At 40.7% G+C, this 57,671-nt stretch carries 42 protein-coding genes and 3 pseudogenes (1 of these 45 running past the window's edge); 40 read left to right on the forward strand and 5 right to left on the reverse strand.

Annotation, left to right across the window (positions count from 1 at the left end; genetic code table 11):
* Positions 1–173: 173 nt before the first annotated feature.
* Positions 174–1,139: a LacI family DNA-binding transcriptional regulator gene (locus tag QM928_RS05280; protein ID WP_414274066.1), complete on the reverse strand. Its 966-nt coding sequence runs from the start codon at positions 1,137–1,139 to the stop codon at positions 174–176.
* A complete protein-coding gene (locus QM928_RS05285; protein ID WP_414294717.1) occupies positions 1,120–2,574 on the reverse strand; it encodes a sucrose-6-phosphate hydrolase in 1,455 nt (484 codons plus the stop codon). Before QM928_RS05285 ends, QM928_RS05280 begins: the two co-directional genes overlap by 20 nt.
* 364 nt (positions 2,575–2,938) lie before the next feature.
* Here QM928_RS05285 and QM928_RS05290 point away from each other — a divergent pair, with 364 nt between their 5' ends.
* The gene (locus QM928_RS05290; protein ID WP_075230624.1) at positions 2,939–4,819 is read left to right on the forward strand and encodes a sucrose-specific PTS transporter subunit IIBC; all 1,881 of its coding nucleotides are present in this window, start codon (positions 2,939–2,941) and stop codon (positions 4,817–4,819) included.
* 307 nt (positions 4,820–5,126) lie between these two features.
* On the forward strand, positions 5,127–6,014 hold the full coding sequence (gene scrK / locus QM928_RS05295) for a fructokinase ScrK (RefSeq protein WP_371607603.1): 888 nt from the start codon (positions 5,127–5,129) through the stop codon (positions 6,012–6,014).
* A 40-nt stretch (positions 6,015–6,054) separates the two neighbouring features.
* Here scrK and QM928_RS05300 read toward each other — a convergent pair whose 3' ends face one another.
* On the reverse strand, positions 6,055–7,245 hold the full coding sequence (locus QM928_RS05300) for a cation diffusion facilitator family transporter (RefSeq protein ID WP_371607602.1): 1,191 nt from the start codon (positions 7,243–7,245) through the stop codon (positions 6,055–6,057).
* 157 nt (positions 7,246–7,402) lie between these two features.
* Here QM928_RS05300 and QM928_RS05305 point away from each other — a divergent pair, with 157 nt between their 5' ends.
* The 13 genes from QM928_RS05305 (at position 7,403) to QM928_RS05365 (ending at position 23,921) form a co-directional block, all read left to right on the forward strand.
* Positions 7,403–9,013: a hypothetical protein gene (locus tag QM928_RS05305; RefSeq protein ID WP_414294716.1), complete on the forward strand. Its 1,611-nt coding sequence runs from the start codon at positions 7,403–7,405 to the stop codon at positions 9,011–9,013.
* Position 9,014: 1 nt separating this feature from the next.
* A complete protein-coding gene (locus QM928_RS05310; protein ID WP_153225023.1) occupies positions 9,015–10,046 on the forward strand; it encodes an acyltransferase family protein in 1,032 nt (343 codons plus the stop codon).
* The gene (locus QM928_RS05315) at positions 10,039–11,007 is read left to right on the forward strand and encodes a glycosyltransferase family 2 protein (protein WP_414284204.1); all 969 of its coding nucleotides are present in this window, start codon (positions 10,039–10,041) and stop codon (positions 11,005–11,007) included. The genes QM928_RS05310 and QM928_RS05315 overlap by 8 nt, the downstream gene beginning before the upstream one ends.
* 190 nt (positions 11,008–11,197) lie before the next feature.
* Positions 11,198–13,882, forward strand: coding sequence for a cation-translocating P-type ATPase (locus tag QM928_RS05320; RefSeq protein WP_414284202.1), 2,685 nt, complete (start codon positions 11,198–11,200; stop codon positions 13,880–13,882).
* Between the two features lie 109 nt (positions 13,883–13,991).
* On the forward strand, positions 13,992–14,402 hold the full coding sequence (locus QM928_RS05325) for a peptide deformylase (protein ID WP_414294720.1): 411 nt from the start codon (positions 13,992–13,994) through the stop codon (positions 14,400–14,402).
* Positions 14,403–14,536: 134 nt separating this feature from the next.
* Complete coding sequence (locus QM928_RS05330; protein ID WP_060956070.1) at positions 14,537–14,701, forward strand: DUF3953 domain-containing protein; 165 nt, start codon at positions 14,537–14,539, stop codon at positions 14,699–14,701.
* 79 nt (positions 14,702–14,780) lie between these two features.
* Positions 14,781–15,503, forward strand: coding sequence for a peroxide stress protein YaaA (gene yaaA / locus QM928_RS05335; protein ID WP_414294715.1), 723 nt, complete (start codon positions 14,781–14,783; stop codon positions 15,501–15,503).
* Between the two features lie 140 nt (positions 15,504–15,643).
* Positions 15,644–16,930, forward strand: a complete 1,287-nt coding sequence (locus QM928_RS05340) for a homoserine dehydrogenase (RefSeq protein WP_414294714.1) — start codon at positions 15,644–15,646, stop codon at positions 16,928–16,930.
* A 1-nt stretch (position 16,931) separates the two neighbouring features.
* On the forward strand, positions 16,932–17,801 hold the full coding sequence (thrB, locus tag QM928_RS05345; protein WP_075231419.1) for a homoserine kinase: 870 nt from the start codon (positions 16,932–16,934) through the stop codon (positions 17,799–17,801).
* 123 nt (positions 17,802–17,924) lie between these two features.
* A complete protein-coding gene (msrB, locus tag QM928_RS05350) occupies positions 17,925–18,863 on the forward strand; it encodes a peptide-methionine (R)-S-oxide reductase MsrB (RefSeq protein WP_414284383.1) in 939 nt (312 codons plus the stop codon).
* A gap of 49 nt (positions 18,864–18,912) precedes the next feature.
* Positions 18,913–20,637: an ABC transporter ATP-binding protein gene (locus QM928_RS05355; protein ID WP_414294713.1), complete on the forward strand. Its 1,725-nt coding sequence runs from the start codon at positions 18,913–18,915 to the stop codon at positions 20,635–20,637.
* A gap of 1 nt (position 20,638) precedes the next feature.
* Positions 20,639–22,387, forward strand: coding sequence for an ABC transporter ATP-binding protein (locus QM928_RS05360; protein WP_414294712.1), 1,749 nt, complete (start codon positions 20,639–20,641; stop codon positions 22,385–22,387).
* Positions 22,388–22,661: 274 nt separating this feature from the next.
* A complete protein-coding gene (locus QM928_RS05365) occupies positions 22,662–23,921 on the forward strand; it encodes a TRZ/ATZ family protein (RefSeq protein ID WP_414294711.1) in 1,260 nt (419 codons plus the stop codon).
* A 179-nt stretch (positions 23,922–24,100) separates the two neighbouring features.
* Here QM928_RS05365 and QM928_RS05370 read toward each other — a convergent pair whose 3' ends face one another.
* On the reverse strand, positions 24,101–25,579 hold the full coding sequence (locus QM928_RS05370) for an oligosaccharide flippase family protein (protein ID WP_414294710.1): 1,479 nt from the start codon (positions 25,577–25,579) through the stop codon (positions 24,101–24,103).
* 124 nt (positions 25,580–25,703) lie between these two features.
* Here QM928_RS05370 and mecA point away from each other — a divergent pair, with 124 nt between their 5' ends.
* From mecA to QM928_RS05420, 10 genes and pseudogenes are all read left to right on the forward strand, one after another.
* Positions 25,704–26,441, forward strand: coding sequence for an adaptor protein MecA (mecA, locus tag QM928_RS05375; protein ID WP_075231413.1), 738 nt, complete (start codon positions 25,704–25,706; stop codon positions 26,439–26,441).
* Positions 26,442–27,215: 774 nt separating this feature from the next.
* A complete protein-coding gene (locus QM928_RS05380; RefSeq protein ID WP_153225322.1) occupies positions 27,216–27,779 on the forward strand; it encodes a TIGR01440 family protein in 564 nt (187 codons plus the stop codon).
* 1 nt (position 27,780) lies between these two features.
* Positions 27,781–33,834, forward strand: a complete 6,054-nt coding sequence (locus QM928_RS05385) for a ZmpA/ZmpB/ZmpC family metallo-endopeptidase (RefSeq protein WP_414294709.1) — start codon at positions 27,781–27,783, stop codon at positions 33,832–33,834.
* A gap of 158 nt (positions 33,835–33,992) precedes the next feature.
* Positions 33,993–34,553, forward strand: a complete 561-nt coding sequence (locus tag QM928_RS05390) for a redoxin family protein (RefSeq protein ID WP_414294708.1) — start codon at positions 33,993–33,995, stop codon at positions 34,551–34,553.
* A gap of 9 nt (positions 34,554–34,562) precedes the next feature.
* Complete coding sequence (gene msrB / locus QM928_RS05395; RefSeq protein ID WP_075232419.1) at positions 34,563–35,678, forward strand: peptide-methionine (R)-S-oxide reductase MsrB; 1,116 nt, start codon at positions 34,563–34,565, stop codon at positions 35,676–35,678.
* Positions 35,679–35,838: 160 nt separating this feature from the next.
* Positions 35,839–36,741 (forward strand): annotated as a pseudogene (locus tag QM928_RS05400) (ZmpA/ZmpB/ZmpC family metallo-endopeptidase); the annotation flags it as partial.
* A 133-nt stretch (positions 36,742–36,874) separates the two neighbouring features.
* Positions 36,875–38,596: an aminodeoxychorismate synthase component I gene (gene pabB / locus QM928_RS05405; protein ID WP_414294707.1), complete on the forward strand. Its 1,722-nt coding sequence runs from the start codon at positions 36,875–36,877 to the stop codon at positions 38,594–38,596.
* A complete protein-coding gene (locus tag QM928_RS05410) occupies positions 38,597–39,220 on the forward strand; it encodes an alpha/beta fold hydrolase (protein ID WP_414294706.1) in 624 nt (207 codons plus the stop codon). It abuts the gene before it with no gap.
* 40 nt (positions 39,221–39,260) lie between these two features.
* The gene (locus QM928_RS05415) at positions 39,261–40,220 is read left to right on the forward strand and encodes an ROK family glucokinase (RefSeq protein ID WP_075232415.1); all 960 of its coding nucleotides are present in this window, start codon (positions 39,261–39,263) and stop codon (positions 40,218–40,220) included.
* Positions 40,221–40,324: 104 nt separating this feature from the next.
* On the forward strand, positions 40,325–41,164 hold the full coding sequence (locus QM928_RS05420) for a thymidylate synthase (protein WP_153225317.1): 840 nt from the start codon (positions 40,325–40,327) through the stop codon (positions 41,162–41,164).
* Positions 41,165–41,280: 116 nt separating this feature from the next.
* Here the strand turns inward: QM928_RS05420 and QM928_RS05425 are convergent, their stop codons facing one another.
* On the reverse strand, positions 41,281–41,451 hold the full coding sequence (locus QM928_RS05425; protein ID WP_049526232.1) for a DUF3042 family protein: 171 nt from the start codon (positions 41,449–41,451) through the stop codon (positions 41,281–41,283).
* A gap of 120 nt (positions 41,452–41,571) precedes the next feature.
* On the opposite strand from QM928_RS05425, the gene miaA reads away from it, so the two are divergent.
* The 15 genes and pseudogenes from miaA to bgaA form a co-directional block, all read left to right on the forward strand.
* A complete protein-coding gene (gene miaA / locus QM928_RS05430) occupies positions 41,572–42,456 on the forward strand; it encodes a tRNA (adenosine(37)-N6)-dimethylallyltransferase MiaA (RefSeq protein ID WP_153225316.1) in 885 nt (294 codons plus the stop codon).
* Positions 42,449–43,687 (forward strand): GTPase HflX, encoded by a 1,239-nt coding sequence (gene hflX / locus QM928_RS05435; protein WP_414294705.1) that lies wholly within the window; start codon positions 42,449–42,451, stop codon positions 43,685–43,687. Before miaA ends, hflX begins: the two co-directional genes overlap by 8 nt.
* Complete coding sequence (locus QM928_RS05440; RefSeq protein ID WP_153225314.1) at positions 43,680–44,303, forward strand: cystathionine beta-lyase; 624 nt, start codon at positions 43,680–43,682, stop codon at positions 44,301–44,303. Before hflX ends, QM928_RS05440 begins: the two co-directional genes overlap by 8 nt.
* A 14-nt stretch (positions 44,304–44,317) precedes the next feature.
* Positions 44,318–45,247, forward strand: coding sequence for a ribonuclease Z (rnz, locus tag QM928_RS05445; protein WP_414294704.1), 930 nt, complete (start codon positions 44,318–44,320; stop codon positions 45,245–45,247).
* A gap of 20 nt (positions 45,248–45,267) precedes the next feature.
* Complete coding sequence (locus QM928_RS05450) at positions 45,268–46,023, forward strand: SDR family NAD(P)-dependent oxidoreductase (RefSeq protein ID WP_414294703.1); 756 nt, start codon at positions 45,268–45,270, stop codon at positions 46,021–46,023.
* A gap of 202 nt (positions 46,024–46,225) precedes the next feature.
* Positions 46,226–46,795: an SMI1/KNR4 family protein gene (locus tag QM928_RS05455; RefSeq protein ID WP_414294702.1), complete on the forward strand. Its 570-nt coding sequence runs from the start codon at positions 46,226–46,228 to the stop codon at positions 46,793–46,795.
* 18 nt (positions 46,796–46,813) lie between these two features.
* Positions 46,814–47,251, forward strand: coding sequence for a hypothetical protein (locus QM928_RS05460; RefSeq protein WP_414294701.1), 438 nt, complete (start codon positions 46,814–46,816; stop codon positions 47,249–47,251).
* Positions 47,252–47,253: 2 nt separating this feature from the next.
* On the forward strand, positions 47,254–48,318 hold the full coding sequence (locus tag QM928_RS05465) for an ankyrin repeat domain-containing protein (protein WP_414294700.1): 1,065 nt from the start codon (positions 47,254–47,256) through the stop codon (positions 48,316–48,318).
* Positions 48,319–48,362: 44 nt separating this feature from the next.
* Complete coding sequence (locus tag QM928_RS05470) at positions 48,363–48,950, forward strand: SMI1/KNR4 family protein (RefSeq protein ID WP_414294719.1); 588 nt, start codon at positions 48,363–48,365, stop codon at positions 48,948–48,950.
* Entirely contained in the window at positions 48,947–49,696 is a 750-nt protein-coding gene (locus tag QM928_RS05475) for a hypothetical protein (RefSeq protein ID WP_414294699.1), read from the forward strand. Before QM928_RS05470 ends, QM928_RS05475 begins: the two co-directional genes overlap by 4 nt.
* Positions 49,697–49,714: 18 nt before the next feature.
* The gene (locus QM928_RS05480) at positions 49,715–50,671 is read left to right on the forward strand and encodes a hypothetical protein (RefSeq protein ID WP_414294698.1); all 957 of its coding nucleotides are present in this window, start codon (positions 49,715–49,717) and stop codon (positions 50,669–50,671) included.
* A 197-nt stretch (positions 50,672–50,868) separates the two neighbouring features.
* Positions 50,869–52,617: a glycoside hydrolase family 13 protein gene (locus QM928_RS05485; protein ID WP_414294697.1), complete on the forward strand. Its 1,749-nt coding sequence runs from the start codon at positions 50,869–50,871 to the stop codon at positions 52,615–52,617.
* Positions 52,618–52,631: 14 nt separating this feature from the next.
* Positions 52,632–53,189, forward strand: a complete 558-nt coding sequence (locus tag QM928_RS05490; RefSeq protein ID WP_414294696.1) for an SMI1/KNR4 family protein — start codon at positions 52,632–52,634, stop codon at positions 53,187–53,189.
* Positions 53,190–53,794: 605 nt separating this feature from the next.
* A pseudogene (locus QM928_RS05495) lies at positions 53,795–53,966 on the forward strand (YSIRK-type signal peptide-containing protein); the annotation flags it as partial.
* A gap of 206 nt (positions 53,967–54,172) precedes the next feature.
* A pseudogene (gene bgaA, locus QM928_RS05500) lies at positions 54,173–57,671 on the forward strand (LPXTG-anchored adhesin/beta-galactosidase BgaA) (its annotated part continues 2,735 nt past the right edge of the window); the annotation flags it as partial.

The raw sequence follows: 57,671 nt of genomic DNA on the forward strand, positions 1-57,671 counted from the left end.
CATATGAATCTTTCTAATGAGTTGTTTTGTCGCTTTTCATTATAGGTCATATGGGACTTTTTTTCTACAACAAAATAGGCTCCATAATATCTATAGGGGATTTACCCACTACAAATATTATAGAGCCACTAAATTAAGAGTCTGAGAACTATTTTGTCTCAGACTCTTTTTGTTTAAATACTTTTTCCTGGTAGGAGGGAAACTGGTAAGAAATAACCGGTTGTGGCAACTTCTTTTCCTTCGATTTTTTGAAGGAGTAAATCAACTGTCAGGCGAGCAATTTCTTCCAAGGGTTGTTTAATGGTAGTAAGGTGAGGATAGAAATTCTCGATAAAATAAGTTCCATCGTAACCAATAACCTTGAGTTGTTCTGGAACAGAGATACCAAGTTCCTGAGCAATCTTCATAACCAAGATGGCTGTTAAATCGTCTGATGCGAAAATAGCATCTGGTTTTTGTTTGGTTAGGATAGTTTTGATTTCCATTTCTTTTCGAAGGGGTGAAAAGTCACTGGAAACATTGATAATGGGAGCCTTGGGTAAGATTGAAGCAAAACCAGCATGGCGAAGTCCAGTTGGTGAATTGGAGTTATCATTACCTGTAATCATAATGACAGACTTAGCTCCAGTTTTCGCTAAAGTTTGAGCTGCAAGGACTCCACCAGCATAGTTATCAGAGGAAACGACAGGAATGTCTGGTGATAGGTTACGGTCAAAAGAAATAATTGGAGCTGTTACGCGATTGTAGTCTTCAATCCCTAAGTTATGGCTACCAGAGATAATGCCGTCCACTTGGTTGGCTTCTAGCATTTCAAGATATTCACGTTCTTTTTCCGAATCGTGCTCACTGTTACAGATGATTGTCTTGTAGCCTTTTTTGAAGAGTTCGTGTTCCAATTTGTCAATCAATTCAGCATAGAAAACATGGCTGATTTTTGGGAAAATCAACCCAATTAACTTGGCTGATTTCCCTTGGAGGCTACGAGCTAGGTTGTTGGGTTTATAACCCAACTCCCGCATAGCTTCATTGACCTTTTGAATAGTTTTTTCAGACAGATAACCTTTTTTATTGATAACACGTGAAACAGTAGTAGGGCTGACGCCAGCTAATTTTGCGACATCAGTTAGTTTTGCGACCATATTCTAATTCGTAGTATGTTCCAGTTGGGTTTCCAGATTTAATGAGGATTCCATTTTGATCTTCATGAGGGAAGACACGACCAGAAAATACTTTTTCTCCTTTATTGATGAAAATTTCAAAGACTGAATTATCGATGAAGATATTTACAGTAGTAGCTTGGTTGTCGATTGAACATGAGCGAGTAGTTCCAAATTCTTGAGCATATTGCTCACCTGCTTGACTGCGGTCAACAGTAACTTGACCATTGACAAGGTCAAAATTGATGGAGAGTCCCTTACCGTCTTTATCTGCAAGAAGAACGATTTCACTTTGACTATTAACTGCTAAGTTAAGTTCGAGTTCGTAGGTGTTTTTGGTTTCAGAACGATTTGAAAATTCCTCTTTTGAGGTACGGAGTTCTTTGATAGCAGCTACAGGATACTGATAGAGTTTGCCATCTTTAGTGGTTAATTCTTTGACCAATGAGAAAGTCCCTTGGTGATCAAAACGATCAGATGGATAAGACACATCTGGCAAACCAAGCCAACTAACAGCAAGAGCGCGTCCATCAGGGGCATTGAAGGCTTGAGTGGCATATGCTTCGAAACCATAGTCTAGATTGTGTAGTTCAGAAACATCTACCATACGTGCATTTTCAGGATCAAAGGAAGCACCAATTTTATACATATTTGGATAGATATTGTCATAGTCAAGAACCTTTTTATCCAAACCTTGTGGGCAGTAGAGAAGGACAGGTTGTTCTCCGACAAAGACAAGATTTGGGCACTCCATCATATAGGCAGTGCGGTCATTGTTGAAGTCCAAATCACCAACTTCTTGCCAGTTTGTATAATCGTTATCGACTGCTTTGTAGAGACGGACAAATCCTTTTTTCTCCAGGTCTTGTCCACCAACGATTGCGTAGTATTGTCCTTTAAAGTTAAAAATCTGTGGATCGCGGAAGTGGTCAGTAGCATCAGCAGGTTGATCAATCAAAACTTTGTCAATTTTTTCAATCTTACCGTCCTTATCCATCAAGGCACCAATCTGATAAGGGTGGCGAACCCAGTTTTCATCACGGACATTTCCTGTATAGAAAAGGAACAATTGGTTGCCAAATTGCATAGCAGATCCAGAGTAAGCGCCGTGGCTATCCAGTGGAGTATCAGGCAAGATTTTAACACCTGTTTCAGTAAAGTGCACCAAATCGTCACTCTCAAGTTGAACCCAAGATTTCAAGCCGTGGGCTGCTCCAAAGGGGAAGTTTTGGTAAAAGACAATCCACTTACCATCAAAATAAGAAAAACCGTTTGGATCGTTGAGAAGTCCTTCCTTTGGTTCAATGTGATAGCTGACATGCCATGGGGATTGCGCCATCTTTTCTTGGATTTCTTTTCTTTCTTCTTGTGTCCAATCTTCATAACGTCTGTAACGACGTTCAGTAGTCCATTCCATTTCTATTTCCTCCATAAATTCTACTATCTTAATAGTAAACGTTTCCTTATAAAAAAGCAAGTCTTTTACACTAAATTAAAGAAAAAAATGTCAAACGATTGACAGAGTTTGGAAACGTAATTTTATGGAAAATGATGAAAATATGAAAGTTTTTGAAAAACTTTAAAGTAAAAACCTTGATTTTAGAGGGTGTTATGGCTGTGTTGATGAAAAAAATAGCAAAAACAATCAAAAAATAAAAAATAGCAAAATTTTTTCTGCAAAACGCTTGACATATTTTTTAAACGTGATAGAATAATATTCGTGGGGCGAGTAAAATCGCTTTCAAACAAGAACAAATTTTTTTATAAGGAGATTTTTGCAAATGACCAATACAGAAATTGCAAAAAAAGTCATCGAAGCCTTGGGCGGACGTGAGAATGTTAACAGTGTAGCTCACTGTGCTACTCGCCTTCGTGTTATGGTGAAAGATGAAGCGAAGATTAACAAAGATGCTATTGAGAACTTGGAAAAAGTTCAAGGTGCTTTCTTTAACTCAGGTCAATACCAAATCATCTTTGGTACAGGTACAGTTAACAAGATGTACGATGAAGTCGTAGCTCTTGGTTTGCCAACGACATCTAAGGATGAGATGAAGGCAGAAGCTGCTAAACAAGGAAATTGGTTCCAACGTGCCATCCGTACTTTTGGTGACGTCTTTGTTCCAATCATTCCAGTTATCGTAGCAACTGGTCTCTTCATGGGTGTTCGTGGTCTCTTGAATGCTCTTGGAATGACACTTCCAGAAGATGTTACAACTTACACTCAAATCTTGACTGACACAGCATTCATTATCTTGCCAGGTTTGGTTGTTTGGTCAACCTTCCGTGTATTTGGTGGTAACCCAGCTGTTGGTATCGTTCTTGGTATGATGCTCGTTTCTGGTTCACTTCCAAATGCCTGGGCTGTTGCTTCTGGCGGTGAAGTAACTGCTATGAACTTCTTCGGATTTATCCCAGTTGTTGGTTTGCAAGGTTCAGTTCTTCCGGCCTTCATCATCGGGGTTGTCGGAGCTAAGTTTGAAAAAGCTGTTCGTAGAGTGGTTCCAGATGTACTTGATCTCTTGGTAACACCATTCGTAACACTCCTCGTAATGTCAATTCTTGGTTTGTTTGTTATCGGACCAGTCTTCCACGTTGTTGAAAACTATATCCTTCTTGGAACAAAAGCTATCCTTAACTTGCCATTTGGTCTTGGTGGTTTCTTGATTGGTGGAGTTCACCAAGTTATCGTCGTATCAGGTGTTCACCACATCTTCAACTTGCTTGAAGTTCAATTGCTTGCTACTGACCATGTTAACCCATTCAACGCTATCATCACAGCTGCCATGACTGCTCAAGGTGCTGCAACAGTAGCCGTTGGTGTGAAAACTAAAAATCCAAAACTTAAAACACTTGCTTTCCCAGCTGCTCTTTCTGCCTTCCTAGGTATTACTGAGCCTGCTATCTTCGGGGTTAACTTGCGTTTCCGTAAACCATTCTTCCTTTCATTGATCGCTGGTGCAATCGGTGGTGGATTGGCATCTATCCTTGGTCTTGCTGGTACTGGTAATGGTATCACAATCATCCCTGGTACAATGCTTTACATTGGTAACGGACAACTTCCACAATACCTTCTTATGGTAGCTGTATCATTCGCTCTTGGTTTTGCTCTTACTTACATGTTTGGTTATGAAGATGAAACTGATGGAGAATCAACTGTAAAAAAGCCTGAAGTTAGCGAAGAAGTAGTAGAAACTGCATCTAAGCTAACAGACGAAACAATCCAAACACCAATCGTTGGTGACGTAGTTGCCCTTTCAGATGTTAATGACCCAGTCTTCTCAAGTGGAGCTATGGGACAAGGTATCGCTGTAAAACCTAGTCAAGATGTTGTTTACGCCCCAGCTGATGCTGAAGTGACAATCGTCTTCCCAACAGGACATGCTTATGGTTTGAAAACTGCAAACGGAGCTGAAATCTTGATCCACGTGGGTATCGACACTGTTTCAATGAACGGTGAAGGATTTGACCAAAAAGTTGCTCAAGGTGACAAGGTTAAAGCTGGAGATGTTCTTGGAACATTTGACTCAGCTAAGATTGCTGCTGTAGGTCTTGATAACACAACAATGGTTATCGTGACAAACACTGCAGACTTTGCTTCAGTAAATCCAGTTGCTTCTGGATCAGTTGCTAAAGGTGATGCAATCATCGAAGTTAAAGCTTAATACTCTTCGAAAATCAAATTCAAACTGCGTCATACTCGCTTTGCCGTATGTATGTGTTACTGACTTCGTCAGTTCTATCTACAACCTCAAAGCCGTGCTTTGAGCAATCCGCAGCTCGATTCCTAGTTTGTTCTTTGATTTTCATTGAGTACACTACTTTCGATTTAATAGATCAAAAAACGAACAAATGTCATGTTTGTTCGTTTTTGATTGAATCGTAAAATTTACAGAGGAAAAACTAAAATATAGAGCAACTTTCCTTCTTGAAATATGCTATAATAGAGAAAATAAAAACTAGAGGTTTATCATGACAAAATTATACGGAAGCTTGGAAGCGGGCGGTACAAAATTTGTCTGTGCTGTCGGTGATGAAAACTTTAACATTGTAGAAAAAACACAATTTCCAACAACAACTCCTATCGAGACAATCGATAAAACCATCGAGTTCTTTTCAAAATTTGATAATCTTGCAGGTCTTGCAATTGGTTCATTTGGTCCCATTGATATTGACAAAAACTCAAAGACTTATGGCTTTATCACAACAACTCCAAAACCTCACTGGGCAAATGTGGACTTGCTTGGTGCCCTCCGTCGCGCTCTAAACGTTCCAATGTACTTCACAACAGACGTAAACAGTTCTGCCTACGGTGAAGTAGTAGCACGTAATAACGCAGGTGGACGAATCGAAAACTTGGTTTACTACACAATCGGTACAGGTATCGGAGCTGGTGTTATCCAACGTGGTGAGTTTATCGGTGGCGTGGGTCACCCTGAGATGGGACACTACTATGTGGCTAAACACCCAATGGATATTGAAAAAGAATTCAACGGTGTTTGTCCTTTCCACAAAGGATGTTTGGAAGGCTTTGCGGCTGGTCCAAGCTTAGAAGCTCGTACAGGAATTCGTGGTGAAAACATCGAACTTAACAACTCTGTATGGGATGTTCAAGCCTACTATATCGCTCAAGCAGCAGTAAACGCAACTGTAACTTTCCGTCCAGACGTTATCGTATTTGGTGGTGGGGTTATGGCCCAACAACACATGCTTGACCGTGTGCGTGAGAAATTCACATCCTTACTCAATGGTTACCTACCAGTTCCGGATGTACGCGACTATATCGTGACACCAGCTGTTGCAGGTAATGGTTCGGCTACACTTGGAAACTTCGTTCTTGCTAAGAGCGTAGCAAAATAAGTAAAAAAAATGAGGTCGAGATTTATCTCGGCCTCTTTCTTTAGTCTTTTTCAATTTTCGTTTCCTGATGGAATATATTTTGCCAAGTTTCATGTCTGCGCCAGATACTTGTATGGATGGTGTCACCAATCTGATAGCGGATGAGTTTTGTCTTCTGACTAATGGAGGTCAAGTGAAGTTCCTTGATAGCAGAGGTTAGTTCTTTTTCCTCCTTATAGGATTCCTTGTCTAGTTCTTGTCCGTCTTGGCGAATATAAATAAAATCTTCAGCCAGTAATTCTTCCAATTGATTTCCTTGGTCAATTAGTTGCTCTCTCATGAGCAATTTTTTATAGACATTATCTAGAATTTCATCTTCAGGAATCGGTGCTGGTTCGATATGAATATCGGTATCAAAGACGCCAAAGCGTTCTGATAACATGGATTCAACCTGATCTGCAATTTTGTGACTTTCGAAAACGGAGAGGTCTGGATTCATCTCGAGAGTAATGTCTAGATAAATATTACTTCCATAAGTACGACCCCGTTGTGATTTGACCTTGCTAATCTTAGGGATTTCCATGATAGCCTTTTGGTAATCTTCGAGCAAGTGCTCATCAAAACCATCTGAAAGGCTGAAGGATGACTCGATAAAGATATCGTAGGCAGTTTTGAGGATAAAGAAGGTGATAACGATGGCAACCAATTTATCCACGAGAGGGAAGTTAAAACTGCTGGCTAGGATGGCGATAGTGGTTCCAAGTGAAGTGACCGCATCTGATAGATTGTCCTTGGCAGCTGCTTTCAGTGCCTTAGACTTGGATTGCTTGCTGAGGTGAGTGTTGTAGAGATAGACTCCAAACATAATCACTGCAGAAACCACTCCCAAAATCGCTCCAAGTGGGTCAATCACAGTTTCTTCGCGACTGATAATCTTTTGAATCGTATCTCGTAAGACATCAAAACCAACATAGAACATGATGATAGAAGTGATAAGACTTGCCAAGTCCTCGATTTTCCAGTGACCGAAACGATGGTCTCTATCTGCTGGCTGTCGGGCCAATCGAATCCCTATGAGGAGGGCAACATTTCCGATGATATCAGAAACGTTGTTGAAACCATCCGCCACCAAACTGGACGAGTGAAGGAGGTGGCCCGCTGCTAACTTAGCTGCTGACAAGAAAAGGTAGGTCAAGATGCTAATAATAGCACCTCGCTCAGCTAATTTCAAGTTTGAAACTGATTGATTCATCTGACTCTCTTCCTAGAATTTTTGTATTCTATCATTATACTGGTTTTGTAAGGAAAATTCAAATGGAGTGGTTGGGGAGATTTGCATAGATTCAACAGATTTTTTGATTGAAATATGATAGAATATAAAGTAATCATAATTTTAGAGAGAGTTTTCCATGACCCAAAAACAAATCACAGATAGAATGATTCGCATTGGTTTGATTGTGCTACCATTTTTTATTTTTTATGGATATAGATTGATGAAAGGCTTTGAATATCCAGTCGTAGATGATATCATGGTCAATCAAACCATACTATCTGGTGATAATATGTTGCTCCCTTACATTGGGATTATGTTGTCATCTGCTTTAGTATTCCTTCAGCAATTGTTTACAACTTGGAATGTTTATTTTATTTTCCTAGCCCTTAGTTTTTGCTTGAGCTTTAGTGTATACTTGGATTCTTTTTTCAGGAAGAAACTTTATTTTGTTCTTCCCCTACTTGTTATACTTCAAATGATTTTGATGAAGTATTTCTCGTTTTCAGTAATTGCTTATTTGTTGTCTACAGCAGGGATACTTTTATTATTCGATAGAAAATACATCGTAGGAGCTCTGTTGTCTCTGATTGGATTGTCGATTAGACCGCAAATCATTGCCAGTTTATTGCTACTTTTACTGCCGTTTCTAGTTTTTGAAGTAATCAAAGAGAAAAAGAAAAAAGAGCTTTTCGTATTATCTGCTCTTATTTTACTTATCTTTGCTTCTAATAAAGTTTACACCTTAACGAAACCAGATGTTCAAGAATACCTAACTTGGAATACTCTGAGTACCAATTTGAGAGATTTCCCTGCAATTGATTATGAGAAGCATGCCAAGGAATTTCAGGAATTGGGGGTCAGTGAAAACGACTTATCTGCTTCAACCTACTGGTTATTTGCTGAAAAAGATGCTTTGAACAATGAGTTGTTAACAAAAATTCAATCCGTACGTTCTTTCTCTGAGAAGTACTCCTTTAATGTATTTCAGATGGTGAAAGATTATTTCCAAAACATTATTTTGACAACCTTTCTTCTTGTTATGGTTGGCTGGTTTTTGTTCTTCAAGCCTAAGAAAGTCTATGGCTGGTTACTCCCGCTTGTTCCATTTGCACTCATCGGTGCACTATTTGTTAGGCAGAGAGTAGTAGAACGTGTTTATATCCCGATTATCGTTAGCTTTTTAATCTTTTTCGTCTACTATGCGCCCTTATTTTACAATAAGCGTAAACTGTTGAAAGAAAGAGGAATTTTTTATAGTCTACAACTTGTAGGAATGCTGGCGAGTATGGCCTGGGTAAATAGTGTGGGACAAGAACTTTACTGGTTCCCAATCATTCAATCATCCATGATATCAGAGTATCATGATGTAGTGGAAAAACATTCTGATAAATTGCTTGTTTTTGGCGGTTATGGAACACTTGTCAATTCTCAACCAAGCTTGGCTACGATTAGAATGAAGCCTGATCAGTTAATTGAAAATACAACAACCTTAGGTAATTGGCAAACTTTTTCGCCACATTACTATCAATTAATGGAAAACTACAATGTGGAGGACCCTAGTAATCTTCTTTCATCGGCTTTAGATAAGGAGAACATCCTATTCTTTTGGTCACCTTCCTCAGGAAATATGGATCGGGTCAAAAAAATTATGAAAGAACATTACCAGAAAGATATTTATTTTGAAGAAGTTGAGTTGGTCACTTCTGATATGAATCTTTATCGACTAAGAACAGGAGAAGATAGATAGGATGAAAAAGCGCATAGGTTACCTAGATATGGCTAAGGGGCTAGCGATTATACTTGTTATTATAGGGCATAGCAGTTTTGTGCCTCTTGGTGCAAAAATACTCCTCTATGTTTTTCATATCCCCTTATTTTTCTTCTTGTCAGGTTTTACTTTAAATGTCACTAAATACAAAACATTTAAGGAATATTTTCTTAGCAAGGTGAAAAGTTTGGTCGTTCCCTTTTTTTGCCTGAATATTTTTGTTTTTCTCTTTCAACTCTTTGTCATGTATCCTGAACAAGTGTTTAGTTTTAATCTTATTCATTTTACTAAACAGTTATTGTTGTCAGACCGCTTGCATGTTTATTTTCAGTTATGGTTTCTGAATGTCATGTTTTTAGCACATGTTTTTAGTTACTTTATTCTCAGAAAAAAATGGACCATTATCCAATGGTTTTTGATTAGTGTATCACTCTTGCTTCTAGTCATTTTAGGGCAAAAAATCTATGCTTGGCATTTTTATCTTATCTGGAATATTGACCTGGTCCCTGTAGCCATTATCTTTACACTCTTAGGTGTCGGAGTGAGAAAATATTTAGCGCAGATGGAAAAGTTTTTTGCAATTTATTATTTGCCGCTTGCCTTATTGCTAACTATGGTGATAGGTAAACTAAACTATAATTTGAGCGGGAAACAGATTGTTGATCTTTACTATCAACAGATTGGAAACCATCTCTTGTTTTACATTGCTGCAATTTCAGGTATATGGTCCACCCTCATATTCTTTAAGTCAATTCCTGAAATGACTCTCTTGAAATCAATCGGTCAAAGAACCTTGATTTACTATGGTGTCCATGCCCCGATTGTTTTAGTATTGGTAGAAAAATTAGTTTTACAATTATCTACAAGATATACCGGTATTTTTGTGAATGCCTATATTACAACAAGTGTTGTGACAATATTGACTTTGGTAGGGTGTGAATTGATTGTCAGAGTATTTAGAGGGACTAATTTCCCTTTTGGATTTAAGAGGTTAGGAGACAAAAATGAGTAGAAATAATCCGATTTTATATATCGTGATTCCATGTTATAACGAAGAGCAGGTATTGCCTCATACTAACCCAATGTTTGTGGGAAAAATAGAGGAGCTTGTGAAAAATCAAGAGGTTCATCCAAATAGTAAGGTCATGTATGTGAATGATGGCAGTAAGGATAAAACTTGGGAACTTATCCAAGAATATGCTTCATCGAATCCATTTGTTGTAGGTATTTCTCAAAGTCGAAACCGTGGTCATCAAAGTAGTGTTCTTGCTGGGATGTACGAAGCTGCAGAATTTGCGGATATCGTGATTACCATTGACGCAGATGGTCAAGATGATATTGATTGTATGAATCAGATGATTGCTGAATATAAGTCAGGTTCAGAGATTGTCTACGGCGTTCGTGATAACCGAGAGACAGATTCGGCTTTTAAACGTATTACAGCAGAGGGGTTCTATAAGGTGATGCAACTATTTGGAGCGGATGTCGTTTTTAATCATGCTGACTATCGTTTAGTCTCCAAACGTTTTATTCATGAACTTGCTAAATTTAAAGAAGTAAACTTATTTCTTCGAGGCATTATGCCTCTTGTAGGGTTTAAGTATTCCTACGTGACTTATAAACGCCATGAGCGGATTGCTGGTGAGAGTCACTATCCACTCTCTAAAATGCTTGGTCTAGCTATGGATGGAATTACTAGCTTATCGATTAAACCAATCCATTTGATTACTAGCTTGGGAGTTATGACTTCACTGTTTAGTTTTTTGTTGATCATCTGGGTTTTGTGGAGCAAATTTGTTGGTACAGTAGTAGCTGGATGGGCCAGTACCTACGCCATTGTAAGCTTACTTGGCGGGGTTCAACTCATTAGTCTTGGTGTAATTGGGGAATATATCGGAAAAATCTATCTAGAAACGAAACAACGTCCAAGATATATTATCAGCGACCGCACCTATGATGAGAATAATGACTAACTCCACTCCAACACTTGAAAACTTTTGAAAATCTGTTATAATAGAACTACTCAAGGGAGTAGCTGGCGGTTAACCGCGATAGTGTCGTCATTCCGAATTATTTCCGGCACTATATTAAACAGCGAGACTTGTTTTTTTAAAAAACAGGTCTCTTTTTTTGTAAAAAGAGGCCAAAAAGGAGGAGACTGTTTTGTCAAAAGAACAAAATAAAGATTTGTTTTACACGCAATCTTCTGAGGAGGTCCTAAAGAATTTGGACTCATCTGTCGAAGGTTTGTCAACTGCTCAAGCTCAAGAACGCTTAGCGACTTATGGTCGTAATGAGTTAGAAGAGGGCGAAAAACGTAGCCTGCTAGCTAAATTCCTAGATCAATTTAAGGATTTGATGATTATCATCTTGCTAGCGGCAGCGGCACTTTCTGTGATTACAGAAGGGATGGACGGTTTAACAGATGCCATTATCATCTTGGCCGTTGTTGTCTTGAATGCAGCCTTTGGTGTTTACCAAGAGGGGCAAGCAGAAGCAGCGATTGAAGCGTTGAAAAATATGTCTAGCCCCATGGCTCGTGTTCGTCGTGATGGTCATGTCATTGAGATTGACTCAAAAGAATTGGTGCCTGGGGACATCGTCTTGCTAGAAGCTGGAGATGTGGTGCCTGCCGATATGCGTTTGCTTGAAGCGGCGTCTCTTAAAATCGAAGAAGCTGCTCTTACTGGTGAATCTGTACCAGTTGAAAAAGATATTACTCAAGTGGTAGAAGCAGATGCTGGTATTGGGGACCGCGTTAATATGGGTTACCAAAACTCAAACGTAACTTACGGTCGTGGTATTGGTGTCGTAACCAATACTGGTATGTATACAGAAGTTGGTAAGATTGCGGATATGTTGGCAAATGCCGATGAGACTGAAACCCCATTGAAGCAAAGCTTGGAACAATTATCTAAAGCCTTGACTTACTTAATCGTTGTGATTGCGATTATCACTTTCTTGGTTGGTGTCTTCGTCCGTGGGGAACATCCATTAGAAGGTTTGATGGTTGCAGTAGCCCTTGCGGTTGCGGCGATTCCAGAAGGTCTCCCTGCCATTGTAACCATCGTTCTCTCTTTGGGAACAACAACCCTTGCCAAACGTAATTCAATCGTTCGTAAATTACCAGCGGTTGAAACACTTGGTTCAACAGAAATCATCGCATCTGATAAAACAGGTACCTTGACCATGAACCAAATGACGGTTGAAAAAGTCTATACTAATGGTCAATTGCAAAGCTCAGCAGCTGAGATTGCTGCTAGCAACAATACCCTTCGCATCATGAACTTTGCCAATGATACCAAGGTGGACCCATCTGGTAAGCTGATTGGTGATCCAACGGAGACAGCACTTGTACAGTTTGGTTTGGACCACAACTTTGATGTTCGTGAAGTCTTGAAGGATGAGCCACGTGTAGCTGAATTGCCATTTGACTCAGACCGTAAACTCATGTCTACCATTCATAAGGAAGCAGACGGTTCTTACTTTATCGCTGTCAAGGGTGCGCCTGACCAATTGCTCAAGCGCGTGACTCGTATTGAAGTCAATGGGGAAGTTCGCCCAATCACAGAAGAAGATAAAAATGCTATCCTTGCAACCAACAAAGACTTGGCTAAACAAGCCCTCCGTGTCTTGATGATGGCTTACAAGACAAGTAACGAAATTCCAACCTTGGAATCTGAAATTGTTGAATCTGACCTCATCTTCTCTGGTTTGGTCGGCATGATTGACCCTGAGCGCCCAGAAGCTGCAGAAGCTGTTCGTGTTGCTAAGGAAGCGGGTATCCGTCCAATCATGATTACGGGTGACCACCAAGATACAGCGGAAGCTATTGCCAAACGTCTTGGAATCATCGATCCAAATGATACAGAAGACCATGTCTTCACTGGAGCTGAGTTGAATGAACTCACTGATGAAGAATTCCAAAAGGTCTTCAAACAATACTCTGTTTACGCTCGTGTATCACCTGAGCACAAGGTTCGTATTGTGAAAGCATGGCAAAAAGAAGGTAAGGTTGTTGCCATGACAGGTGACGGGGTTAATGACGCGCCATCACTTAAGACAGCTGATATCGGTATCGGTATGGGGATTACTGGTACAGAGGTTTCTAAGGGTGCTTCTGATATGGTCCTTGCCGATGACAACTTTGCAACCATTATCGTAGCGGTAGAAGAAGGACGTAAGGTCTTCTCAAATATCCAAAAATCAATTCAATACCTCTTGTCTGCCAATATGGCTGAGGTCTTCACTATCTTCTTTGCAACCCTATTTGGTTGGGATGTGCTTCAACCAGTGCATTTGCTATGGATTAACCTGGTAACAGATACGCTTCCAGCTATCGCTCTTGGGGTTGAACCAGCTGAGCCAGGCGTTATGACTCACAAACCTCGTGGACGTAAGTCTAACTTCTTTGATGGTGGTGTCTTCGGAGCAATCATTTATCAAGGAATCTTCCAAACCATGCTAGTTCTAGGTGTTTATGGTTGGGCTCTTCTCTTCCCAGAGCACCAAAGTCATACTGAAATCCATGCGGATGCCCTTACCATGGCTTTTGCAACTCTCGGTTTGATCCAATTGCTCCATGCCTTTAACGTTAAGTCGGTTTACCAATCTATCTTTAAAGTGGGACTCTTTACCAACAAGACCTTTAACTGGTCTATCCCAGTTGCCTTCGTCCTCTTTGTGGTGACAATTTTGGTTCCTGGATTTAACAGTCTCTTCCACGTGTCACACTTGAGTTTGACTCAATGGATGGTTGTTGCCGTAGGAGCGCTTATGATTGTAGTCCTTGTTGAGATTGTCAAAGCAATCCAACGAGCACTTGGAAAAGATAAAAACGCTATTTAAGCATTATGAAAAGTCATCTTCGGATGGCTTTTTGTTTGTATATAAAGGTAAACTGACAAAGATTTTATGCTATAATCAAGGAGAATGATATCGCATGGAGGAAAGAATCTTGGAAAAGAAAATAGTAAAAGATATCTTGTTTTTGTCGCAGGTATCCCAGCCTGCTAGTCAGGAAGATTTACCCCTAGCAAAGGATTTGCAGGATACTCTACAGGCTAACCGAGAAAGCTGTGTTGGACTAGCGGCCAATATGATTGGGGTACAAAAACGTGTTATTATTTTTAATATCGGAATGATTCCCATGGTTATGTTTAATCCAGTTCTCAAATCTTTTGAAGGGTCATACGAAACAGAGGAAGGTTGTTTGTCTTTGACAGCAGGGAGACCAACAACTCGGTATGAAAAGATTACTGTGGCTTATCGGGATATCCATTGGCAAGAGCAAACCATTACCCTGACAGGATTTCCTGCTCAGATCTGTCAGCATGAATTGGATCATTTGGAAGGGATTATCATATAAGCAGGTTCAGATTATCTTTCACTAGAATAGTGGATGATTTTTCAAACTACATAACTAAAAAACCTCGTTTTTCTTGAACTATTGTTTGAAATTTGTGATAATAAATGAAAGAATAATAAATGGAGGACAGTCAAATGGGATTTTATCTGATGATTGGTTCGATGTTGCTTGGTCTTTTCGCTTTGAAGATAGGATTTTCTCATCTAAAGGAGAAAAAGGTTACTCTTTCATCTATCTTGACAAGTTGCCTTGGAACAGCACTCGTTCTCTTTGCGATCTGGTTAGGATTGCCAAAATAAGAAAAGAAGCCTCGGTAGTCACCGAGGTTTTTAGGTGCAAAACCTTGGTAGTCATAAAAAAATATGCTACACTAAGACTATGAAAATTCTAATCCCAACTGCAAAAGAAATGAATACAAATGTTCCTAGTTTTGAAGCAAATCCCTTGCGTCCTGAAAGTCAGGCTGTATTGGATGCATTAGCGACATATTCTGCCCAAGAACTGGAAAGTTTTTACAAAATATCTGCCGAAAAAGCGCAAGAGGAGTATGACCATATCCAGGCCTTGAAAAATGAAACTGCGACAAACTATCCAGCCTTGCACCTCTTTGATGGACTCATGTATCGCAACATCAAACGGGAAAATCTCACCAAGGAGGAGCAAACCTATCTGGAGAAACACCTCATGATAACGTCAGCTCTTTACGGTGTGATTCCAGCCTTTGCACCGATTGCACCTCACAGACTGGACTTTTTGATGAAGCTTAAAATTGCTGGGAAAAGCTTGAAAAGTCACTGGCAATCAGCTTATGAAGAGTCGGTGAAGGGTGAAGAACTAATCTTTTCACTCTTGTCTTCGGAGTTTGAAACTGTCTTCCCTAAAGAAATCCGTGAGAAAATGGTGACCTTCAAGTTCATGGAAGATAGAGATGGAAAACTAAAAATCCACTCAACCATTTCTAAAAAAGCCCGAGGGGCTTTCTTAACAGCCTTGATGGAAGGTCAGGTAGCTTCGGTTGAAGAGATTAAAAAGCTCAGTTTTGCAGGTTTTACCTATCGAGACGACCTGTCTAGTGACAAGGAAATGGTCTTTGTAAAATAGATTGAAAATAGCGTCTGCTCTTGATTGAATCAGGGCAGGCTTTTTTATGATTTGATGCTTCTATTTTTAGTTCAGAATGGTAGGAATTTTCTCACAATTTTGGTATAATAGGACTATTAGAAAATTTCAAGGAGACAAACATGTCAGTTAAGATTGCTTTACTTGGATTTGGTACAGTAGCCAGTGGTGTGCCATTCTTACTAAAGGAAAATAGAGAAAAAATTGTTCAAGCAGCCCAGTCAGAAATTGAAGTAGCTAAAGTTTTGGTCAAAGACGATCAAGAGAAAGCCCGCTTGCTTGAAGCAGGAAATGATTTTAATTTTGTAACAAATATCGATGAAATTTTGTCAGACAAAGACATCACGATTGTTGTTGAGTTGATGGGACGTATCGAACCTGCTAAAACCTTTATCACTCGTGCTTTAGAAGCAGGGAAACACGTCGTGACAGCTAACAAGGATCTTTTAGCAGTCCATGGTGCAGAATTGCTTGAGGTAGCCAAAGCTCACAATGTTGCCCTATACTACGAAGCAGCTGTTGCGGGAGGAATCCCAATCCTTCGTACCTTGGTTAACTCACTAGCATCAGATAAAATCACACGTGTTCTTGGTGTTGTCAATGGAACATCTAACTTCATGATGACCAAAATGGTAACAGAAGGCTGGTCTTATGAAGATGCTTTAGCAGAAGCCCAACGACTTGGCTTTGCTGAAAGTGACCCTACCAATGACGTTGACGGGATTGATGCAGCCTACAAGATGGTCATCCTCAGCCAGTTTGCTTTTGGGATGAATGTCAAGTTTGAAGATGTAGGCCACCAAGGAATTCGCAACATCACTCCAGAAGATGTAGCAGTAGCTCAAGAGCTTGGTTATGTTGTTAAATTAGTTGGTTCTATCGAAGAAACGGCTTCTGGTATTGCTGCTGAGGTTACGCCAACCTTCCTTCCTAAAGCTCATCCACTCGCAAGTGTTAACGGTGTTATGAATGCGGTCTTTGTGGAATCTATCGGTATCGGCGAGTCTATGTACTATGGACCAGGTGCAGGTCAAAAACCAACTGCAACAAGTGTTGTGGCTGATATTGCCCGTATCGTTCGTCGTTTGAATGATGGAACAATTGGAAAAGCCTTTAATGAATACAACCGTCCAGTAGTCTTGGCTAAGCCAGAAGATGTCAAAGCTAATTATTATTTCTCAATCTTGGCTCCAGATTCAAAAGGTCAAGTCTTGAAATTGGCTGAACTCTTTAATGCAGAAGATATTTCCTTCAAGCAAATCCTTCAAGATGGTAAGCAAGAAGGCAAGGCTCGTGTTGTCATTATCACTCATAAAATCAACAAGGCGCAACTTGAAAATATTACAGCAGCTTTGAAGGGTGTAGCTGAATTTGAACTTCTCAACACCTTCAAGGTTTTAGGAGACTAAGATGAAGATTATTGTACCTGCTACAAGTGCCAATGTGGGTCCTGGTTTTGACTCGGTTGGCGTAGCTGTAACTAAGTATCTAGAAATTCAGGTTTGTGAGGAACGTGAAGAATGGATGATCGAGCACCAACTAGGCAAATGGATTCCACGTGATGAACGTAATCTTTTGCTGAAGATTGCTTTACAAATTGTTCCAGACCTACAACCCAGACGCCTGAAAATGATCAGTGATATTCCACTTGCGCGTGGACTTGGTTCTTCTAGTTCAGTCATCGTTGCAGGAATTGAGCTGGCAAATCAACTCGGAAATTTGAAATTAAGCGATCACGATAAATTGCAATTGGCGACTAAGATCGAAGGGCATCCTGACAATGTTGCGCCGGCTATCTATGGTAATCTGGTCATTGCGAGCTCAGTCGAAGATCAGGTTTCAGCAGTGGTAGCACCCTTCCCAGAGTGTGCTTTCCTAGCTTATATTCCAAACTATGAATTGCGAACTCGCGATAGTCGTGGTGTCTTGCCTAAGAAATTATCATACAAGGAAGCTGTTGCAGCAAGTTCTATCGCCAATGTGGCTATCGCAGCTCTACTGACAGGAGATATGGTCAAAGCTGGCCAAGCTATCGAGAGTGACCTTTTCCACGAGCGTTATCGTCAAGATTTGGTGCGAGAATTTGCGACAATTAAAAAAGTTGCTAAGAGAAACGGTGCTTATGCGACCTACTTGTCTGGTGCTGGGCCTACGGTCATGGTTCTAGCTGAGCCTGATAAGATGCCGAAGATTAAGGCAGAGCTTGAAAAACAACCGTTCAAAGGCAAGCTTCATGATTTGCAAGTAGACACACAAGGCGTGCGCGTTGAAGAAAAATAAATATAGCGATAGGATGGGGAAACTCTCTATTAGAGGGCTTCCTATCCTTTTTTTGAAAATGAAAGATGGGATATGAAATGTTTCCCACTTTTGCTGACCGATAGATGGTCAAGGGGGTATGAGATGGCAGAAATATATCTAGCAGGTGGTTGCTTTTGGGGCTTAGAGGAATACTTTTCCCGTATTTCTGGAGTGTTGCAAACCAGTGTTGGTTATGCTAATGGTCAGGTAGAAACTACCAATTATCAATTAATTAAAGAAACAGATCACGCAGAGACTGTGCAAGTTATCTATGATGAAAAGACAGTGTCGCTCCGTGAGATTTTGCTTTATTATTTCCGAGTCATTGATCCTTTATCTTTCAACCAACAAGGGAATGACCGTGGTCGTCAGTACCGCACAGGGATTTATTACCTAGATGAAAAGGATTTACCGACTATCTATGCTCTTGTCCAAGAGCAGGAGCGCATGCTCGGTCGCAAGATAGCGGTAGAAGTGGAGAAACTCCGTCACTATATCCTGGCTGAAGACTATCACCAAGACTACCTCAAGAAAAATCCTGGTGGTTATTGCCACATTGATGTGAGAGATGCTGAAAAACCACTGATAGATGCCGCCAACTATGAAAAGCCTAGTCAGGCAACGTTACGAGAAAATTTGTCAGAAGAGTCCTACCGTGTCACCCAAGAAGCTGCTACGGAAGCTCCCTTTAGCAATGCCTATGATCAAACCTTTGAGGAAGGAATTTATGTCGATATCACGACGGGAGAGCCCCTCTTCTTTGCTAAGGACAAGTTTGCCTCAGGCTGTGGTTGGCCAAGCTTTAGCCGACCTATCTCCAAGGAACTCATCCATTACTATCAGGACTTGAGTCACGGTATGGAGCGTATCGAAGTTCGGTCACGTTCGGGGAATGCCCACTTGGGACATGTCTTTACAGACGGACCTCAGGAACTAGGTGGTTTACGCTATTGTATCAATTCTGCCTCTCTACGATTCATTGCTAAGGATGAAATGGAAGAGGCTGGTTATGGCTACCTACTTCCATATTTGAACAAATAAAAAGATGGTGGTTTTTCCACCTTCTTCATTTTGAAAATAGAAGGGACATATGAAACAATTACTTTCTTACTTTAAACCCTACCTCAAGGAGTCTTTCCTAGCACCTCTGTTTAAACTGCTAGAAGCCGTTTTTGAACTCTTGGTACCCATGGTGATAGCTGGAATTGTTGACCAATCCATCCCTCAAAAAGATCAGGGTCATCTGTGGATGCAAATGGGCCTCCTCTTTGTTTTTGCAGTCATCGGTGTCCTAGTCGCCTTAGTGGCCCAATTTTACTCAGCCAAGGCAGCGGTTGGATTTGCCAAGGAGTTGACCAATGACCTCTATCGTCATATTCTTTCATTGCCCAAGGATAGTAGAGACCGTTTAACGACTTCGAGTTTGGTGACGCGTTTGACATCAGATACCTATCAGATTCAAACGGGAATCAATCAATTCTTGCGCTTATTTTTAAGGGCTCCTATTATTGTTTTCGGTGCCATTTTCATGGCATATCGTCTCTCGCCTGAATTGACCTTCTGGTTTTTGGTCATGGTTGCCATTTTGACCCTTGTCATTGTCGTTTTATCACGGTTGGTCAATCCCCTCTACAGTAGTTTGAGAAAGAAAACAGACCAGCTGGTTCAGGAAACGCGCCAACAGATACAAGGGATGCGTGTGATTCGTGCTTTTGGCCAAGAAAAACGAGAAATTGAACATTTTCAAGTACTAAACCAAGTCTATATGGCTATCCAAATGAAAACAGGCTACTGGTCTAGTCTCTTGACACCCTTGACCTATTTGATCGTCAACGGAACTCTGCTGGTGATTATCTGGAATGGCTATATTTCTATCCAAGGAGGCTGGCTCAGTCAGGGTGCCTTGATTGCCCTGATTAACTATCTTCTACAAATCTTGGTAGAGTTGATAAAACTAGCCATGCTCATTAATTCACTCAACCAGTCTTATATTTCTGCCAAGCGGATTGAAGAAGTCTTCGCCGAAAAACCTGAGGATATACTGGCAGAAATTGCTCAAAAAGAAACTTCCTCGAACCAGTCCTTACGAGTTGAACACTTGAGCTTTACCTACCCAGATGCTGCTCAACCATCCTTGCAAAATCTTTCTTTTGCTATGCAACAAGGACAAATTCTTGGAATCATCGGGGGGACTGGTTCTGGTAAGTCAACCTTGGTCCAGATCCTACTTGGCCTTTATCCGGCAGATAAGGGAAGCATTTCCCTTTATCGAGATGGACGTAGTCCTCGTGATCTTTCTGAATGGCGATCTTGGATGGCCTATGTTCCTCAAAAGGTTGAACTCTTTAAGGGAACCATTCGTTCTAACCTGACTTTGGGTATGGAAGACCCTATCTCTGACCAAGAACTCTGGCAGGCTTTGGAAATTGCTCAAGCCAAGGACTTTGTCAGTGAAAAGGAAGGCCAGCTGGACGCAGAGGTTCAAGCAGGCGGTCGTAATTTCTCAGGTGGGCAAAAACAACGTTTATCGATTGCCCGGGCAGTCTTGCGTCAAGCACCATTCCTTATCCTGGATGATGCGACTTCGGCTCTTGATACCATTACCGAGTCTAATCTTCTAAAGGCCATTCGGGAAAACTTGCCCGATACTAGTTTGATCTTGATTTCCCAACGAACTTCAACCTTGAAGATTGCTGATCAAATTCTTCTTTTAGAGAAAGGGGAGCAATTAGCACTTGGAAATCATGAGGAATTGATGGAGACTAGCCAAGTCTATCGTGAAATCAATGCATCCCAACATGGAAAGGAGGACTAGAATGAAAGGCAAACATGCAAGTCAAACCCTTAAACGATTAGCAAAAGATTTAGCTGGCCATCCCGTCCTTCTTTTCCTGGCTTTCTTGGGTACCATTGCTCAGGTAGCCCTATCAATCTATCTACCAATCTTGATAGGACAGGTGATTGACCAAGTCCTAGTCGATGGTTCATCCCAGCTATTTTGGCAGATTTTCCTCCAGATGATTATAGTGGTGATTGGAAATACTCTAGTACAATGGGCCAATCCCCTTCTATATAATCGCCTCATCTTTTCCTATACCAGAGATTTACGAGAAAAAATTATTCAAAAACTCCATCGTCTTCCGATTGCCCTTGTAGATAGACAAGGTAGTGGAGAAATGGTCAGCCGTGTAACGACAGATATCGAGCAGTTGGCAGCGGGTTTGAATATGATTTTTAACCAATTTTTCATAGGAGTTTTGATGATTTTGGTCAGCATCCTTGCTATGCTCCAAATCCATCTATTGATGACTCTCTTGGTTCTGCTCTTAACACCTCTATCTATGGTCATTTCACACTTTATCGCTATGAGATCCTACCATCTCTTTCAAAAGCAGACAGAGACTAGGGGGATTCAGACTCAGTTGATAGAAGAATCGCTCACCCAACAGACCATTATCCAGTCCTTCAATGCTCAGGAAGAATTTGTCGAGAGACTTCATGTGGCAAATGACAACTACGCAGGTTATTCTCAGTCGGCTATCTTTTATTCTTCGACAGTCAATCCTTCAACCCGTTTTGTCAATGCCCTCATTTATGCCCTACTAGCTGGTGTTGGAGCCTTGCGCATCATGGCGGGTTCAACTTTGACGGTTGGTCGATTGGTAACCTTTTTAAACTATGTGCAGCAGTACACCAAGCCTTTTAATGATATCTCATCAGTCTTAGCAGAGTTGCAAAGCGCCTTAGCTTGTGCAGAACGTGTTTATACTGTTTTAGAAAGTCCTGAGATTACAGAAACAGGTCTTAAAGAATTGAACAGCGACCAAGTCAAGGGAGCTATTTCCTTTAAGCGGGTTTCTTTTGGTTACAATCCTGAAGAAATCTTGATTAAGGATTTGTCTATTGATATTCCAGCTGGTAGCAAGGTTGCCATCGTTGGACCAACGGGTGCTGGAAAGTCTACCCTTATCAATCTCCTTATGCGTTTTTACCCGATTAACTCCGGAGATATTTTGCTAGACGGTCATTCTATTTACGACTATACTAGAGCATCTCTTCGACAACAGTTTGGGATGGTGCTCCAAGAAACTTGGCTCAAGCAGGGAACCATTCATGACAATATTGCCTTTGGTAATCCTGATGCTAGCCGAGAGCAGGTCATTGCAGCAGCCAAGGCAGCAAACGCAGACTTCTTTATCCAACAATTGCCACAGGGATATGATACCAAGCTTGAAAATGCAGGGGAATCCTTGTCTGTTGGTCAAGCTCAGCTTTTGACCATTGCCCGCGTCTTTCTAGCCATTCCTAAGATCCTGATATTAGACGAGGCGACTTCATCCATCGATACCCGGACAGAGGTGCTGGTTCAGGACGCCTTTGCCAAACTCATGAAAGGGCGGACAAGCTTTATCATTGCCCACCGTTTATCGACCATTCAAGATGCTGATTTGATTCTTGTCTTGGTCGATGGAGATATTGTCGAATATGGCAATCATGAGGAACTCATGACGAGAAAAGGCAAATACTATCAAATGCAGCAAGCAGCAACTTTTATCCCAGAATAAATGGGAAAGCCATTATAATGCCAATGAACAAACAAGAAAAGTTGCCTTCGGGTGACTTTTTTGTTACAATAGCTAGAAAAATTATCTGGTATGAAAGCTAATACTCAATGAAAATCAAAGAGCAAACTAGGAAACTAGCCGCAGGTTGCTCAAAACACTGTTTTGAGGTTGTAGATGGAACTGACGTAGTCAGTATCCTACACATACGGCAAGGCAACGTTGACGCGGTTTGAAGAGATTTTCGAAGAGTATAATTTAGAAAAGGAGCCTAGGAATGAAAGTCTTTCAGCATGTAAATATGGTGACTTGTGACCAAGATTTCCATGTCTATCTAGATGGGATTTTGGCTGTCAAAGAATCCCAAATCGTCTATGTCGGTCAGGAAAATCAAGAGATTCTTAAACAAGCAGATCAAATCATAGACTATCAGGGTGCTTGGATCATGCCTGGTTTGGTTAACTGCCATACTCACTCTGCCATGACAGGCTTGAGAGGGATTAGTGATGATAGCAATCTCCACGAATGGCTGGAGGACTATATCTGGCCAGCAGAAGCAGAATTCACACCAGAAATGACTACAAAGGCCGTCAAAGAGGCGCTAACAGAGATGCTCCAGTCAGGAACGACAACTTTCAATGATATGTACAATCCTAATGGAGTGGATATAGCTGAGATTTATGAGGCAGTCAAAGCTTCTAAGATGCGTTGCTATTTTTCTCCAACTCTCTTTTCTTCAGACGTGGAGACGACAGATGAAACTGTTGCAAGAACGCGTGCTGTCATCGGGACAATCAAAGGATATCAGGATCCCAATTTCAAGGTTATGGTGGCTCCTCATTCGCCCTACAGTTGTAGTCGAGAATTGTTAGAGGCTAGTTTGAACCTAGCAAAAAAAGAAGATATTCCACTTCATATTCATGTGGCAGAAACAAAAGAAGAGTCAGGGATTATCCTGAAACGTTATGGCAAACGTCCAATAGCCTTTCTAGATGAACTTGGGTATTTAGATCATCAGGCTGTATTTGCCCACGGTGTGGAGTTAAATGAAGCAGAAATTACCCGCTTGGCAGATTCGCAAGTCGCTATCGCCCACAATCCTATCAGCAACCTCAAACTAGCTTCGGGAATTGCACCAATCATTCAATTACAAAAAGCAGGTGTTCCAGTTGGTATCGCGACGGACTCAGTTGCTTCTAACAATAATCTCGATATGTTTGAGGAAGGACGCACGGTGGCCCTTTTACAGAAAATGAAGAGCGGTGATGCCAGCCAATTTCCAATCGAAACTGCCCTCAAGGCCCTGACGATCGAGGGTGCTAAGGTGTTGAGAATGGAAGATGAGATTGGTAGTCTAGAAGTTGGCAAGCAAGCAGATTTTCTAGTTATTCAACCTCAAGGAAAAATCCATCTCCAACCTCAAGAAAACATGCTTTCTCACCTCGTTTATGCTGTCAAATCCAGTGATGTTGATGACGTCTACATTGCAGGTGAGCAAGTCGTGAGAGCTGGGAAGGTACTAACAGTAGATTTGTAAGTGATACTCTTTCTAATTTTTTTAAAGCTAGGTCGGTGTTGTCTTGACCTCGTTTGCTCTAACAAGCTTATTGAGTGGGTATTTATTGTGTAGGCCGTAAAGAAAAAAGAAGACTCTGTAAGGTCTTCTTTTTGTTACATAATATTTAATTTGAACATTTTTGAGAAGGCTAATGACCTCTATCCTCTTTTAATCTTAGCACGAACTAGGTCGAGCGCATAATGAAGTGTTTTATCTTTGATAATAAAGAGTGTGATAGCGTAATAGATGCCACAAGCTGCGATTGTAGAAAGAACCATGCAGATCATATTCATCGTAACTTCATAGCTATGAACTTGGAAGAGGGTTTTAAAAACAAAATAAATTGGGATGAAACCGAGTGACACGATTGTGTAGCGAGTTAAGGTTGTAAAAATCTCTTTCAAATCCAATAGTTTGTACTTCTTAATAAAACGAATCTCTAGCAGAACCACAATTGCTTCAGCTAGAACGGTTGTTCCAATGTAGTATTCAGGAGTGAAGATATTATTGAAAAACAGCAAGGAGTTAAATAGAATATTTGCACCACCTCCGATAAAGTAGAAAGCAGTCAAGTGATTTTCATGGTCATTGATAAAGATGATTTGTTTAGCAAGGATCAATTCGATGGCCCAGATAATGGTACGAAAGGCAAAGACACTTGTTACAATTCCGGCTTCTAGATATTTCTCAGAAGAGTAAATAACTGTAGCATAGGTTCCCAAAACCATAATACCAATACTGGTAGGAATCATGAGGAAGTAAAAGAGGGATGCGCCCTGATTGACCAAATTTTTATAAGAAGTAAAATCTTTTTTTCCTAGATAATAACCAAGTCGTGGGATGCTGACGTTGATAGCTCCGCTAAGGACACTAGCGATCAGCATAACGATACTGGAGGCGATGGTGTAGTATGAGATGTAATTCTCATCAGGTCCTTTGGTAATAAACATACGGTCTAGCAAGGTATAGAGCATATTAGCATTTGCTAGAAGGAGCATAGTTAGGAGAGGTTTAGATGATTTGAGAAGTTCGATGAACTCAATCTTAACAAAGGAGACCTCTCGTTTAATCCAGAGGAAGCTTAGCAGATAGTTGATGATAGTTGTCGCACTCATGATGGTAGCATAAGGGACGATATCATCAGGTGTCTTAACGAAAGCGAAGATAGCGACCAACATTCCAATCCGAATAACCAGTGTTTTATAAAGGATAAATGAATAATTCTCGTAGGCTTCATTCATCCACTCGATATTCAGAAATTGGAAGAGGGCTTGAATTCCAAGGATATAGTAAAGGATTTTCAGATTGACAATACTAGTATCAAAATGAATAAAGAGGAAGTAAATTGCAGTTGTCAGAATTGAAGTAATTACTGATATATAGAACAACTTAGAAAAGACATAATTGATCTTATTCTTATCATCCTTAACCTTACTGATAGCTCGAATCCCATAATTATAAATCCCAAAGGCAGCGAGTGGAATGACAAAGCTTGCCCAGGTGTTGGCAGTGTTGAAGTAACCGTAATTGGATTTACTAAGAATCCGCGTTAAATAGGGATTAGTAATCAAAGGAAAAACGATATTTAAGATATTGACCAGCAAGCTGGCCAAAGCATTAACTTTTATATTTTTCATGAAACTTTCTTTCTTACATTCTAAAATAGATACTAGTATTATATCACATTCCAACGCCATTCTTTTGATAAAATTTTTGAAATCTTGTATAATAGATAGAACTGAGAGTATGAGGTTACGAACTATGAAAATGAAACAAATCAGTGATACGACTTTAAAAATCACCATGTCTTTAGAAGATTTGATGGATCGTGGAATGGAAATCGCAGACTTTCTCGTTCCGCAAGAGAAAACAGAAGAATTTTTCTATGCCATCTTGGATGAGCTAGAGATGCCAGATAGCTTCTTGGATACAGGTATGCTTAGCTTCCGAGTAACACCTAAGCCAGACAAGGTTGATGTTTTTGTGACAAAATCTAAGATCGACCAGAATTTAGATTTTGACGATTTGGCAGATCTTCCTGATATGGATGAGTTGGCTAAAATGTCTCCAGATGAGTTTTTAAAAACCTTGGAGAAAACCATGGCAGAAAAAACTAAAGATGATATTGAAGCCATTCAATCTTTAGAGCAAGTTGAAAAGGAAGAAGAAGCAGCGCTTGATGAAACCCTCGAAGTAGAAGAAGGAAAAAGAGAGCCTTATATCTACTACATCTTACGTTTTGACGATTTATCTAGTTTGGTTTCTTTTGCCAAAACGGTTGACTACCAAATGGAAACTTCAGAACTCTACAAGATGAATGACCAGTACTATCTGACAGTTTTAGTGGATGTAGAGGATCGTCCAAATCTTTATCCTGCTTGGTTACTGGCTCGCATGCGAGAATTTGCGGATGATAGTGATATCAGTCGCTCAGTCCTTCAAGAATACGGTCAAATCATCATCAACCACGATGCCGTCAAAGGACTCCAAAAAGTTTAATCTAGAAAAAGAGGTTGGGACAAAAGATCCCGACCTCACTTTTTATTAGCAATCAAACTTTGACGCGGTAGTTGATTGAACTTTCTGTTCGTCTTTTATACTCTTCGAAAATCAAATTCAAACCACGTCAGCGTCGCCTTGCCGTACTCAAGTACAGCCTGCGGCTAGCTTCCTAGTTTGCTATTTGATTTTCATTGAGTATTAGACTCCAAAAAGCTCCTAATCATCCTCGCGGGGCTGGGACTACGAAATCGAGACTTTGTCTATCGATTTCTGTCCCACCCCCCGCCTTTTGTTATCTTCTCTGTAAAATCTATTTTTTAAAAATTGGATACAGTTTGTATTCAAAAAATTGCTATATTATAATTTGATAGCAGAATTAAAATTTTAGCATAATTTCATGAAAATTTTCTGAATGGACAAAGGTTAGTACGAAGTAGAAAAAAAGTCCAAAAAATAAGGTAAATTAGTAGCTTAAAAGTAAGAAATGGGGTAGAATGGAGGAAGTTACTTTCGGTAGTTTAGAATCGAATTGACTGACAAATCTTTTAGGTGTAAATGTTGCTACAGCAACGATTTTACTAAACTATTATATTTTTTTTGTTTTCAAAGTATAATTTTAGTTTATATTTGAAAATAGATAAAATTTGAATCAGTTTTTGAAAAGAGCCCTCATATAGTTTTTGAATCCTAGCAATTGGTATTCCTATGTCTTCCAATCTTGCTAAAATTGATGAAAAACGATATGATAGAATGAAAAAAGCGAGGTGAAATATGGACCAAAGACGGATTCAAATAGAAACACAGCAGATTCTTGAAGATGTACTAGACAAGGCTTCTTTACAGGAGGGAGCACTATTTGTCTTGGGTTTGTCTTCGAGTGAAGTGCTGGGAGGACACATCGGAAAAGATTCGAGTCAGGAAATCGGTGAACTTATTGTCAAGACTATGTTGGAACTGTTGACGGCTAAGGGAATTCACCTGGCTGTTCAAGGTTGTGAACATGTCAATCGGGCTTTAGTTGTTGAACGAGAAGTAGCTATAAAACATCAGTTGGAGATTGTGAGTGTACTCCCGACCTTACATGCAGGAGGTTCTGGTCAATTGGCCGCCTTTCGCTATATGAAGGATCCCGTGGAGGTCGAATTTATCAGGGCAGATGCTGGTCTAGACATTGGTGATACAGCTATCGGTATGCATATCAAACATGTTCAGGTACCCATTCGACCAGTCTTAAGAGAGATTGGTCTGGCTCATGTGACAGCACTTGCTAGTCGACCAAAACTCATTGGAGGGGCGCGTGCTCAATATCCAATAGATCACATTAGAAAGATTTAAAATGAAAAACAGAAAAATGCAGTTTGATAGAGTCATTAAATACTCTATTCGGAAGTTCTCAGTTGGTGTAGGTTCTGCGGTTATCGGGACATTTCTTTTGGGGGCAAATAACTTTTTAGTTGAAACTGTTGCAGCTAACGAAGTAGCGACACCTAGCCAAGTTCATTACCGTTATTTGGCTGAGCAAGAATTGACAGAAGCAGAAAAAGCTTTAATCCATCGCGAACTTCCTTCTGATTTAAAGCAAGATGATGTTGTCTATCTTGTTTACAGAAAGAAGGAAGTGAATTCTCAACAATTGCCGAACACTGGAAGCGAGGAGTTAGCACTGGCAACTCTTGGATTTGCAACAGCGTCTTTGGTTGTTGTGGTGATGTCTAAAAAACACCGCAATAAAATGTTGGGTCTTCTCTTTATTGGAGCGCTAGGTGGTAGTTACTTTATCCCTCAGTCAGCTCAAGCATTTGAGAATAAAATCCTAGTGTCCTACAATCAAACGATTGCAGCAAGTAGTCAAGAGGACTTGGCAAAAGGTGTCATTCAAATCGAAGGATACGAATACGTCGGTTACTTTAAAGCATCAGATTTCCAAGACCAACCAGAGAAAATTGCTACTGCTAAAGGAACTCAAGAAGTAGGCCATGAAGGTGAATCTCTGGTTCAGCCAGAATTGCCAGCTTATACAGGCGAGCTTACAGCCAAAGGAACCCAAGAAGAGGGCCACGAAGGCGAATCCCTAGTTCAGCCAGCATTGCCAGCCTATACAGGCGAACTTAGCGCTAAAGGCACCCAAGAAGAGGGCCACGAAGGCGAATCTTTGGTTCAGCCAGCATTGCCAGCCTACACCGGCGAGCTTACAGCCAAAGGAACCCAAGAAGAGGGTCACGAAGGCGAATCCCTAGTTCAGCCAGCATTGCCAGTCTATACCAGCGAACTTAGCGCTAAAGGCACTCAAGAATCAGGCCACGAAGGCGAATCTTTGGTTCGACCAGAGTTGCCAGCCTACACCGGTGAGATTAGCGCTAAAGGAACTCAAGAAGAAGGCCACGAAGGTGAATCACTGGTTCAACCAGAAGCCCCAGCCTACACCGGCGAGATTACATCCAAAGGTACTCAAGAATCAGGCCACGAAGGCGAATCTTTGGTTCAACCAGAATTGCCAGCCTACACCGGTGAGATTAGCGCTAAAGGAACTCAAGAAGAAGGCCACGAAGGTGAATCACTGGTTCAACCAGAAGCCCCAGCCTACACCGGCGAGATTACATCCAAAGGTACTCAAGAATCAGGCCACGAAGGCGAATCTTTGGTTCAACCAGAATTGCCAGCCTACACCGGCGAGCATAGTGCTAAAGGCACGCAAGAAGAAGGCCATGAAGGCGAATCTCTTGTTCAGCCAGAAGTCCCAGCTTATACAGGTGAGCTTACAGCCAAAGGAACTCAAGAAGCAGGTCACGAAGGTGAATCCCTAGTTCAGCCAGAGTTGCCAGCGTATGAAGTAGCTGAAGCAACTGTCACAGAAACTGAAACAGTAGCAGTTCCATATACAAAGGAGTATGTAGCTGATGATACTCGTTACACTGATGAAGAAACAGTGATTCAAAACGGTCAAGCAGGAAGTCAGCTGATCCATCGTGTCTATAAGACAGTCAATGGCCAAAAAGTTGGGGACCCAATTAGCACGAGTACAGAAACTGTTAAGGCGCCAGTAAACGAAAAAATTAGTCGTGGTACCAAGGCTATTGAAGGTCAAGTTGAAGAAGTTTCATTTGAAGAAATTCCTTTCGAGACAAGAACAGAAGTAGACAGCACTCTTCCGAAGGGAACAGAAGTTGTTGCTCAAGCTGGTCAAAACGGTAAGAAAAAGATTACCAAAGTCTATAAGACTCTTAAAGGCGTGAAAACTGCAGATGCTCCAACGATTTCAGAGGAAGTTGTCGAAGCTGCGCAAGATCGTCTCATTAAGAAAGGTGATCAAGTCCTCGCTGCGCCAACGTTGACAATTACTCAAATTGATAAAGAAGAATTAGAGCGTAGTGCCAAGGTTCGTTACCAATTGGTCAAACCAACAGGTGTAACCATTAAATCTCTTGAAGTTGTCTTGAAAGACGGAGACACTAGCCTTCAAACAGTTAACATGTCTGAGGGAGACCTGACTGCAAATCTTACAAACTTGAAATACTACAAGGACTACAAGATTGCGACCAAGATGGTTTACGATCGTGGAAATGGGAACGAAGAAGTAGTTCTTGCGGAAGAACCACTGCGACTTGATCTCAAAAAAGTCGAAGTCAAAAACATCAAGGAAACCAGCCTTATCAGTGTTGATGACCAAGGTGTAGAAATTGATAATAGTCTATTGTCAGCTAAACCATCAGATGTGAAACCTTATTACTTGAAAGTGACAACTCATGATAACAAGGTGACAAAACTTGCAGTTGATAAGATTGAAGAAGTCACAGTTGATGGTAAAGACTTGTTCAAAGTCACTGCTAAAGCACCAGACCTAGTCCAACGCAATGCAAATAATCAGTTTGCAGAAGAATATGTCCATTACTTTGCTAAGCCAAAAGCTCATGAAGGTGATGTTTATTACGATTTCAATGATCTTGTAAAGGCCATGCAGGACAATAAAAATGGAACATTTAAACTAGGTGCTGATCTTAATGCAGCTAATGTTCCAACACCAAATAAACAATATGTACCTGGTAAGTTTAGTGGAACTTTAACAAGTGTTGAAGGAAAGCAGTACACAATCCACAATATGGCTCGTCAATTGTTCGATAATATCGAGGGTGGCTCGGTTACAAATATTAACCTAGGTAACGTTGATATCAATATGCCTTGGGCTGAAAATATTTCACCACTTGCAAGAACGATTAAAAATGCTACAGTTGAGAATGTCAAGGTGACTGGTAGTGTTCTTGGTAAAGATGGTATTGCTGGTATTGTCAATAAAGCAGATGTTGGTGGCCTACTTAAAAATGTCGCATTCATTGGTAAACTTACTGGTGTTGGTGACAAAGGCTGGGATATTGGTGGTATTGCCGGTGAAATTTGGAGAGGGAATATCAAACACGCTTATGTAGATGCTGATATTACAGCAAATAAAGCTCGTGTTGGTGGTCTTCTTGCTAGATCTGATAATGGTTCGGATCCTAATGGAATCGACAAGTATGCTTCTGTTCGTAATGCTGTTACTAAAGGAACCATTAATGTTAAGACACCTGTTGAGGTTGGTGGATTCATTAGTAAAAACTGGACATGGGGTAGAGTTGCTGATACTGTTTCAATGATGAAAGTTGAAAATGGTGAAGAGTTCTACGGTTCAAAAGACTTAGACGAAGAAGACGGTTACTATACAAACGATTGGATTGAGCGAAACTATGTTGTTAAAGATGTCAGCTCTGGTAAACGTTCATTCAAACGTTCTCGTACTAACAGAATTCAAGAAATCAGTCTTGAAGAAGCAAATAAAAAGATCGCTGAATTCGGTATCACTGCTGATACGTTTGAAATTAAACCTCTTGTTGAGGATACTCTCAATAATAAGAAAGTAAAAGCTGATACTTATAAAGATACTCAAGATTACGATGCCTCTCGTGAACTTGCCTACCGTAATATCGAAAAATTACAACCTTTCTATAATAAAGAATGGATCGTAAACCAAGGAAACAAATTGGCTGCAGGCAGTCCTCTCTTGACTAAAGAAATCTTGTCTGTAACTGCCATGAAAGGCAATGCCTTTGTGACAGAATTGGCTGATGCTGACCACATTTTGGTGCATTATGCTGACAAGACCAAAGACATCTTTACTGTTTCTCTGAAAGAATCTAAGGTTAAACAAGTGAAAGAGTACAGCATTGCTGAACTTGGAGAAGTTGTTTACACACCTAATATGGTTGACAAAGACCGTAGCGATCTTATCAATGCTATCGTTGAAAAATTAAGTCCAGTTGAGCTACAATCAGATCCAATTTACCAAAAACTTGGTAGAACAGGACCAAATAAAGTTAACGCTATCAAAGATCTTTACCTAGAAGAAAGCTTCAAAGAAGTCAAGGATAATCTGGCTAAATTTGTGAAACAGTTGCTTGAAAATGAAGATCATCAATTAAACACAGATGAGGCTGCTAAACGTGCTTTGATCAAGAAAATTGATGATAACAAGGCAGCGGTTCTCCTTGGTCTATCTTACCTTAACCGTTATTACGGAGTAAAGTTTGATAACTTCAATATCAAGCAACTCATGTTGTTCAAACCAGACTTCTATGGTAAAAATGTAAGTGTGTTAGACTTCTTGATTCAGATTGGTTCTAAGGAAAGTAACATTAAAGGTGATAGAACTCTAGAAGCTTATCGTGAAGCTATCGGTGGAGTTATCGGTATCGGCGAGTTAAACAGTTTCTTAGACTATAATATGCGTCTATTCACAGAAGACAAAGACCTAAATGATTGGTTCATCAAAGCAACCAAAGACAATGTCTATATCGTTGAACCAAAAACAACAACTCCTGAGTTTGCCGATAAGAAACACAGAGCCTACGAAGGTTTAAACAACGATGTGCATGGTAAGATGATCTTGCCACTCTTGAACTTGAAAGATGCCCATATGTTCTTGATTTCAACTTACAATACAATGGCTTATAGTTCATTTGAAAAATATGGTAAGTATACTGAAGCAGAACGTAATGCCTTTAAAGCTGAAATCGATAAGGTTGCAAAAGGTCAACAGAATTATCTAGACTTCTGGTCACGTCTATCAATCGATAAAGTTCGTAATCAACTCTTGAAGAGCAATAACATGGTTCCAACCCCTGTTTTAGATAACCAAAACTATAAAGATATTAGTACTGATAAATACGGTCACACTAATAGTGGTAAAGATGTGGCGCCTATCCGTGAATTATACGGACCTACAGGACGTTATCATGCGACTGACTGGCGTATGGGAGCTGTGGCTCGCGTTTATCAGAATCCATATAAAGATGATTCTGTCTTCTTCATGGTTACGGATATGATTAGTGACTTTGGGGTTTCTGCCTTTACCCACGAAACAACTCACGTAAATGACCGTATGGTATACTTGGGTGGCTCAAGACACCGTGAAGGTACTGATTTGGAAGCATTTGCACAAGGAATGTTGCAAACTCCATCAGTATCAAATCCAAATGGTGAATACAAAGCCCTAGGTCTCAACATGGCTTATGAACGTCCAAACGATGGCAATCAATGGTATAACACCAATCCAAATGATCTGAAGTCACGTGACGAAATTGATCGTTACATGAAGGGCTACAACGACACTCTTATGCTTCTGGATTATCTTGAAGGAGAGGCTGTCCTCGATAAAGCAAATCAAGATTTAAACAATGCTTGGTTCAAGAAGGTTGATAAGCAATACCGAGGAAATAACACCAAGAACCAATTCGACAAGGTTCGACCTTTAAGTGATGAGGAAAAAGCTATTCCTTTACGCACAGTAGATGACTTAATTACGAACAACTTCATGACTAACCGCGGTCCAGGTAACAGAGTTTATAATCCTACTGACTTTGATTCTGCTTATGTGAATGTTCCAATGATGACTGGTATCTATGGTGGTAATACAAGTGAAGGTGCTCCAGGAGCGATGTCATTTAAACACAATACTTTCAGAATCTGGGGTTACTATGGCTATGAAAAAGGCTTCCTAAACTATGCTTCTAACATGCTAAAAGCTGAATCTAAAAAAGCTGGTAAAGATACTCTAGGTGATGACTTCATCATTAGCAAGATTTCTGAAGGAAAATTCAACAATCTTGAAGAATGGAAGAAAGCTTACTTCAAAGAAGTGGTGACAAGTGCCAAAAATGGAATTCAATCTATTGAAATTGATGGTAAAACATACAATAGCTATGAAGACTTGAAACGTGCATTTGCTGAAGCAGTTGATAAAGATAAGGCTACTCTAAGTAAGGGCTCTGTCAAATTTGATAATACTGTTGCTTTGAAAGAAAAAGTCTTCAAGAAACTTCTTCAACAAACAGATAGCTTTAAAACTTCTATCTTTAAATAATCCAAAACTCTCATCTGCTTAGCAGGTGGGAGTTTTTTTGTAATCAAGAAGATTATTGATTTTCCAAACAGATTCTAAGTATTTTTAGCAAGGTAGGTATATAATAGAACTACAAAGTGAATATCTATATTCATATAACAAAAAAGAAGGTGATGAAGATGAAAAAATGGCAAGCAACTGTATTGGTCTGCGCGAGTCTGGTCTGTCTATCGGCTTGTAACAATCAGATGGAGAACCAAGCTGATAAGCAAAATGCAGACAAAAATGCACAAGTTAGCTCTCAAATGGCAAAACAAGGAGAAGAAGTTCCAGACTTTTCACTGACGGGAGTTGATGGTAAAACCTATCGCCTATCAGATTATAAGGGCAAAAAGGTCTATCTCAAATTTTGGGCATCTTGGTGCTCTATTTGCCTAGCTAGTTTACCTGATACCGATGAGCTGGCAAAAGAAGCAAGTGATGACTATGTCATCTTGACAGTGGTTTCTCCTGGTCAAAAAGGAGAGCAAGCAGAAGAAGCCTTTAAAAAATGGTATCAAGGATTGGACTATAAAAATCTCCCTGTCCTTCTAGACCCTTCGGGACAACTCTTAGCAAGTTACGGAGTCCGTTCTTATCCGACCCAGGCCTTTATTGATAAAGAAGGAAAACTAGTTAAGATCCAGCCAGGTTTTATGGATAAGGCAAGTATTGTAGAGAGTTTGAAAAGCATAGATTAGAGGTTACTCATGAATGATAAGTTAAAAACAATTGTATTCATAGGAATCATCATTTGTATTATTATTGGACTTTTATTTTTTTGGGAAAAAAGAAGCACAAGCTACACTGATACTTCTCAAATTGAGAAGGCAGCTGTTAGCCAAGGTCAAGGTGTTAAGAAAAAAACTGTGCCAGATAAAAATGCTGACCTACATGAAATCTATCTAGCGGGAGGCTGTTTCTGGGGAGTTGAAGAGTATTTTTCAAGAGTAGCAGGTGTGACAGATGCTGTTTCTGGCTATGCGAATGGCAGAGGAGAAACAACCCAGTATGAATTGATCGGCCAAACAGGCCATGCTGAGACTGTTCATGTGACCTACGATGCCAATCAAATTTCTCTAAAAGAAATTTTGCTCCATTATTTCCGCATTATCAATCCAACTAGTAAAAATAAGCAGGGCAATGATATGGGGACTCAGTACAGAACGGGAGTCTACTATAAGGACGAGCAGGACCTAGAAGTCATCAATCAAGTTTTTGAACAAGTTGCTCAGAAGTACGACCAGCCTCTAGCGGTTGAAAAGGAACCCTTAAGCAATTTTATCGTGGCTGAGGACTATCACCAAGATTATCTTCAGAAAAATCCAAATGGATATTGCCATATCAATGTCAATCAAGCATCCTATCCTGTTATTGATGCGAGTAAATATCCAAAACCGAGTGACGATGAATTGAAAAAACTCCTCTCTCCTGAGGAATATGCAGTGACTCAAAATAGTCAAACAGAACGGGCCTTTTCAAATCGTTACTGGGATAAATTTGAAGCAGGTATTTATGTGGATGTAGCAACTGGTGAACCACTCTTTTCTTCGAAAGATAAATTTGAATCGGGCTGTGGTTGGCCTAGCTTTACCCAGCCTATCAGTCCAGATGTTGCGACCTACAAGGAAGACAAGTCCTACAATATGGTCAGAACAGAAGTCAGAAGTAGAACTGGTGATTCCCATCTAGGGCATGTCTTTACAGACGGACCTAAGGACAAGGGAGGGCTACGCTATTGTATCAATAGTCTATCCATCCGTTTTATTCCTAAGGATCAAATGGAAGAAAAGGGTTATGGTTATTTGTTAGATTATGTTGAGTGAACGTGATATTCTTAAAAAGAATTTACTAGAAATACATTTTAATTCATAAGAAGTGTAGAATTTGGATTTTAGAAGCGGTTGGGCAATTTAATCGAACGTGTAGGAATCACTCCTGAAAATTTTTGATTTTGAAAACAAGTAAGGTGAAAGCTATCAGGGTGAATATGGCTCTCTCGGGCTCAACATGGCTTATATGCGACCAAATGATGGGGACCAATGGTACAATCCAGATCCAACCAAGTTGCAAACACGCCAGCAGATTGACCACTACATGAAAGGTTATAATGAGGCCTTGATGCTTCTAGATTATCTGGAAGGGGAACGAGTCCTCGCTAAGAATGATCTGGCTTTGAAGAAGGCTTGGTTCAGCAAGATGACCAAGCAGATGCGCTATCAGGATCAGGATAATAAACTCCTTGCTCCTAACCAGTGGGACTATGTCCGTCCATTGACAGATGACGAAGCCAAGACTCAGCTAAATTCTGTGGATGATTTAATCAAAAATAACATCATCACCAACAGGCATTATCAGGGAACTTACCGACCAGAAGACCTCAAGACAGCTTATGTCAATGTCAAGATGGTGGATGCTATCTACGGTGGAAATACAAGTCAGGGAGCTCCTGGAGCCATCTCCTTCAAGCATAATGCCTTCCGTATGTGGGGTTATTATGGTTACGAAAATGGTTTCCTAGGATATGCTTCTAATAAATACAAAGATGAGGCGCTGAGCGAGGGGCATGATACACTTGGCGATGATTTCATTATCCAGAAGGTTTCGAAAGGCAAGTTCCAGAACTTGGAAGAATGGAAGAAGGCTTGGTTTGACGCTATTATTGCCAAGGCAAAACGAGGAATCCATAGTTTTGAAATTGATGGTCAGCAAATTGATTCTTACGAGAAATTGCAAGACTTGTTTGACCAAGCAGTAGAAACGGATTACCGAAACTTCAAGTATGGAGGCTCAGTTGCCAACTATACAGTAGCTCTGAAGAAAAAAGTCTTCCAAAAACTATTGCAGGTCACAGATGCCTTTTCATCTGAACTCTTTCCTAAAGGATAGATAAAAAGTCGGTGTGATAAAAGAGAATGCTATGTTCAGATTTTCTTAGAAAGTGACATCTACTTTATCATTCTCAAAGAATAAAATTGCCAGATCTCCTGTTGGGGTCTGGCTTTTATGGTATACTTAGGATATGCATAGAAAAACAGTGATTGATTTTAGGGTTTTGGGGGAGCGATACACCTTTACCCAGCCTATCAAAGAGTTAAAAACAAGAAGATTAGCAGAAGTGGCAGACCTGCTGGCACAAGTGGAAAGCTACCAAGAGCAAGGCTATTATGTGGTGGGCTATGTCAGCTATGAGGCTGCGCCTGCTTTTGAGGAGAAGTTGGCGGTTCACGAGGGTCCCTTGTTAGGAGAGTATTTGCTTTACTTCACTGTTCATAACAGTGTTGAAACATCTAACATTCCTCTGACTTATGAGGAGGTGGAGTTGCCATCAAACTGGCAGGAAGTAACAGCAACAGAGGACTATGAAAAGGCGATTGCCCAGATTCACCATCATTTACGACAGGGCGATACTTATCAGGTCAATTATACTGTTCAACTCAAGCAGGAGTTGTCTGCCAATCCTTTTGCTATCTACAATCGCATGGTGGTAGAGCAGGAGGCAGGTTACAATGCCTATGTTGAACATGACGACATGGCAGTGATTTCCATGAGTCCAGAACTCTTTTTTGAGCAAAATGACCGAGAAATAACTACTCGTCCAATGAAGGGAACAACTAAACGTGGTCTGACTGACGATGAAGATTTGAAAGAGGCAGCTTGGTTGGAGCAAGATCCTAAAAATCGCTCTGAAAATATGATGATAGTGGACCTCTTGCGCAATGACATGAACCGTATTTCTGAAGTGGGCAGTGAGCATGTAGAGCGTCTGTGTCAAGTGGAGCAGTATTCGACTGTTTGGCAGATGACTTCAACCATCAAGAGTCAGTTACGACCGGATGTTGACCTAGTTGAAATTTTTCGATCGCTCTTTCCATGTGGCTCCATCACAGGAGCTCCCAAGATAGCGACTATGGAAATTATCAAGAACCTCGAGCCCCAACCAAGAGGAGTTTACTGTGGAACTGTTGGACTCTTACTTCCCAATGGTAGACGGATTTTCAACGTAGCTATTCGAACCATTCAACTGCATCGAGAGCAAGCCATCTATGGAGTCGGTGGAGGCATCACTTGGGATAGTACTTGGGAGTCAGAATACCGTGAAGTCCAGCAAAAGGCTGCTGTTCTTTATCGCAAACAGCCTCGCTTTAAGCTGATTACGACAGGAAAAATCAGCCAGAAAACTTTGCTCTTTAAAAATCAACATCTAGAAAGATTGCAAAAGGCTAGTCGTTACTTTGCCTTTCCATTTGATGAAGATAGTTTGAGACAAAGGATAGATGAAGAGTGTCGAGCTTGTGATCTCCACCAAGACTACCGTTTGCGAATCAGTCTCAATAAGTCTGGAGAAATAGAAATTGATCGACAAGTATTGACACCACTTAGTTATAGCTTCTGTCAGGCTAAACTTTGTCTGCAAGAAGCTGATTTGCAGCAGGCCTTTACCTACTTTAAGACGACACACCGACCACATTTGACAACAGGAGAGCAGGAAATCATCTATCACACTGCTGATGGAAAACTGCTTGAGACCTCTATTGGCAATCTGGTTTTGAAAATGAATGGCAAGCTCTATACCCCACCTAGTCAGCTAGGTCTGTTACCAGGGATTTATCGTCAATATTTGCTTGAAAATGGGAAGGTAGAAGAGAAGGTTTTGACCATAGAAGATTTAATGCGAGCAGAAGTCATCTATAGCTGTAATGCAGTCAGAGGCTTGTATGAATTGTCAGTAAAGGAGAACTAATTGAAACTCATATTTTTACACGGTTTGGGACAGTCAGCAGATAGTTGGAAAGAAGTTCAGGATTTGCTGGCAGATTATCCCTCTGAAGCCCTGGACTTATTTCCTTCAGGAGTTGGGACCTACCAAGAAGCCAAGGAACGCATTTATCAGCACTTATCAAAGGAAACAGAGCCTTTTGTCTTAGTTGGCTTATCTTTAGGGGCTGCACTTGCATTGGAGCTTTCAAGTTCTGAGATACCAAATCTTCAGGCCTTGGTTTTGTCAGGATGTCCACTGAAATTAGCAGGTAACATTCCTTTTTACATTCAGTTGCTGATATTTAAATTGCTTCCTAAGAGGATATATGAGAAGCAGGGGGCAGATAAGGCTCTTATGGTTGGAGTTTCCGAAGAATTAAAAACACTTGATTTAAGAGAGATTGCACGGAATTGTCCCTATCCAAGCTTGTTGATCTGTGGTAGCCAGGATAAGCCTAATCTCAGTTCAATGAAAGCTATTCAAGAACTGATGCCAGATTCTCAGTTTCAGATCATTCCTGACGGCCCTCATGTCTTGAATAAGGCAAAACCAAAAGAGTTTGCAGAATTAACCAGAAGTTTTCTTGAATTGCTGAAACAAGTTTGATAAAATAATAAAGAAGTGATAAATCATAAAGGAGATAAAAATGAGTCAAAAGATTATTGGGATTGACCTTGGTGGAACTTCTATCAAGTTCGCTATTTTAACACAAGAAGGAGAAATCCAAGAAAAATGGTCTATCAAGACTAACATTTTGGATGAAGGAAGCCATATCGTAGACGACATGATTGAAACTATTCAACACCGTTTGGGCTTGCTTGGATTGTCTGCTGAAGATTTCCGTGGAATTGGTATGGGATCACCTGGTGTGGTTGACCGTGAAAAAGGGACTGTTATCGGTGCCTATAACCTCAACTGGAAAACTCTTCAACCAATCAAAGAAAAAATGGAAAAAGCCTTGGGTATTCCATTCTTCATCGACAATGACGCCAACGTGGCAGCTCTTGGTGAGCGCTGGATGGGTGCTGGTGAAAACCAACCAGACGTTGTCTTTATGACACTTGGTACAGGTGTTGGTGGCGGTATCGTAGCAGAAGGCAAATTACTCCACGGTGTTGCTGGTGCTGCAGGTGAACTTGGACACATAACAGTTGACTTTGATCAACCAATCGCATGTACGTGTGGTAAAAAAGGCTGTCTTGAGACAGTAGCTTCAGCGACAGGTATTGTTAACTTGACTCGTCGTTATGCAGATGAATACGAAGGCGATGCAGCCTTAAAACGCTTGATTGATGACGGAGAAGAAGTAACAGCTAAAACTGTCTTTGATTTGGCAAAAGAAGGAGACGACCTTGCCTTGATCGTTTACCGTAACTTCTCACGTTACTTGGGTATTGCATGTGCCAACATCGGTTCAATTCTAAACCCATCAACAATCGTTATCGGTGGTGGTGTATCAGCTGCAGGAGACTTCCTTCTCCAAGGTGTACAAAAGGTTTATGATGAAAATACCTTCCCACAAGTTCGTACAACTACTAAATTGGCTCTTGCAACTCTAGGAAATGACGCTGGAGTTATCGGAGCTGCGTCACTTGTCTTGCAATAAATATAAACATAAAAAGGAGAAAATTGCTTTCCGTAAGCGAGTGATTTTCCTCCTTTCTTTTTTATGCTATACTAGTTAAGAAATAAAAGTTGAGGTAGGGGTAAATGACAAAAGCAGATATGATTTTTAAAGAAAATATCGAGCGAATCTTGAATGAGGGTGTGTTTTCCGAGCAAGCACGTCCCAAGTATAAGGATGGAACAGTAGCTAACTCCAAGTACATCACAGGTGCTTTTGCGGAGTATGACTTGGCCAAGGGGGAATTTCCCATCACAACCTTGCGACCAATCGCAATCAAATCAGCTATCAAGGAAGTTCTTTGGATTTATCAAGACCAGACCAATAGCTTAGAAGTTCTCAATGACAAGTACAATGTTCACTACTGGAATGATTGGGAAGTGGGAGACACAGGTACTATTGGGGAGCGTTATGGGGCTGTTGTTAAGAAGCACGATATCATCAATAAAATTCTCAAACAGTTAGAAGCTAATCCTTGGAATCGTCGTAATATCATTTCACTTTGGGATTATCAGGCCTTTGAGGAGACAGATGGTCTTCTTCCATGTGCCTTTCAGACTATGTTTGATGTTCGTCGTGTAGACGGGGACATCTATCTAGACGCGACCTTGACGCAGCGTTCTAACGATATGCTGGTAGCTCACCACATCAACGCCATGCAGTATGTGGCACTTCAAATGATGATTGCTAAACATTTTGGTTGGAAAGTTGGGAAATTCTTCTACTTTATCAATAACCTTCACATTTATGACAATCAATTTGAACAAGCTCAGGAATTGCTTCGTCGTGAGCCTTCAAACTGCCAACCACGTTTGGTCTTGAATGTACCAGACAAGACAAATTTCTTTGATATTAAAGCAGAGGATTTTGAGCTGGTTGACTACGATCCAGTGAAACCGCAGTTGAAGTTTGACTTGGCCATTTAATACTCTCTGAAAATCTCTTCAAATCACGCTAGATTCCTAGTTTGCTCTTTGATTTTCATTGAGTATAAAAGAATAGAAAAAAAGAAGTTGAGAAAAATCCCAACTTCTTTTATTTTTTAACGTGATACGCGACGACGCGCTGCTTTCTTACGGTTTTCTTCGATGAAAGCTGCTTTTTGTTCTTCTGGTTCGATCACTTTCTTTTTAACTGCGTATACTGCACCTGCAACTGCAGCGACAGTTCCTGCAATACCTGTTACAAGACCTTTAGCGAATCCTTTAGCCATGAGTATTCCTCCTTTAACTTATAAATCAGCCAGCTACCTCAAGAGGTCGCATTTTTCTGACTGACCTTTTTGTGATATAATAATAGTAACGAAAAAATGGGAATTTTTCAAGGAAAAAAGATGAAAACAAAAATAATTGTGATTGTTGGACCAACTGCAGTTGGAAAGACAGCTCTAGCCATTGAAGTTGCTAAGCATTTTAATGGTGAAGTAGTTAGTGGAGATAGCCAACAAGTCTATCGAGGACTAGATATTGGGACAGCCAAGGCTAGTCCGGAGGAGCAGGCAAGTGTTCCTCATCACTTGATTGATGTTAGAGAGGTAACCGAGTCTTACTCGGCTTTTGATTTTGTTTCAGAGGCCAAGACAGCTATTGAGGATATTCAAAGTCGAGGTAAGCTCGCTATTATAGCTGGTGGGACAGGACTTTATATCCAGAGTCTGCTAGAAGGATATCATTTAGGTGGGGAGACACCTCATGAGGACATTTTAGCTTATCGTGCTAGTTTAGAGCCTTTTTCAGATGAGGAGTTAGCCCAACTCATAGAGCAAGCAGGTCTTGAAGTTCCCCAGTTTAATCGTCGCCGTGCCATGCGAGCCTTAGAAATTGCTCATTTTGGTCAAGACTTGGAAAATCAAGAGACCTTGTATGAACCTCTGATTATTTGCTTGGATGATGAGCGTAGTCAATTGTATGAACGGATTAACCACCGTGTAGATTTGATGTTTGAAGCTGGATTATTGGATGAAGCTAAGTGGTTGTTTGACCATTATCCAGATGTGCAGGCTGCTAAAGGGATTGGCTACAAGGAACTCTTTCCTTATTTCCGTGGAGAGCAGACCTTGGAAGAAGCTAGTGAGAGTCTTAAACAGGCGACCCGTCGTTTTGCTAAGCGTCAGTTGACCTGGTTCCGTAATCGCATGCAGGTGACCTTTTATCAGATTGGAGAGTCTGGTGTAAAAGATCGCATTTTAAGCCAGATAGAGGAGTTTTTAGATGATTGAAACGGAGAAAAAAGAGGAGCGAGTCCTGCTGATTGGTGTGGAATTGCAGGACATGGACAATTTTGACCTCTCCATGGAAGAACTGGCTAGTCTAGCTAAAACGGCAGGGGCAGTTGTAGTCGATAGTTACAGACAAAAACGTGAAAAATACGATTCCAAGACCTTCGTCGGTTCTGGTAAGTTGGAAGAGATTGCTCAAATGGTGGATGCAGAAGAAATCACAACTGTCATTGTCAACAACCGTCTGACACCTCGCCAAAATGTCAATTTAGAAGAAGTTCTAGGGGTCAAGGTCATTGACCGCATGCAGTTGATTTTGGATATCTTTGCCATGCGGGCTCGAAGCCATGAAGGGAAGCTCCAAGTTCATCTAGCTCAGCTCAAATACCTCTTGCCTCGTTTGGTTGGTCAGGGGATTATGCTCAGCCGTCAGGCAGGGGGAATTGGTTCCCGTGGTCCAGGTGAAAGTCAGCTGGAGCTTAATCGTCGTAGTGTTCGCAACCAGATTACAGATATCGAGCGCCAGCTCAAGGTGGTTGAGAAAAATCGGGCGACAGTTCGAGAAAAACGTTTGGAGTCAAGTACTTTTAAGATTGGCTTGATTGGCTATACCAATGCTGGTAAGTCAACTATCATGAACACCTTGACTAGCAAGACCCAGTATGAGGCAGATGAGCTCTTTGCGACTCTGGATGCGACAACTAAAAGCATCCATCTTGGTGGCAATCTACAGGTGACTTTAACGGACACCGTTGGGTTTATTCAAGATTTGCCGACAGAGTTGGTGTCTAGTTTCAAGTCGACCTTGGAAGAAAGCAAGCATGTGGATCTTCTGGTTCATGTTATTGATGCCAGCAATCCTTACCATGAGGAACATGAAAAAACGGTCCTGTCTATCATGAAAGACTTGGACATGGAGGATATTCCTCGCCTAACCCTTTATAATAAAGCGGATTTGGTGGAGGATTTCACGCCTACCCAAACGCCGTATGCACTGATTTCTGCCAAATCTGAGGATAGTCGAGAACAGTTGCAGGCTTTATTGCTAGATAAGATCAAGGAAATTTTTGAACCCTTTACTTTGCGCGTGACTTTTTCTAAGTCTTACAAGATTCATGATTTAGAAAGTGTTGCTATCCTAGAAGAACGTGACTACCAAGATGATGGCGAAGTCATCAGAGGCTACATTGCTGAGAAAAATAAATGGAGATTAGAAGAATTTTATGACTGATATCAAATCATTAGCTCTCAAATATGGTGGCTATACAAGTCTAGACAAGGTATATTTGGACCAGCTTCTAGCTGGTAGGTCTGAAGAAGAGCAACTAGCTCTCATCACCCCTCCACCCAGCGTAGTGAATGCCTACTTTGCAGAACTCTACCAGAAAAAGAGTCCTCAAGCTGCGACAGATTATTTTGCAGAAGTCAGCCAGGAACTGAACCTCTACAATGCTGAACCTAGTTTCACTCTAGAAAATAAGCCTTTTATTCGACTTAATCTGTCTGGTAAATCCTTTGGTTTTTGTTATGAGATTGAGGGACTGGGTCGAATTTTCTCTGAGAATGAAGAGAAGATTTCAGATGACTTGCTCTTTGAGATTGCGCAAATTTTTCCACATCAGCTGGTTTTTGAGGAGTCTGGAAAAATTTACATGAATGCTGTCGGAGACGAGGAAGTTGTTAGCGTGGAAAATCTTACAGCTTTGACAGATTTGGAAAGCTTGGCAGATGGTCGCAAGCGTCTCAAAGGCTATAGTCAAGAGGATTTGCTACAAGAAGCTAAATCTTTCTCTGGCAAGTTTTATTATCGCTCGGAAAACCGCACTGCTATGTTATATATTGATTAATTAGAAAGTAACGAATGGATATTCAATTTTTAGGAACGGGGGCTGGTCAGCCCTCCAAAGCCCGCAATGTTTCAAGTCTCGCCCTGAAACTCTTGGATGAGATTAACGAAGTCTGGCTTTTTGACTGTGGCGAAGGAACGCAAAATCGCATTCTGGAAACCACGATTCGACCACGAAAAATCAGCAAAATCTTTATCACCCACTTACACGGAGACCATATCTTTGGCTTGCCAGGTTTCCTCTCCAGTCGTGCTTTTCAAGCAAATGAAGAGCAGACAGATTTGGAAATCTATGGACCTCAAGGTATCAAGTCTTTTGTTTTGACTAGTTTGCGTGTCTCTGGTTCTCGTCTACCCTATAAGATTCATTTCCATGAATTTGACCAAGATTCTCTTGGGAAAATCCTTGAAACAGATAAATTCATGGTGTATGCAGAAGAGTTGGATCACACTATTTTCTGTGTCGGCTATCGTATCATGCAAAAGGATTTAGAAGGGACCTTGGATGCTGAAAAACTCAAGGCTGCTGGTGTTCCATTCGGCCCTCTTTTTGGAAAAATTAAAAACGGTCAGGATGTCGTCTTAGAAGACGGCACCGAGATCAAGGCGGCAGATTATATTTCAGCACCGCGACCTGGTAAGATTATTACCATTTTGGGAGATACTCGAAAAACAGATGCCAGTGTGCGTCTTGGTGTCAATGCAGATGTTCTTGTCCATGAGTCGACTTATGGCAAGGGAGACGAAAAGATTGCCCGCAACCACGGTCACTCAACCAATATGCAAGCTGCTCAGGTAGCGGCAGAAGCAGGAGCCAAACGCCTCTTACTCAACCATATCAGTGCTCGTTTTCTTTCAAAAGACATTAGCCAACTTAAAAAGGATGCCTCTAGTATCTTTGAAAACGTCCATGTGGTCAAAGACCTTGAAGAAGTGGAAATCTAGAATCTCGAGAAAGGAAAAGTATGTCTACTATTCTGATTACCGGAGCAAGTGGTGGTCTAGCCCAAGAAATGGTCAAACTCTTGCCCAATGATCAACTGATTCTGTTAGGTAGAAATAAGGAAAAATTAGCTCAACTATACGGAAATCATCCTCAGGCAGAATTGGTCGAGATTGATATTACCGATGAGCAAGCCTTAGAAGGATTGGTAGCTGACCTCTATCTCCGTTATGGCAAGATTGATGTTTTGATTAACAACGCTGGCTACGGGATTTTTGAGGATTTTGACAAGATTTCTAATCAAGATATTCATCAAATGTTTGAGGTTAACACCTTTGCTTTAATGAATCTGTCTCGGTTGGTTGCAGCTCGTATGAAGGAGATGCGAAAAGGGCATATCATCAATATCGTTAGCATGGCAGGTTTGATAGCGACTGGTAAGTCCAGTCTCTACTCAGCGACCAAGTTTGCGGCTATCGGTTTTTCAAATGCTCTTCGCCTTGAACTTATGCCCTATGGTATCTATGTGACGACTGTTAATCCAGGACCTATCCGTACAGGATTTTTTGACCAGGCAGATCCAGATGGGACCTACCTCAAATCGGTCGACCGCTTCCTACTCGAGCCAGATGCAGTAGCTAAAAAAATTGTTAAGACCATCGGAAAAAACAAACGCGAGCTCAATCTCCCAATCTTGCTCAATCTAGCCCATAAGTTTTATACCCTCTTTCCTAAACTAGCAGATAAGTTGGCTGGAGAAACCTTTAATTATAAGTGAAAAAGCTGCTCCCTTGAGGAATGGCTTTTTGTTTTAATTAGGAGAAGTTGTTGATCAAAAATAATCCCTGAAAATACTGGTAGTTTATCTCTATTTGATAGTTTTGGAGTATAATTGAGATAAGAACGTTCATTAGATAAATGAAGTCCCAAACCAGCTAGCTTACCCTAGATAATGCCCTATGTATAGTCGGAGGTTGACAATGGAATTATTGACAATTGACCAAATCATTTCCCTTACCCAAGAAGAAACACAAGGGCTTGACCCTGAGATAAGAGAAGGAATTGTCCTGAACCAAACGGAACTGCCTGTGTCTGAACTGGATCGTTTGAAAAAACAATTGCAAATCCAAGACTTGGATCCGATTTTTAGGAAATATATTCTGGCCTATAACTGGGGGCAGGTCGGTTTTTTAAGTTACCAGTTTGGATATGGAGACGACACTAGTCTTACTTGGCTAATCAATCGCAATTTGGAATACCATGATTACTCGACTCTACAAGAAAGCGGCTTGATCATCATTGCAAATGGAGATCCCTACACTATTTTGCTGGATTGTCAATCTGGGGCGATCTATGCTCTTGATGCAGAGATGAACTATGATGAAAAAATATGGCTGGCACCAGATTTTCTAGCATTTGTTAGAGCCATGGGAACGGCCCAATCTGCAGTTTGGAAGGGTTGTGAAAGTGACTTCATCCACTTGATGACTAGAATAGGGAATACGTCTAGCCTGATATTCTGGCAGAGTCTGGTCGGATTTTATGATTGAAAATAGAAGGAGCAGGTCATGGAATTTATTGTAGCTGAGGAAGGGATTCCTCAAAATATCGGAAGTCAGGGAGCCCTGATTGCCTATTATGGCAGTGAGATAGAATTTCATTATGAAACTGTTCCACCACACGGTGATGAGATTTTTTCTGCCAAGTTGCCTTTGTTGGGGCTTGATCTGCCCTTTTGGATCTATGGGAGAAATCTCATATTTTTAGATGCTTACTACCTCTTAGCAGAAACAGTTAAGAAAGGGACTTGGGATTCCATAACGAGTATGCTCATCAACATTCATACGGGGGAATACGCCAGCCTAGACCACTGGTACAATCATATATCTATTGAGCAAAACGGTCTTGAGTTGAAAAATGATTATGATGGACAAGTACGGACTTTGAAAACGGTTGACAATCTTCATTGGCTTGCCCTAGATGCTGAATCAGAAGAATGGAACTAAAAATGGCAAAGAAAAGAGTTACATTACCAAAAGAGTTTAAGGATTTAATGGATGAAGGAAATATTGAAGCCCTTAAAGCAGTCTATGATCGTTGTGAATTAACCGCTCATGATGGAAGATTTAGCTTATGTACACCTCTGCATATGGGAGGAATCCCGGATGAATTGGTTATCTGGCTTGTCGAACAGGGCTTGGATATCAATATCCCTGATTATTATGGAGCGACTCCTTTGTACCGTCAAGCAATCTTGGGGAGAGATACAGTCAAACTCTTGCTTGAATTGGGGGCAGACATTGGAAAACCTAATACCTATGGTGAGACACCCCTACATGTAGCAGCTGAGTTTTTCCATCCTAAGACTGTCAAACTTTTGATTGATAAGGGAGCAGATGTCAATGCTAAAAATGATATGGGAAGAACCCCACTAGCTTCAGTCTTGATGGTTTGTCGGGGTATCTATATTGCCCAAACAGCTGAAATCGCCACAATGCTTGTGGATTCTGGTGCTAAGAAAACATCTGCTATGAAAGAAAAGGTCGAAAATATCGGTAAAGATTTTGAATTTCATCGAGAAAGTATCCATCCTGACTACATAGAGGCTGCAGATAAAGGCTTAACGAAGCTCTATGAGCTCTTTGGTGTTAAGCCTGTAGAAAAACGCCTAACTCATGATGGACATTCACCTATTGAGCTAGTAGAAGGCTCGTGGGAAGAGCAGTATGAGCAACTATGGTCTTTCTTGATTCCTTCAAGTGGAGCAGCCAAAACTGTTCAGGGAGAAGTCATCCGCATACCAGGCAGAGTTCGAGATGAACTGGATCGAAACGGTGGGGGCAACTGGGACAGAAACTACCGCAAGATGCTTCAGGCTCTCCCTCAATACTTGTCTCTAGGAAGCTCTCTTTCAGAACAAGAATTAGCAGAGACTAAAGAGCTTATTGCTCAGGTTCATGTGAAAGATTTTGATGACGAGCCTCGCCTAGACCGCCTGTGTCAGCTAGCTATTGCTTGGATTAAGCAAAATCCTGAACCCCTTCTCCTAGAAAAAACAACTTATAAGCGGTAAAAAGCATTGGAAGACAGATAAAATAAAGAAATCATGGTGAAATGATGCAACTAATTGACCAAGTTAAAAAAATAGAAACTTATATTTGTGAGTATTTTGAAGACTGGGATTTGGATGATCCTGTGGAAGAGGAATACCTAGATGATTATCAGGACATTTCTGGTGCTTCCGAGGAAGAGCTTCAAGTCGTTGAGGAAAGATTTGGTATTCGTCTACCTAGTGACTTCAAAGAGCTTTATAGCTATAAAAATGGGAGTAAATACCTCTCTATTTTACCTTGTGTAATTGATCAGAGAGATTTGACTTTTTCTCTCATGAGTCTGCAGGAAATTGAGACTTGTAAAAAGTACTTTCAAAATAGAGATGCTCTGTTAACCGAATTTCCCGACTATTTTTCTAGTCAAGACCTAGAAAACATGCATGATAGTAGAATTAAGCCCTATCTTTTTAATAAAAAATGGCTTCCTTTTGCTCAGTATTGTGACTCTTGTTATCTTATGCTTGATTTTGATCCAGACCGAGAGGGTCAGGAAGGGCAGATTATTTGCTACATCCATGATCCTGATCAGGTAATCTATGCAGCAGAGAGCCTTACAAATTTGATTGAAGGGATAATGGAAGAAATCATATGAATGGACAAATGTATCAGATAGCCTGTATCGTGGCAGCAGCTAGGAAGGCTTTAAAAACTGATCAGGCAATCTTGTATCATCCTGACCAATATATCAATAAGATTTGCTTTCAAATTTTGCTGTCAGAAAATGGGGAAGCTGCAGAACTTTCTGTAGCTGATTGGTTTGAAAATCTTAAGGAAAAAGGTTTGAAGGACTTAAAATTATTTTGCCCTATCTCAGTAAATGACAGAGGTATTTTAGGTTTCTCCAATACGACACAGAGTTCAATTCTCTGCTTTTATAAAGATGGGAAGGTAAGTTATTTCCTACCAAATTGGGAAGCTGCTTCCTCAGGTAGGGGCTGGGATGTTACCTACACCGAGTATGAATGGGAAAGGCCTTCTCAAGACATTCCCCACTATGAAAATAATATCGAAGAATTTAAGGACATATTGTCTCGTATAGAAGATTTAGCAAGTAAAATTGAATGTGACAACTTTGCCAAAGTCTTTCACTCTGCTAGAAACTTTTTGCTAGATCCAGAATCTGGTAAAGGACTGGCAGAACCTCAAATTCCACCGCAACATTTAAGCATATTTAGAGCTGCAAGTGCAGCGGATGTTTTTGGAGGAATGGGCTCCTGGAATGATGAACCTGGATGGCTGGCACAAGATAAGGGACTGGGTCAAGTATACGATGAACTTTCAGATCAATTGCTAAGAAATATTAGATCAGCCATTCTATTTGCCATCAACGAGTGGTGATGGATTAGGAGAGAGAAAATGGGGAAGTTAAAGTTAAGTCTATTGAATAAATGGGAACTAGACAAGGACTACAATAGTGTTCTCAATTCTGTCATGTTACATGATGGTAGAGCCTTTGTCTTGACCAGTGAGAAGGAAGCTTCCAATCGCTACTGTCTGCTTGAAGTATCACCTTTGGGTGTGAAGGAGATAGATGCTTGGTATTGTGACCATGTTTGGGAGGAAGAGCCTCTAGTCTTTACAGATGGACAAAATATTGGCATCATCAAGGCTGGCAGGGAAATGGTCTATTATACTGGTGATTTTTCTAATCCAGAAATCATTGCCATAAAGGATCCGCAAAGTATACTTCCTAAAAAGGCACAAGAGAGATATTTTCAAATCGTATCAGATAGCGACCAGATCCCCGTGTGTTTTGAAAATCAGATTTATACAAATCAGGCAAGAAACTTTGCCCTTTTAGAATTTGATCGAGAGAAAAAGCAGGCGAAGTGGACCACTTATTCGCATATTGATAAAAAAGAGTTAAATCACCACGACACGAACTCAAGTGTTTGTCCTAAAATCGATAGTATGAAATCTTGGAAGCAAGAGCTCTATGCCTTTAGCTCTGGAGAAAGTCAAACCTCTGTCAATAAATGGGGCATGGACTATTATGCTCTTGTTAAAATCTCTAGTGATGGTCGTATTATCGAAAAGTTATTAGAATCTGAACATTTAAAGGCTTCAGGTAAAAAAGCTGGTGTCAATGGACTCTTTACGGATTCGCCTTATCTGATCCTGAACCCCCTATTTAAGAATGATGATTGGAAGGGCAAGCAAAAGCTATTTTCTCTAGCAACGAGAGAATTGTGCGATATAGCCTTGCCTAGAGGAATGAGTAAACACAAGCTTCAAAATATGACAGACAACTTTTGTTTAACCTACCTCTACGACAGAGGATTAAAAGAACTTGCCCTTTGTCAGATTGACTAGGCTGTGAGGCTGAATTTGGGAGCTTTTTATTGATAGGTGCTGATATTTTTTGATTAGTCTACAGTATTTATTTTAAGCTGTTTTCTCGTTAAATTTGACCAAGTATTGCAAATCGAATCTTAAAATAGTATACTAGTTCTATTAGTTATGAAAACGTTTGCGTTTTTGTTGATGATAGATTATTTAGGAGACAAAATATGGAATTAACAGCCATTTATCATAGACCAGAATCAGAGTATGCTTATCTTTACAAAGAAGGTCAGCTACATATCCGAATTAGAACCAAGAAAAATGATGTCCAGAAGGTTATCTTACACTATGGAGATCCCTTTATTTTCATTGAGGATAAGTATGAAGCCAAGAAAGAAATGACCAAAGTAACCTCAGATGCTTTATTTGATTATTGGCAGGCTACGGTCTCTGTTGATTTTGCACGGATTCAGTATCTCTTTGAGCTCCTTGATGAGGAAGGTCAGGGTGTTTTTTACGGTGATAAGGGTTGCGTAGAACATACTCAAGAAAACTTGTATGCTGAAGGCAATGGCTTTAAGCTTCCTTATATTCACGAAATTGACGGTTGCCAAGTTCCTGACTGGGTTTCAAATACCGTTTGGTATCAGATTTTCCCCGAACGATTTGCTAATGGAAATCCTAATTTGACTCCAGATGGAGCTCGAGAGTGGGATGCTGTCATTGCACCTAACATGGATGATTTTTTTGGTGGAGATTTACAAGGGATTATTGACCATTTAGACTATCTTAAAGATTTGGGAATCACTGGACTTTACCTATGTCCGATTTTTGAAGCAACGACCAATCACAAGTATGATACGACGGATTATTTTGAAATCGACCGTCACTTTGGAGACAAGAAAGTCTTTCGTAATCTAGTCGAGGAAGCCCACAAACGTGGTATCAAGATTATGCTAGATGCAGTATTTAATCATATTGGCAACCAGTCAGTCCAATGGCAGGATGTTCTAAAAAATGGAGAAAACTCAGTTTATAAAGATTGGTTCCATATTCAAGAATTCCCAATTACAGAGGATAAACTGAAAAACGCGAGAGAGCTACCGTATCATACCTTTGCCTTTGCTAGCTATATGCCTAAGTTAAATACAGCAAATCCTGAAGTCAAAGACTATCTTCTCAGTGTTGCAACTTACTGGATTGAAAATTTTGATATCGATGCTTGGCGTTTGGACGTTGCCAATGAAATTGACCATCAGTTTTGGAAAGATTTTAGAAAGGCAGTTCTCGCTAAAAAGCCTGATTTGTATATTTTAGGTGAAATCTGGCATACTTCTCAGCCTTGGCTACAAGGGGATGAGCTCCATGCGGTCATGAATTACCCACTTTCTGAAAGTATCAAGGATTATTTCTTGCGTCAGCATAAAAAGACAGAGCAGTTTATTTCAGAAATCAATAGCCAGTCGATGTACTACAAGCAACAAATCTCAGAGGTGATGTTTAACCTTTTAGATTCTCATGATACAGAGCGTATCCTCACAACTGCCGAAGGAAATGTCCAGCATGTCAAGGCTGCTTTAACCTTCCTCTACCTTCAAAAAGGGACTCCTTGTATCTATTACGGAACAGAGCTTGCCCTAATAGGTGGACCAGACCCTGACTGCCGTCGTGTCATGCCTTGGGAGCGTGTGTCTGAAGACAATGACATGCTGAATTTCATGAAGAAATTAATCCAAGTCCGTAAGGAAGTTGCAAGTATGATCCAGCATGGTAATTATCGCTTGGAAGAATTGAAACCAGATGTCCTATCCTTGAAGTGGAACTACCAAGGAAAAGAAGTTCAAGTCATCTTCAATCAGTCTTCTGAGAAATATACTTTAGACAGAGATTCAGTTGATTTAGCGAGTCATTGCCAGTTTGAAGATGGACAACAAGTTATCTTGCCAGCTGGATTTGTGGTCTATATTTCTGAGTAAAAAGGATTAAAATAATGGCACTCAAGGAAGTTTATGATTATTTTCGTCACTATGATAAGGAAACTTATCAAGTTGTCGCCTGCATGGGCAATGAACCATCGGAAGAAGATGTTCAGGATTTTGAAAATCAATACAGCATTCGTCTGCCAGAAGATTTCAGGGAATTCACCATGTCATCTCTTGGAGGCCTCTTTATGGAAGTCAGGGAAGAGCTATGGCCAAGAGCCAAAGCTTACGATGTAGCCCCTTTTTGGACCTTCTGCCGAGGTATCAAGGTCTTGGGAATTGCAAATGGCATCCCAGACTTCCTAGACATTCGAATAAAAACCAAGGAATTACATGATTTAGGATTTGTTGACTATATTCCATTTCTGTCTATCATCGGTGATGGAGATGTGATTTTCTGCTTTGATAAGGACAATCATATAGTAGCTCTAGATTGGTTTAATAGTGGCGAAACTGAAGAGCTTGAATGTGATTTTTCAGAGCTTTTGCTTCAGCAAATTGCCGAGCTTGAAGAACGTAAAAATGAGATGATCAAGCTTTTGGAAAAGGGGAAATCTAGTCAATAATCTAATAGGAAATATCAGTTTGATAGACCGTAAAAGAGGTTGGGACAAAAGATCCCGACCTCACTTTTTATTAGCAATCAAACTTTGACGCGGTAGTTGATTGAACTTTTTGTTCGTCTTTTATACTCTTCGAAAATCTCTTCAAACCACGTCAGCGTCGCCTTGCCGTAGGTATGTTACTGACTTCGTCAGTTCTATCAACAACCTCAAAACAGTGTTTTGAGCTGACTTCGTCAGTTCTATCTACAACCTCAAAGCAGTTCTTTGAGCAACCTGCGGCTAGCTTCCTAGTTTGCTCTTTGATTTTCATTGAGTATTAGACTCCAAAAAGCTCCTAATCATCCTCGCGGGGCTGGGACTACGAAATCGAGACTTTGTCTATCGATTTCTGTCCCACCGCCTTTTTTAGTAAAATCATTCACTAAATGTACATTCAGATTTTCAAAGTTTTCTACTAATTATAGAAAAAAGAATCAAAAGTATGATTTTTATGCTGCCAGTATTGAAGTTTCTTATATTATTTTATAAAATAGAAGCAAAATACTACTGAAAAAGTAGAGCGCTTACATAAAATTGGAAGCGGTTACGAATATAAGGAGGATCTTATGAGAAAAGATCATTGGAATCGAAAAAGAGTGTACAGTATCCGAAAATTTACCGTTGGAACTTGCTCTGTAGTCATCGGTACTTGCTCAGTCTTATTTGGAGCAAGTGTAGCTGGTGCAAACCCAGTTTCAGCTGATGAAACTCCAATTGCAGTTGCTGCAGAAAAAGTAGCGGATGATTCTCATAAAGAGGAACTTGGTGAAACAAGAAGTCCAGAACAGCCAGCATCAACTGAATCAGCTGCAAGTGAAGTTGCTACACCAGCTCATGCGGTTGAAAAGGCACAGGACGACCAAACTCTACAATCAGATTCTGATAAAAAAGTGGATTCCATGTTAGATAAGAAACCTCAAGCAATTACTCAAGATCAATCTGCTCAAACGGAAAAACCGGACCTAAAACCGGCTACCAGCGAGGAGGTAAATCAATTGGTTGAGGACCGTAAGGTAGAATTTAACCAAAACTGGCATTTTAAACTCAATGCTAATGCAAAAGACGCTATCAAACCAGATGCAGATGTATCAAGCTGGAAGAAATTAGACCTTCCTCATGACTGGAGTATCTACAATGACTTCGATCATGATTCTCCTGCCCAAAATGAGGGTGGACAACTCAATGGTGGTGATGCTTGGTATCGCAAGACCTTTAAACTTGATGAAAAAGACCTTAATAAGAATGTTCGCCTGGTCTTTGATGGAGTTTATATGGATTCGCAAGTCTATGTAAACGGTCAACTAGTTGGTCACTATCCAAATGGTTACAATCAATTCTCTTATGACATTACTGACTATCTCAATAAAGACGGTCGTGAGAATGTCGTAGCTGTACATGCGGTCAACAAACAACCAAGTAGCCGTTGGTACTCAGGAAGTGGTATTTACCGCGATGTTACCCTTCAAGTCACAGATAAGGTTCATGCTGAGAAAAATGGAACAACTATCTTAACACCAGACCTTGAAAAACAACAAAATGGTAAGGTTGATACTCATGTAACAAGTAAGATCGTCAATACAGATGACAAAGATCATGAAATTGTTGCTGAATACCAAATTATCGAACGAAATGGTCAGGCTGTAACGGACGTAGTTCGTACAGATAACCAAGTCTTGAAAGCTCATCAATCAACTAGTTTGAATGCTATTTTGCAAGTTGAGAAACCAAAACTCTGGACAGTTCTTAATGACAAGCCTGCCCTTTATGAGTTGGTGACTCGTGTTTATCGTGACGGCCAATTGGTCGATGCTAAGAAGGACTTGTTTGGTTACCGTTACTATAACTGGACACCAAATGAAGGATTCTCTTTGAATGGTGAACGCATTAAATTCCATGGAGTTTCTCTTCACCACGACCACGGAGCTCTAGGGGCTGAAGAAAACTATAAGGCAGAATACCGTCGTCTGAAACAGATGAAGGATATGGGTGTGAACTCTATCCGTACAACCCACAATCCAGCTAGTGAGCAAACTTTGCAGATTGCTGCAGAACTAGGTTTGTTGGTCCAAGAAGAAGCCTTTGATACTTGGTACGGTGGTAAGAAACAGTATGACTACGGCCGTTTCTTTGACAAAGACGCCACTCACCCAGATGCTAAAAAAGGTGAAAAATGGTCTGACTTTGACCTACGTACAATGGTCGAGAGAGGCAAGAACAACCCTGCTATCTTCATGTGGTCTATCGGTAATGAAATCGGTGAAGCAGACGGTAAGGCTCGTTCTCTAGCGACTGTTAAACGCTTGGTGCAAGTGATCAAGGCAGTTGATAAAACACGCTATGTTACTATGGGAGCAGACAAGTTCCGCTTTGGTGATGGTAGTGGTGACCATGAAAAGATTGCCAACGAACTTGATGCGGTTGGATTTAACTATTCAGAAGACAACTACAAGAAGCTTCGTGCTAAGCATCCAAATTGGTTGATTTACGGTTCAGAAACTTCTTCAGCAACTCGTACTCGTGGTAGCTATTTCCGTCCAGAAAGTGAGCTAGTTCACAGCAACCAAGCTTACCGTCATTATGAGCAATCAGACTATGGTAATGACCGTGTTGGTTGGGGTAAAACAGCCACTGCATCTTGGACTTTTGACCGAGACAATGCTGGTTATGCTGGTCAGTTTATCTGGACAGGTACCGACTATATCGGTGAGCCTACTCCATGGCACAACCAAAACAACACACCAGTTAAGAGTTCTTACTTTGGTATCGTAGATACAGCCGGAATTCCTAAGAATGACTACTACTTGTACCAAAGCCAATGGGTTTCTGCTCAGAAGAAACCAATGGTTCACCTGCTTCCTCACTGGAATTGGGAAGATCCTACTCTTAAAGCTAACGTAGCTGATGCAGATGGTAAGATTCCAGTCCGTGCATTTTCAAATGCTGCCAGTGTGGAACTGTTCTTGAATGGCGAGTCTCTAGGTAAGAAAACCTTTAACAAGAAACAAACAAGTGATGGCCGTACTTATCAAGAAGGTGCCAATGCCAAGGAACTATACCTTGAGTGGAAGGTTGCTTATAAACCTGGAACCTTGGAAGCAGTAGCTCGCGATGAGGCTGGTAATGAAATTGCTCGTGATAAGGTTACGACTGCTGGTGAGCCTGCGGGTGTTCGCCTAGTCAAAGAAGAAAATGCTATCGCAGCTGACGGAAAAGACCTCACTTATATTTACTATGAAATCGTTGACCAGGCTGGTAATGTAGTTCCTACAGCTAACAACCTTGTTCGCTTCCAGTTGCACGGTCAAGGTCAGATTGTCGGTGTGGACAACGGTGAACAAGCTAGCCGTGAGCGTTACAAAGAGCAAGCTGACGGTTCATGGATCCGTAAGGCCTTTAATGGTAAGGGTGTTGTGATTGTCAAATCAACTGAGCAAGCTGGTAAATTTACTTTGACTGCTCACTCTGATCTCTTGAAATCTGCTCAAACTACTATCTTCACAGGTAAGAAAGACCAAGAAGAAAAAACTGTCTTAGGTACAGAAGTACCTAAAGTACGTACAGTTATCGGGCAAGCACCAAAAATGCCTAAGAAAGTGGCCTTTATCTACAGTGACGGCAGTCGTGCAAAACTTCCAGTAGAGTGGTCAGCAGTTGATGTCAATGAACCAGGAATTGTGACTGTTAAAGGTGTAGCAGATGGACGAAACGTCGAAGCGCGTGTTGAAGTCTTGGCTCTCGAAGCAGAATTACCTGTAGTCAAGAGAATCGCTCCAAATACAGACCTAAGTTCAGTTGACAAATCTGTTTCCTACGTATTGTCAGATGGTACTGTAGCAAGCTATGATGTTAATAAGTGGGAAATTGCAGCTGAAGACCAAGCTAAACTAGCAATCCCAGGCTCTCGCATCCCAGCAAAAGGTATTTTAGAAGATGAAGAAATCGCTGCGACCTTGGTAGTTGCAGAAGGGGAAGCTGCTAATCCAGTAGTTCCAAGTGTAACTGTAGCAGATCAAGCGGTTGAAGGTCTTTCAACAGACCAACCTGTAAAATATCACAAGCTTGCTTATGGAGCAGCCTTGCCAGAGGTCAAAGCTACAGCTGAAAATGCTCAAGTGACAGTTATTCAAGCTAATGAAGCAAATGGTATGCGTGCAAGCATCCATGTTCAACCAAACAATGGTGGCCCACTACAAACCTATGCTATCCAATTCCTACAAGAAGCTCCACAAATTGAACGTTTGAGCCTAGAAGTTGAAAATGCAGCTACTTTGAAAGAAGACCAAACTGTCGGTATCAAGGTCTTGGCTCACTATCAAGACGGTACACAAGCAGTCTTGAAAGCTGATAAGGTTACCTTCTCCACTACAGGTGAAGGAGATGTAGCTGTTCGTAAAGGTATGCTTGAATTGCATAAACCTGGTCAAGTAACTCTGAAAGCTCAAT

It is taken from the genome of Streptococcus infantis (assembly GCF_047460405.1).
GTDB lineage: Bacteria > Bacillota > Bacilli > Lactobacillales > Streptococcaceae > Streptococcus > Streptococcus infantis_Q.

Bases quoted from the DNA above. Each gene is read 5' to 3' on its own strand.
- QM928_RS05280 (WP_414274066.1), bottom strand. From the start codon at position 1,139: ATGGTCGCAAAACTAACTGATGTCGCAAAATTAGCTGGCGTCAGCCCT.
- QM928_RS05285 (WP_414294717.1), bottom strand. From the start codon at position 2,574: ATGGAATGGACTACTGAACGTCGTTACAGACGTTATGAAGATTGGACA.
- QM928_RS05290 (WP_075230624.1), top strand. From the start codon at position 2,939: ATGACCAATACAGAAATTGCAAAAAAAGTCATCGAAGCCTTGGGCGGA.
- scrK (WP_371607603.1), top strand. From the start codon at position 5,127: ATGACAAAATTATACGGAAGCTTGGAAGCGGGCGGTACAAAATTTGTC.
- QM928_RS05300 (WP_371607602.1), bottom strand. From the start codon at position 7,245: ATGAATCAATCAGTTTCAAACTTGAAATTAGCTGAGCGAGGTGCTATT.
- QM928_RS05305 (WP_414294716.1), top strand. From the start codon at position 7,403: ATGACCCAAAAACAAATCACAGATAGAATGATTCGCATTGGTTTGATT.
- QM928_RS05310 (WP_153225023.1), top strand. From the start codon at position 9,015: ATGAAAAAGCGCATAGGTTACCTAGATATGGCTAAGGGGCTAGCGATT.
- QM928_RS05315 (WP_414284204.1), top strand. From the start codon at position 10,039: ATGAGTAGAAATAATCCGATTTTATATATCGTGATTCCATGTTATAAC.
- QM928_RS05330 (WP_060956070.1), top strand. From the start codon at position 14,537: ATGGGATTTTATCTGATGATTGGTTCGATGTTGCTTGGTCTTTTCGCT.
- yaaA (WP_414294715.1), top strand. From the start codon at position 14,781: ATGAAAATTCTAATCCCAACTGCAAAAGAAATGAATACAAATGTTCCT.
- QM928_RS05340 (WP_414294714.1), top strand. From the start codon at position 15,644: ATGTCAGTTAAGATTGCTTTACTTGGATTTGGTACAGTAGCCAGTGGT.
- thrB (WP_075231419.1), top strand. From the start codon at position 16,932: ATGAAGATTATTGTACCTGCTACAAGTGCCAATGTGGGTCCTGGTTTT.
- msrB (WP_414284383.1), top strand. From the start codon at position 17,925: ATGGCAGAAATATATCTAGCAGGTGGTTGCTTTTGGGGCTTAGAGGAA.
- QM928_RS05355 (WP_414294713.1), top strand. From the start codon at position 18,913: ATGAAACAATTACTTTCTTACTTTAAACCCTACCTCAAGGAGTCTTTC.
- QM928_RS05360 (WP_414294712.1), top strand. From the start codon at position 20,639: ATGAAAGGCAAACATGCAAGTCAAACCCTTAAACGATTAGCAAAAGAT.
- QM928_RS05365 (WP_414294711.1), top strand. From the start codon at position 22,662: ATGAAAGTCTTTCAGCATGTAAATATGGTGACTTGTGACCAAGATTTC.
- QM928_RS05370 (WP_414294710.1), bottom strand. From the start codon at position 25,579: ATGAAAAATATAAAAGTTAATGCTTTGGCCAGCTTGCTGGTCAATATC.
- mecA (WP_075231413.1), top strand. From the start codon at position 25,704: ATGAAAATGAAACAAATCAGTGATACGACTTTAAAAATCACCATGTCT.
- QM928_RS05380 (WP_153225322.1), top strand. From the start codon at position 27,216: ATGGACCAAAGACGGATTCAAATAGAAACACAGCAGATTCTTGAAGAT.
- QM928_RS05385 (WP_414294709.1), top strand. From the start codon at position 27,781: ATGAAAAACAGAAAAATGCAGTTTGATAGAGTCATTAAATACTCTATT.
- QM928_RS05390 (WP_414294708.1), top strand. From the start codon at position 33,993: ATGAAAAAATGGCAAGCAACTGTATTGGTCTGCGCGAGTCTGGTCTGT.
- msrB (WP_075232419.1), top strand. From the start codon at position 34,563: ATGAATGATAAGTTAAAAACAATTGTATTCATAGGAATCATCATTTGT.
- pabB (WP_414294707.1), top strand. From the start codon at position 36,875: ATGCATAGAAAAACAGTGATTGATTTTAGGGTTTTGGGGGAGCGATAC.
- QM928_RS05415 (WP_075232415.1), top strand. From the start codon at position 39,261: ATGAGTCAAAAGATTATTGGGATTGACCTTGGTGGAACTTCTATCAAG.
- QM928_RS05420 (WP_153225317.1), top strand. From the start codon at position 40,325: ATGACAAAAGCAGATATGATTTTTAAAGAAAATATCGAGCGAATCTTG.
- QM928_RS05425 (WP_049526232.1), bottom strand. From the start codon at position 41,451: ATGGCTAAAGGATTCGCTAAAGGTCTTGTAACAGGTATTGCAGGAACT.
- miaA (WP_153225316.1), top strand. From the start codon at position 41,572: ATGAAAACAAAAATAATTGTGATTGTTGGACCAACTGCAGTTGGAAAG.
- hflX (WP_414294705.1), top strand. From the start codon at position 42,449: ATGATTGAAACGGAGAAAAAAGAGGAGCGAGTCCTGCTGATTGGTGTG.
- QM928_RS05440 (WP_153225314.1), top strand. From the start codon at position 43,680: ATGACTGATATCAAATCATTAGCTCTCAAATATGGTGGCTATACAAGT.
- rnz (WP_414294704.1), top strand. From the start codon at position 44,318: ATGGATATTCAATTTTTAGGAACGGGGGCTGGTCAGCCCTCCAAAGCC.
- QM928_RS05450 (WP_414294703.1), top strand. From the start codon at position 45,268: ATGTCTACTATTCTGATTACCGGAGCAAGTGGTGGTCTAGCCCAAGAA.
- QM928_RS05455 (WP_414294702.1), top strand. From the start codon at position 46,226: ATGGAATTATTGACAATTGACCAAATCATTTCCCTTACCCAAGAAGAA.
- QM928_RS05460 (WP_414294701.1), top strand. From the start codon at position 46,814: ATGGAATTTATTGTAGCTGAGGAAGGGATTCCTCAAAATATCGGAAGT.
- QM928_RS05465 (WP_414294700.1), top strand. From the start codon at position 47,254: ATGGCAAAGAAAAGAGTTACATTACCAAAAGAGTTTAAGGATTTAATG.
- QM928_RS05470 (WP_414294719.1), top strand. From the start codon at position 48,363: ATGCAACTAATTGACCAAGTTAAAAAAATAGAAACTTATATTTGTGAG.
- QM928_RS05475 (WP_414294699.1), top strand. From the start codon at position 48,947: ATGAATGGACAAATGTATCAGATAGCCTGTATCGTGGCAGCAGCTAGG.
- QM928_RS05480 (WP_414294698.1), top strand. From the start codon at position 49,715: ATGGGGAAGTTAAAGTTAAGTCTATTGAATAAATGGGAACTAGACAAG.
- QM928_RS05485 (WP_414294697.1), top strand. From the start codon at position 50,869: ATGGAATTAACAGCCATTTATCATAGACCAGAATCAGAGTATGCTTAT.
- QM928_RS05490 (WP_414294696.1), top strand. From the start codon at position 52,632: ATGGCACTCAAGGAAGTTTATGATTATTTTCGTCACTATGATAAGGAA.